This window comes from Wolbachia endosymbiont (group B) of Eupithecia inturbata (assembly GCF_964030915.1).
GTDB lineage: Bacteria > Pseudomonadota > Alphaproteobacteria > Rickettsiales > Anaplasmataceae > Wolbachia.
Map to the genome: position 1 here is coordinate 402,577 of NZ_OZ034987.1, position 57,671 is coordinate 460,247.

Sequence of the window (57,671 nt, forward strand, 5' to 3'; positions counted from 1 at the left end):
AGTCAACTCTGTTCTCTTTTTTGTTATCTATGTATCTTTTACTCATTATTATTGCTTGGCATCCTTGCACATATAAAAATATTCTACTATATTGATTGAATTATTATAGATTTATTAACATCCTTGATGGGTAGTTACTATCCCAATCTAATTAATTCCTGTAAATATAGAGTACAATAATATTAATAAGCCAACAGAAGGCATTATGGAAAAACAAAAGACACAAGCATTTGAATGGTTCTGCGCACTGAGAAACAAGATCACCGAATCTTTCTTATCAATTGAGTTACAGTCATTCACAGAACCAAAAATCGAAAAAAGAAATTGGAACCGACCAGGTGGAGGAAGTGGTGAATCTACAATTATCTTTGGTAATATTTTTGAAAAAGTTGGAGTAAACGTTTCAAGAGTATACGGAAAGCTCGCAGACTCAGCCATTAATGAAATTCCTGGTGCAAGTGAAAGCAATGGAGAGTTTTGGGCAAGCGGTATATCTTTAGTGTCTCACATGCAATCTCCCCTTATCCCTGCAGCACATATGAACACAAGGCTGATATATACCTCAAAACAATGGTTTGGTGGAGGAATGGACTTTACTCCAATTTATAAAGATGAGGGAGATTGCAAGTATATTCACGAATCAATTAAAGCAACTTGCGATGAGTTCAACATCGAATATTATCCGAAATTTAAAAAGCAATGTGATGATTACTTTTTTTTACAACATAGAAAAGAGCCACGTGGTATTGGTGGAATTTTTTATGACAATCTAACTTCTGGCAACTGGAAAAATGATTTTGAGTTCACAAAAGCAGTAGGTGAAGCCTTTTTAGAAATTTACTTACACATCATACACAAACATATGCAAAAATCTTGGACAAAAGAACAACGAGAAGAACAATTGATAAAACGTGGCAGATATGTGGAGTTCAATCTTCTTTATGATCGTGGTACAAGGTTTGGTTTAATGACTAATGGTAACCCCGATGCAATTATGATGTCGATGCCGCCTCTTGTCAAGTGGGTGTGAAAAGCGGTTATTAATATAAAATAAATCGTTATAGTTTAAAATTGTACCACAATGGTGAGCTTTTATATAGAGGGGTACAATCATGGGTATAGTAGATAGTTTTTTAATTAAATCCGCTAGAAATAGCAATATAAGAGGCGTGAGGCTAGCTTTAAGTCTTCATAATATAGTAAACAGCTTTGAAAAACTCTTTTCTAGAATTAATCCTTTTAGGAACAAGGGGTCATTTGACTTGAATAATGATCAAACTTTAAATCGAGCTTTAGAGTATGCAGTAACAAATCTTGATCATAATGTAATGACGTTACTTATTAGTGCTGGAGCAAATATTAATGAAATAAATAATAGTATAGGAAATGTAATCCTTCAATACAAAATAGCATCAGAAGCTATGCAGTACGGAGATAAGGACAGTCTCAAAGATCGTAAAGAAAAATGTTGTTTAGTGCTTGGTGAGCTAATAAAAAAAGAAAGAAAAGAAATATTGGAGATTTTGAAACAAACGGAAAGTTGTGACAAGCTTAAAGAGGAAGTAGAGCTAAAATTTAAGGCCAACTCACCTAAAAAACCTCCTAGAATTTTTGAGCATGATGATATTTTACTTTTAAAAGAGCCCATTTATGATGAGGTATATGACGCTAAGGTTAGTAACTCATTAGAAGAGTTGAGCGTATCGGAAGAATCCATTTATGCTGAAGTATATGATTTGCATAAAAGATCTACTGAAAATTTATCATTGAAAGATAGTGGTTATTCTAGTATATCAGGAGAACCTATTTATGAAGATGTAGATGATTTCTCAGAGCAAAAAAAGCCCACTAGCTTAAATCATAAAGAGCAACCAGAGCCTATTTATGCTAAAGTAGATTTATCGAAAAAGAGATCAGAAAGACAAGCAAAACATATAAAAGATAATTCTGGGACTTATCATGGATTAGTGCAGGATAAAGTGAATAATTTGCAAGTAAAACTAAATGAGCAAAGTGCTAATAAGCCAGCGAGTCAGCAAATCAAGACCAAGGCTGGCTTTAACGTAAAAGAAATAAGGCAAAATTTTGAGCGTAGAGATTCTGGATACGATTCTGGCTATGATTCAGATACAAAAGTTGAACAAAAATTAGATTTAGGATCTAAAGCTCCTAAATCTGAGATAGGTTCAGTAAGCATTGAACATGGGGTAATAGGAGGCTGTCGATATAAAATCACTGATATATCACTCTAACTGTGTGATTCAAAATAATTGAATTGACTTTATATGTATAATCGATATAACTCAGTTAGATTCAAGTCGACTCTTTCGTCTAGTGGTTAGGACACCACCCTTTCACGGTGGTAACACGGGTTCAAATCCCGTAAGAGTCACTCAAACAGAATGCAAATAACTAAAGTTTTGAATGAAAAAAATTAGGCTTTATGTTGAAGAAGCTTTATCACAAAATGTAAGTTTGGCTCTTCATCCACGACAAAGTCACTATATTTACAATGTAATGCGGCTTAAGAAGCATGATAACATCTATCTTTTTAATGGAAAGGATGGAGAATGGTTAGGAGAAGTAGTGAATATATCAAGTAAATCGACAAAAATTATAATGAAAGAACGCACTAAACAACAACAACATGAAAAAAATCTATATTTGTATTGTGCTCTGGTAAAAAGCGGCGCCTTAAGCAACATAGTAAGACAAGCAACTGAAATGGGAGTAACCTGCATTCAATTTATTTCAACAGAACGTACAGTAGTAAAAAACATTAACCTAAGTAGAGCGAAATTACAGGCAATTGAAGCTGCGGAACAATCCGGTAGGACAAGTATACCACAGATTTTTCTTCCTATTAATTTTTGTGAATTATCCGATTCCCAGAATAAAAATTTTGTTTTGTGTGATGAAACAGGTGAAGGACAACCTCCTAATAAAGTTCTAAAAGGCAAGAAAAACGTTGCTATTATTGTTGGCCCCGAAGGTGGTTTTTCATCTTACGAACTTGATTCTGCCAATAAATTTTGTCAGAAACTGAGTCTAGGAAAAAGAATTTTGAGAGTTGATACTGCTGTAGTTGCTGCATTAACCTTCACCAATTGGTATAGCTAGATTTTTTAATATGGCTAGTGCAACTTGACACTCTATATAAAGAAATCTGCATTATATTTTTCCTAAAAGAAATAAATGAAACTTGCATTTTTCCGAACTATCGATACTCTTAGTAAAGAAGTCGGGGCGTAGCGCAGCCTGGTAGCGCATTTGGTTTGGGACCAAAGGGTCGGGAGTTCAAATCTCTCCGCCCCGAGATTAGAAAAATTACAAGAGCACTGTAACCTAAGAGCAATTTTTATCAGCAAGTAAATGATTGACAGCAGAATGAAGCTTTTTTCATATAAATCACTGCATATCATATTCTATCGCTCAAGTTTATAAAATAATTGACAATGTTAATTTTCTAATTTATAAATGGATTTTGAAGTGATTACCGAAGGAGGTATAGAGTTTGATTGAAGTATCAGTCCATTATGGTGATGTAGATAGAGCTCTTCCAGTGTTGAGAAAAATAATTCAAAAGGAAGGAAGAGGGCTCAAAATGAAAAAAAAATATCACGAAAAGAAATCAGAGAAAACAGCTAAAAAAAAAGCTGAAGCAAGGAAAAAGAGGTATCAGCAAGAATGCAGAAGACAGCGTTATGGTTGGTAGTTTTTACTAAGGTTAATAATTAGTTATCTTATGAATATTCATGAATATCAAGCAAAGGAAATTTTACACAAGTTTAATGTCCCGGTACCAAAGGGTTTTGTTGCTACATCTGCAGAAGGAGTAGAAACTCAAATAAATCAACTAAAATCTGACGTGTTTGTGGTTAAAGCTCAGATTCATGCAGGTGGTAGGGGTAAGGCTGGTGGCGTAAAGCTAGCAAAGTCAACTAAAGAAGCTCAACAACTTGTAAAGGACATGCTTGGCATAACTTTAGTTACTCATCAAACAGGGCCTAGTGGACAGCAGGTAAGAAGAGTATACATTGAGGAAGGTTCAAGCATTAAAAAAGAGTACTATTTGAGTCTAGTAGTTGATCCAAAGCTCAGTAGGTTAGTATTTATATTTTCCTCAGAAGGTGGAATGGGTATTGAAGAAGTGGCAAAAAATTCTCCTACAAAAATTGTGAAATTTGATATTGACCCTGCTACTGGTTTTACAAATCTTGATAACAGTAAACTTGCCAATAATTTTAATTTGAATTCAGAACAAATAGAAAGAATAACAAATATTGCAAAAAATATATATGATGCGTTTATTACAACTGATGCAAGCCAAATAGAAATTAACCCACTAGTTGAAACAAATTCCGGGGATTTTGTTGCACTTGATGCTAAAATTAATTTTGATGACAACGCTTTATATCGTCATCCAGAAATCGTGCAGCTTCGTGATTATGATGAAGAAGTTAAAGAAGAGATAGAAGCTTCAAAACATGGACTTAGTTACATCAAAATGGATGGCAATATTGGTTGCATGGTGAACGGTGCAGGTCTTGCTATGGCAACAATGGATATAATAAAGTACTATGGAGCAGAGCCTGCTAACTTTCTAGATGTTGGTGGTGGAGCAAGTAAGGAAACTGTCACTGAAGCATTTAAAATTATATTATCTGATAGTAATGTACAAGGAATTTTGGTTAATATATTTGGCGGTATAATGCGTTGTGATATCATTGCAAATGGAATAGTTGAAGCTGCAAAAGAAATAGATATTAAGGTCCCTTTAGTGGTTAGATTATCAGGCACTAACTTTAAAGAAGGAAAAAGAATTTTAGAAGAGTCAGGGCTAAATATTATTGCTGCAGACGAACTTGACGAGGCTGCACAGAAAATAGTACAAGAGGTGAAGTAGAGTATGTCTGTTTTAGTAAATAAAGATACAAGATTAATATGCCAGGGCTTTACTGGTGCACAAGGTACATTTCATTCAGAACAAGCAATTAGCTATGGAACCAAAATGGTTGGCGGTGTAACTCCTAGCAAGGGTGGAAGCACTCACCTTAATTTACCAGTTTTTAATACCGTAGCAGAAGCTAAAGAAAAAACTGATGTGAATGCTACTGTGATATATGTACCTGCTAAATTTGCAGCTGATGCAATACTTGAGGCAATAGATGCAGAGATAGAATTAATAGTTTGCATCACAGAGGGCATTCCTATACTTGACATGGTAAAGGTAAAGCACGCTCTCGCTGGTTCAAACAGTCGATTGATTGGCCCAAACTGTCCAGGGGTTATTACACCCGAAGAATGCAAAATAGGAATTATGCCAGGACATATTCACAGACGTGGACATATAGGAATTATGTCTCGTTCTGGAACTTTAACTTATGAAGCGGTAGCACAAACAACCGCTGTTGGTCTTGGTCAGTCAACATGTATAGGAATTGGAGGGGATCCTGTTCATGGTATGACGTTTGTTGACTGTATGGAGCTCTTTTTAAAAGATGACGATACTCATGGTATTGTAGTTATTGGTGAAATAGGTGGAAACGAAGAAGAGGATGTATCACATTTTGTGAAAACAGAAAAAACTAAAAAGCCAATCGTTGGTTTTGTAGCAGGTCAAACAGCACCTCCAGGAAGACGTATGGGGCACGCTGGGGCTATTATCTCCTCTAGTGGCGGAAGTGCTGGTGCAAAGTTAGAGGTTATGCGCAGTGCTGGGATTGCGATTGCAGAAACCCCTGCTGTGATTGGTAAAAAGGTGTTAGAAGTAATGAGTGTCAGTGCCTAGCCTAGGTCATAAAAACCCTATATCCCCAGTCATCAGTATATTTTTTGACCACTCAATCAGTAACTGACCTCCTGGTAAATGCACTGAAGTTTGTTTAGTAGCCAAACACTTACGAAGTATAGATGCAACAAATGCTGCACAAGCCGCACTACCACATGAAGCAGTAATACCTGTTCCTCTTTCCCAAACTCTTAAGTTTATTTCTCCAGATTTTTCTATTTGTGCAATACTAACATTTGTTTTCTGAGGAAATAATTCGTGATTTTCTAGCTTTGGTCCTAAATTCTGCAATGGTATTTCGCTTATGTTATCAACAAAAAAAACTATATGAGGGTTACCAATATTTACTGCAACTGGCTCTTTCAGCATTTCAAGCTCTATAGGTAGATAAAGGGGATCGCATTCACAAGAAAGAGGAATTTCATTCCATTTAAGCAGTGGTTTACCCATATTGACCTTTATTGATTTATCACCTACTTTAAAACATTCTAAGATACGATTATTTATCAGCTCAATAGTGATATATTCAGTACCTTTTTCTAACATTATCAAATATCCAACACAGCGTGCTGCGTTTCCACACATTTCAGCTCGACTACCGTCAGCATTGTAGATATGCATAAAGCAGTTTGCAGCATTAGACATTGTTATAATTATCACTTGATCACAACTGCCTTGATCAGCAATTTGTCTATAATTCCAGTCTAAATTATTTGCTGAACGTGAGTCTATGATAACAAAACTATTGCCAGTACCATGCATCTTTACAAACGGGATCTTGTCTGTTAGGTTACTTACCATTATAGCAAAATTATATAAGTGAAAATTTTTCTTCTAATTACAGCTGTTTTGTATTCTATAGTTTTCTGTAATGTGAGTGCTAAGTCAATACCGGAGAACAGCAAAATGCTCTTTTGGCAAACTGGAGTTAGAAAGGGAGCAAATGTTTTCAATAGAAAAGTTGATAGTGACTTAATCAAAGCAGCAAAGGAATACAAAATTGGTTTTATTCGTCTTGCTCCTGACAAATTTGAAACTACGCAACGTGACTTCCTCTTAGGCAATGCAGACAATTATCCGGGCCTGATTTCCAAAGACCTGAAAGTTCTGAAAGATGTTTTAGATGCTTTTCATCAACAAAAAATACCAGTAGTGTTAACGATGCTTAGCTTACCTGGATCTAGATGGAAGCAAAATAATAACGATAAAGATGATTTACGTTTATGGTCAGATCAAGCTTTTCAAAAACAAGCAGCAAAATTTTGGCAAGATCTTGCAAGAGAACTTAAGGACCATCCTGCCATTGTTGGATATAATATCTTAAATGAACCACATCCAGAAAGGCTTTATAATACTAACAATTCTGCCATTCATAATGTAGAACAAAGTCGAATTCAGAAAGATTTATTTAGGTTTTATAGCAGCATGGTATATAGCATCCGCCGAATTGACCTAAAAACCCCTATCATACTGGACAGCGCCGGACAGATAAAACCTGTCAAACCAAAAAGAAACTTCCTAGCTGAGTGTATGGCAAATTTTATGTATAATTTTGTAGAGAAGAGCTTTTTGCAGTTATAGCCGAACTGTGCAATGGTGCCTTAAGTGCCCGTAGGACAGCGTGGCTTTGGAGGAACGGTCGAACCACTGATTGAGCCTTTTGGGCTACCTCGATTAGAAGAATGTATAACTCAACCGTCCCAAGCTTAAGCACTTCTCAATTATGGATTATTATATAATGGAGATTAAAAATGGCAAAGTTCAAAAGTAAATTAGAGATCTAATGCAGCAGGAATCGATGTTGGCTCGGCTGTACATTATGTATGTGTACCCGAAGGAAGCGATGAACAACGTATACAAAAATTTAGCTGCTTTACGTAAGATCTCTACAACATAGCAAAATGGTTGAAAAAATGTAAAGTTAATACAGTAGCCATGGAGTCAACAGGAGTGTACTGGATTCCTTTGTTTCAAGTACTTGAATCACACGGATTTGAAGTAAAACTGGTAAACGCAAAACATGTTAAAAATGTACCTGGGAGAAAATCAGATGTGCAAATGGATTCAACAACTACACAGTGACCTTACCCAGAAAAAGTAGACAGAAAGTTAAGACGTTTTTGCTATGAGAATGATGAATCAAAAAGCTCAGGAATGCAATAGTTAATAGTAGAATGTCTACGCTGTTTATTATAAAAAATTTCTATATATTCAAATATTGCGGTTTTAGCTTGTTGTGCAGAGTGTTGTGAAGTATCAATGAGTAACTCTCTCTTAAGTGAACTAAAAAAGCTCTCTGAAACAGCATTATCATAACAACAACCTTTGTGACTCATACTAGAAGTAATATTTTTTGTACTTAGTAAAAATTGATAATTTTTAGAGGTGTATTGCGATCCTTGATCGCTATGAAATAGTAGATTTTTAGCAGATTTGCGCCTACCAATAGCCATGAATAACGCATCTATAACTAATTGCCTATTTACTGCATTACTCATTGACCAGCCAATCACCATGCGTGAATATAAATCTATTATTGCTGCCAAATATAACCATCCTTCATTAGTTTTTATGTACGTAATATCAGTTACCCATATCTTGTTAGGTTGATCAGCGATGAAATTCTGATTTAATATGTTAGGAGTTATAACTCTATTGTCTATTTGTGGTTTTTTACTTTTAAACTTTCGTCTAAGCTTAGCTTGAATGCCATTTTTCTGCATAACATTTTGCACTGTTTTGATGTTATAATTTTTACCTAAAGCCTTTAATTCAGCGTGAATTTTAGGAGCTCCGTATCTGCATTGTGATGCTCGATATACCTTCTGAATATCTTGTATGAGCTCTTCTCTTATTGATTTTTTGTTGTTTTTTTCCTTAGTAATCCATTTATAATAACCACAAGCAGATACGTTCAAAAATCTGCATAATTCCCGTATTTTATAGCAGTTTTCATGTTCTTTTATAAAAGAATATTTTACTCTTTTTGGTTTGCAAAATATCCCAGGGCTTTTTTTAAAATGTCTCTTTCCCTCGTTACTCTTGCCAGCTCTTTCTTTAAATCAAACTTTTCTTTGTCACAATGAGCTACTTTCCCTTTTCCTGGAAACGCATCTACTCCAGACATTCTATCATTGTATGTTTTTACCCATCTGCTTAATGAATCACCGCTAATACCCAAATCTCTTGCTATTTTTGCTGATGATTGACCTGTTTCTTTTACTAGTCTTATAGCTTCAATTTTGAATTCTGCTGTATATTCTTTTCTTTTTGTCATACCACACCTCTTTGAAAAAACGTTTTATTTTACTTCAAAAACGTCTTAACTTTCTGTCTACTTTTTCTGGGTAAGGTCACGCTAACACAAATGAATATTCAACTACATAAAGTTATAAGCGATACAACTGGTGTAACTGGAATGCAAATTATTAAAGCAATAATAGATGGTGAGAATAATCCTGAAAAATTGGCTGAACTAAGAGATGGACGAATAAAAAGTGATAAATCTGTTATTGCAAAAGCATTAGCAGGAAACTATAGAAAAGAACACCTATTTACATTAAAGCAAGAATTTGAGCTATATAATATTTATCAGGAAAAAGTAGCAGAATGTGACAGGAGCATTTAAGAATATTATAAAACATTTGAGATAAAGTCTGATGAGAGTAAAAAGTTAGGTGAAGAGAAAAATAAGCACAGAAAAAGTAAACCAAACTTTGCTTTGCATGAAGAATTATATCGAGTAACTGGTATAGATTTTACCAAAATTCCTGGATTGGATATACTATAGCTCTTTTCATAATAGTCCGAAAAGCTTATAGAAAAGCGGAATCAACAGCATGACGAAAAGATGTGAATAGAGGGATGTTTTTCCTAGCTCTGTTTTTTATAGCAAACCAATGATGCTCAATTTTGTTAAAATCGGGAGAATAAGGCGGTAGATATAAAATTTCTGCGCCAACTCCTTTAGCAAATCTTATTAGACTTATGAAAAGTAGCATTATCAAGGATAACAGTTTGTCCAGGTTTCAAAATCGGTGTCAGAAACTGCTCAAACCATTTATTAAAGATATCCATATTACAGTGGCCTTCAAATGTTAACGGAACAACTATTTTTCTGCCGTTTAAGGCTGCAATCATACTGATTTGTTGAATTTTTTTACCAGATTTTAGAGCATAAAACCTCTGTCCCTTCTGGCAATATCCATAACTCGGTGTTATCAATGCCAGACTCATCTATATAAACTAAGTTTTGAGGTTCTTTTGTTGCTATAATTTTCAAAAATTCAGCGCGTTTTTCTTCGTTTCTTTCTTTGTATCCATATGTCTTTTTTTGCGTGTGAGTCCAATTTTTTTAAGAGCTCGATGGATCGTTGGGATACTAACATTGCTCCAAAGCTTAGCCATTTCCGATACCACCATATTTTTTAGCAAATTCAGTAAATTTATTCCAGTCAGTAATTTTGTGATTATAACCTCCATTTCCAAGTTTTTTTGACTGAAAATCTCCTGTTTCTTTTCTTCTTTGCTGCCACTCCCATAACGTAGTTCTTCCAATTTTAAATCTTGCTGCCACCGTTTCCCTGCTTTCTCCTTCTTCTAGTGCTTCCATTGCTTTTTTTATAACTATATGCTGCTGGCATCCTTACCTTCACTACTATAAAACCTTATTTTACCTCGTTTGGACTATTATGAAAAGAGCTATACTTACCAGATAATCCTATTTTTAAGGTATTGAGAGAGGGGTGGTCAAAGTAAGTTAACTAGTTTTTGGCCACTCATCATAAAAAAATATTTCTTCTATTGGTCTTCTTTTCTTCTTACTTGTTTCAGCGCCATCTTCTTCGTAACCAACCGCTATCACTGACATTACATTAAAATCATCGGATATGTTGAATTTTTCTACTATTTTATCTCTATCAAATCCACCCATTTGATGAGCCATTAAGTTCATAGCTGCAGCCTGTAGCATAAGTGCATAATTTGCTGCACCAGTATCGTGATTAGCCCAAAAATTTTCACCTTTGTCAGATTTACGGAAATTCTTAGCGCTTAGAGATATAATTAGTATTTGTGCATCTTTTGCCCACTTTTGATTAGATTCATCAAGGCAATTTAGCAGCTTTTCCCATGCGCTTTGATTGTTCTGTTTGTTGCATATTACGTATCTCCAGGGTTCATCACCAAAACATGAGGGAGTCAGCCTTACAGCTTCCATTAAAATATCCATGTCTTCCTGAGATATTGCTCTTGTAGGATCGTATGAACGTCCGCTGTGTCTTGCTTTCATCAACGATAATAGATCTTGTTTACTCATCATTTTTAATTTAATAGTGCATAAATAATTCATTGTAGCACAATATGAGCAAAATTTAAATTGCAAAACCTCTCATACACATATATGACATTTAATAAGTTATTTTTATTGGGAAAGTATGTTTATAACACAATCTAGCAGCAGATCAACACTGGCTGAAATATTGTCTTGCGTTTTACTTTTATTCTTGATGGCTCAAATAAGCATACCATTGCAGCCTGTGCCTATCACATTGCAAACTTTAGGAGTAATGCTTATTGGGCTTAAATTTAACCGCAGAACAGCATTCTATTCTGTGCTTACATATCTATCACTTGGTGCAGCAGGATTGCCTGTTTTTGCGAATTTTTCTGGTGGTTATCACATTTTTTTCGGGCCAACAGGTGGATATTTGATTGGCTGTTTAGTTGCTGTTGTAGTAATGAGCAGAGTAAATGAATTACTGAACTCTAAATATAAATCATTTATGTGTAATTCTTTAAGTTGTCTGGCGGGTACAGTCGTAATCTTTATTTGTGGTATTAGTTGGCTTACTATTTACGTGGGTCTGAAACAAGCAATAATGGTAGGTGTTTTACCATTCATCCTTCCTGGTTTGGTAAAAATTTTTCTACTTGTAGCAGCTTTGCAGTATTTGAAAAAGTGATAAGGTTTCGTCCTCATCATTTTATGTGCACTCTTGCATTTCAAGGGTATGGATATTCTCAGAGCTTTGTAGAAAATTACAAAAAGATAGCAAGTAAAGTAATTAGTGATCCTAATACTAAAATCGAAGTAGTTGATAATCTTGACACTATTTGTAGTGTTTGCCCAAACCAGACTAAACAAGGTAAATGTACCACACAAGCTAAAGTTTTAGAGCTAGATAGAAGGCATATGGAAATTTTAGGAATAAAAATTGGCGAGATTTTGACCTGGAGTAAAGCAGTAAAAAGAATTAGAAAGAAAATGTCTTTAGAGAAATTTGACTACGCATGTGAGGAGTGTAATTGGCAACCATATGGAATGTGTAGAAGTGCTTTTTTAACTCATTCTAAATAGTATCTGCCAATTAATAATATCTTTATTATTATATTAGATAAGTAATTTAGCATTTATGAATTTGTAATGTGTTGCGTATAGTTCAAAGAAATAAGATTTACTGGTTACGCGCTGCAGCCAATGCCACAACACTAGGATCTATGTTTGTCTGCATGTTAATTTGCGTTGTGATTTTATGGAGGTCTTCTGTTACCTATGCTAGTGAAAATTTGGAGATACAGAAGGTCTTTGATAGTGTTGTCAAGCATATAAAAGCTGATAAAAAATATAAAGATCTTGATGTTCTCGAGAGAAAAAGTGACAAATTTAATATCAAAATTTCGCAGAATTCTGGCAAGAATTTTGACATATACTCTATTTTAAAAAAAGCAAAAGATTCCTTTGAGTTAGGAGATAGTGAAACAGCTACTTCTCTCCTCAATCAGATTATCGCAAGATTTCCTTATCATGAAAGTGCTTTAATTGGACTAGGGAATATCTATTACGCTAACAAAGAATTTAAAAAAGCTGTAGAGATTTACACAAGACTGTTAAAAGAATATCCTAGCAACCCTTATGTATTAAAGAATTTTCTGACGATAATCTCACAATATGATCCTAATTTAGCATTGAGTGAAATGTTGAAATTGTATGATACACTCAGAAATAGCGCCCCTTTATCAGCAAATTTAGGTTTGATCTATATGAAAAAAGGGGATTACGTAAAAGCTAAAGAATATATGAAAGCAGCAATTTCTTTAGATCAAAACAATATTTTTTATACCTATAATTTAGCTGTTATTCTAGATAAGCTCTCAGATTTTAAAAATGCCACAGCATGTTATTCAAAGTTGTTGAACATGTCAAAAAATGCAAGTGAAAGAATACCTTTATACAAGGTAGCAGCAAGGCTAAAATTTATACAACTCCATAGTGCGCACCCAGCGATTCCATAAGAGTTGCTTGTATCGCTATTTTTGTTTACAACAACAACATTGAACTATAGAATTATATCTAGAGGGGCAATTAGCTCAGCTGGTAGAGCATCTCGTTTACACCGAGGAGGTCGGCAGTTCAAGTCTGTCATTGCCCATTAGCCTAGTTGAATATTAATATTACAATTATTTCAATCAAAGTATAGAAAATGCAAGACAACATAGTACCAGTTTCAATAGTGAAAGAGCTAGAGGATTCTTATCTCTCCTACGCAATGAGTGTGATCATAAGTCGAGCTATACCTGATGTGCGAGATGGATTTAAACCTGTTCATAGGCGCATATTATACGCAATGTCGAGGGCTGGGTTCGATGCCGGTAAACCGTATAAAAAAGCAGCTCGTATAGTCGGGGATGTAATGGGAAAATATCACCCACATGGTGACATGGCTATCTATGACTCCTTGGTCAGGATGGCTCAAGATTTTTCTCTTCTTTTACCACTTATTGATGGGCAAGGTAACTTTGGTTCGATAGATGGAGATCCGCCAGCTTCAATGCGATATACAGAAGCAAGGCTCCACAGAGTGTCGCATTTTTTACTAAATGATATTGACGAAGATACAGTTGATTTTAGGCCAAACTATGATGGAAATGAAACAGAGCCTGTTGTACTGCCTGCAGAATTTCCGAATCTATTGGTAAATGGTGCAAGCGGTGTTGCGGTTGGTATGGCAACCAATATTCCTTCTCACAACCTTGGAGAAATAATAGATGCTTGTATGTTATATATAGATAATCCTGAAGTTACTTTGGATGAGTTACTTGAAGTGATGCCAGGACCGGATTTCCCAACTGGGGGAACGATTCTTGGAAGGTCTGGAATAAGATCAGCATTTGCAACGGGTCGTGGATCAATTGTTGTGCAAGGCAAGACTCACATGGAAGAACTGTCACAAGATAGGCAAGCAATAGTGATTGATGAAATACCTTACCAGGTAAATAAAGTAAAATTAATTGAGAAGATAGGTGAGCTTGTAAAAGAAAAAAGAATTGATGGCATAACAGAAATTAGGGATGAATCTGATAAGTCTGGTATTAGGGTAGTAATTGACCTCAGAAGAAATGCTGAAGCAAGTTTTATACTTAATCAAATATTGGGACTAACTCCACTAAGAAGTAGTTTTAGTGTTAACACTTTAGTCCTCAACAACAACAGGCCTGCTTTGATGTCGTTGAAAGAAATTATAGCTGCTTTTATTGATTTTAGAAAAGAAGTATTAATCAGGAGAACAGAGTTTCGTCTAAGAAAAACGAGGGAAAAAGCTCATATATATATAGGGCTCTACATTGCGGTCTTGAGCATAGATGAAGTGATAAAAATCATCCGTGGTGCAAAAGATCCTGCGGAAGCAAGTAGAGAACTTTTAAATAAAGAATGGAAAACTTCAGCTGAGATAAACACAATTATTGGATTAATCTCAGACAGCACAAGCTTTTTGAAAGACGGAGTGTATAGATTAACTGAGCTGCAAACGAAAGCTATTCTTGACATGAAATTGCAACGTTTAACAGGCCTTGAAAAAGACAAATTAGAAGCTGAGCTAAGTTCAATGATCAACCTGATAAAAGAATATATCGCTTTTCTTGGCTCAGGAGAGAAGTTGATGAAAGAAATAAAAAACAATCTACAAGAAATAAAGAACAGATTTACTGTGCCGCGAAAAACTTCAATAGAGGAATCAGATACGGACATTGAAGCTGAAGATCTAATTCCACAAGAGGATATGGTGATAACCGTAACTATGAATGGTTATATCAAGCGTGTGAAGCTTTCTCATTATAGAACTCAGCGTCGTGGTGGAAAAGGAAAGCTAGGACAAGGATTAAAAGAAGAGGATGTAACCACAAAATTATTTGTTGGGAATACCCACACTAGCCTTTTATTCTTTTCTAATATTGGCCGAGTTTATAGATTAAAAGTTTATAAGTTACCTATTGCAGAGCCAACTGCACGTGGAAGAGCACTTGTTAATATATTCCCGCTTAGCGATGGTGAAACTATAACTAATATAATGCCATTACCAAGTGAAAATGACGAAAATCAAAACATAGTTTTTGCTACTGCTCATGGGAACATAAGGCGCAACTCTTTAGCAGATTTTCACTATATTCCAAGCAATGGAAAAATAGCAATCAAGCTCGATGAAGGAGATAAGTTAATATCAGTTAAAGTATGCAATGAAATTGATCATGTTTTTCTTTCAACAAGATTCGGCAAAAGTATCAGATTTGTTGTAAGTGATGTGCGTCAATTTAAAAGTCGCAATTCAGATGGCGTAAGAGGTATCAAACTTGCAAAGAATGACAGCGTGATATCTATGACCATATTAAATGGGATAGGTGTAGCAACAGAAACAAAAGAACTTTACTTAAAAGTTCCACTTGCAAAAAGACTGGGGGCTGCAATTAATAACTCCATTGATTCTAAATTGGAAAAGACTTTGAATGATTTAGGAATAGATAACAAACTGTTCTTAAAACTTGCAATGAATGAGGAGTTCATATTAACTATTACTGAAAATGGCTTTGGTAAAAGAACTTCTGCGTACGAGTATAGGGTAACAAATAGAGGTGGTGTTGGTATTACAAATATCCTTACTACCGACAGAAACGGTAATGTTGTTGCTAGCTTTCCAGTTGAACAGGGTGATAATATCATGCTTATTACAGATAAAGGAAAGTTAATTCGTATTTCAGTAAATGATATCAGAATTGCAGGACGTAGCACTCAAGGAGTCACTCTGTTTAAAACAGAGTGTAGAGAAAAGGTGGTGTCAGTAGCGAAAATTGAGGATCCCGATTCCACTGAAGATAGTATTTCCGAAATTGACAACTCTGCTTCTTCTTAACTGTATAGCAAAGGTTAAACAAATAGTGCAAATTTCTATTGATTAATCTATAATATTTAAATTAAAATATATGTCTATGTTCAAGTAGAGATTGATGGATAAGAAGTTAACTAAAAATAAAAAATCATTGACGAATGAGAAGAATAAAAAAACATCTCTTGTTAAAGATTTTGCCAAAAATAAGAGTAGAAGAGATTTTATCACATTAACTACGTGTGCCATGGCAGGTATAGGAGCTGCAAGCGGTCTTTGGCCATTGGTTAAGTCTATGAATCCTTCTGCTGAGGTTTTAGCGATGTCTACGGTTGAGGTTAATCTATCTGATATTCAAGAAGGACAAGGAAAAAAGGTAAAATGGCAAGGTAAGCCAGTATTTATCCGCAAGCGCACAAAACAAGAGATTGAGGCTGCAAGAGCCATAAATGCAGAAAATTTGAGAGATCCTGAATCAGATGAAAAAAGAGTATACAAAGGAAAAGATGAATGGTTAATTATGATTGGAATATGCACCCATCTTGGATGTGTACCAGTTGATCACGCTACAAAAGACGGCAACGGTTGGTTCTGCCCTTGTCACGGTTCATATTATGACACATCAGGCCGAGTAATTGGCGGTCCTGCACCAAAGAACATGGCTATACCTGACTACTTTTTTCCAAGTGAAAATATTGTAGTAATTGGCAAGAAGGCTTAACGGATTTTCATAATTAAAGTAATAAAAGTATATTGCATTTCAAGAAGCACACTGACTTCATAGGCAAAGCTCTTGAAGTCTATCAAGCTAATTTTATACTATGCACATATTCGGATGATAATTAAGAAACTTGCCTGCCAAATTTTCAGAGTTGACAGCTAAATTTAAAACTTGTTCCTTTGCGTCAGAAAAATTCTGACTAACTTGCTTAAAGTTATTTTCTAACTCTTCGAGGATGGAGCTGAAATTAAAAAAACTTTTCTGCATTTTATCAAGATTTTGAGTTATATAGCTTAATATAGCTCTTTTCATAATAGTCCGAAAAGCTTATAGAAAAGCGGAATCAACAGCATGACGAAAAGATGTGAATAGAGGGATGTTTTTCCTAGCTCTGTTTTTTATAGCAAACCAATGATGCTCAATTTTGTTAAAATCGGGAGAATAAGGCGGTAGATATAAAATTTCTGCGCCAACTCCTTTAGCAAATCTTATTAGACTTATGAAAAGTAGCATTATCAAGGATAACAGTTTGTCCAGGTTTCAAAATCGGTGTCAGAAACTGCTCAAACCATTTATTAAAGATATCCATATTACAGTGGCCTTCAAATGTTAACGGAACAACTATTTTTCTGCCGTTTAAGGCTGCAATCATACTGATTTGTTGAATTTTTTTACCAGATTTTAGAGCATAAAACCTCTGTCCCTTCTGGCAATATCCATAACTCGGTGTTATCAATGCCAGACTCATCTATATAAACTAAGTTTTGAGGTTCTTTTGTTGCTATAATTTTCAAAAATTCAGCGCGTTTTTCTTCGTTTCTTTCTTTGTATCCATATGTCTTTTTTTGCGTGTGAGTCCAATTTTTTTAAGAGCTCGATGGATCGTTGGGATACTAACATTGCTCCAAAGCTTAGCCATTTCCGATACCACCATATTTTTTAGCAAATTCAGTAAATTTATTCCAGTCAGTAATTTTGTGATTATAACCTCCATTTCCAAGTTTTTTTGACTGAAAATCTCCTGTTTCTTTTCTTCTTTGCTGCCACTCCCATAACGTAGTTCTTCCAATTTTAAATCTTGCTGCCACCGTTTCCCTGCTTTCTCCTTCTTCTAGTGCTTCCATTGCTTTTTTTATAACTATATGCTGCTGGCATCCTTACCTTCACTACTATAAAACCTTATTTTACCTCGTTTGGACTATTATGAAAAGAGCTATAACTAAGAAGGTGGCCCACTAAATGCTTCTATGTGGAGGGATTGTTTAAGAAGCTAATGCCTAAAGTAATATTTGGGATATGCAGACGTAAACACTTTAATTTGGAAGGTAAAGTTGTGAATAGTAGTGAATATGTTATGAGCCAACAAAATGTTAAGTATGAATGGAATTTGGCGCAAGCTTGAGAAATCTTCATTTAAGCTACAAAAACGAATTTACCGAGCTTCACAATGTAATGATATCAAGAAGATGCATAATCTTCAGAGGTTATTACTATAGCCCTTCCCATAATAGTCCAAAAAGGTCATAAGAAAGAAGAATCAACAGCATGACGAAAAGATGTGAATAGAGGGATGTTTTTCCTAGCTCTGTTTTTTATAGCAAACCAATAATGTTCAATTTTGTTAAAATCTGGAGAATATGGAGGAAGATATAAAATTTCTGCACCAACTCCTTTAGCAAATCTTATTAGACTTATGAAAAGTAGCATTATCAAGGATAACAGTTTGTCCAGGTTCCAAAATCGGTGTCAGAAACTGCTCAAACCATTTATTAAAGATATCCATATTGCAGTGGCCTTCAAAGGTTAACGGAGCAATTATTTTTCTTCCACTTAAGGCTGCAACCATGCTAATTCGTTGAGTTTTCTTCCCAGATTTTAGGGCATAAAACCGCTGTCCTTTCTGGCAATAACCATAGGTTCAGTGTTATCAATGCCAGACTCATCTATATACACTAATTCTTTAGGTTCTTTTGTTGCTATAACCTTTGAAAATTGAGCTCGCTTTTCTTCATTTCTTTCTTTATATCCGTAGGTCTTTTTTTTCTTGTGAATCCTATATTTTTAAGTGCTCGATGAATTGTTTGTCTACTAATATTGCCCCAGCATCTCTGACTGAGTTTTGCCACCTTGCTCATTTGCAAATTCGGCAAATGCATTCCAGTCGGTAATTTTATGCCACGCTTCCAGGCTTTTTTGACTGAAAATCTCCCGTTTTCTCACGTCTTTTCTTCCACTCATATAAAGTTGTTTTTCCGATCTTAAATCTCTTGGCAACAGTTTCTCCACTCTCTCCTTCATCCAATGCTTCCATTACCTTTTTTCTTAAGTCATAACTATTTGCTACTGGCATCCTTACCTTCCACTACTATCAATCCATATCTTACTCTTTTTGGACTATTATGAGAAGGGCTATACTGACAAAATTCATTTTTGTTGCAAATACCCTTTTATAAACCCGACTGTTTGTCTTAAACCAATTCTAAAGAAACTGACGATTATATGCACTAAAATCACAACTTTATCACTATAAATATAGTTGCCACCCTGCATTTTTGGACAATTCTCGTACCAATTTTCTATGGCGTCATTGATATAACAAAAAATGCTTCCTCTTTCTTGGAGAAATTTGTTATATTCATGGCAGTTACTGACTCTCATTTTTTGTGGCATATTTTTTCTTCAACAGTTAAATGGCTATTTATAATGAATTTTGTCAGTAACTGCCAGTTCTTTTCACTTGAGCGATGCAACAAAGCCATCCCAGTGTCACGCACTGGGATGACAAGAGGAGAACTACTGGGATGACAAGGGGAGAGCTACTAAATGACATCTTCAATTTCTGTGTGTCAAGCACTGAAGAGGTCTCTCCTATTTTCTCTTGATGAATAAATCTAAGTAGAGTATAGTAAAAATGCATTTATGTAGCGGTTAATGAGCAATTTAGTTTTAGTCTATATAACTTTTTCAAACTTGAAAGAGGCTAAGGCTATTTCTGAAGAATTGTTAAACGAGAAGTTAATTGTGTGTGTAAATATATTTCCTGAAGTAAATTCTCTGTATTTATGGGAAGGTAAAATTAATAGTAATTGTGAAGTGGTGACAATTATGAAGAGTAGGAATGATCAGGCTGATAAGATTGTAGAAAAAATCGAGGCAATGCATTCTTATGATCAACCAGCCGTTGTGATAATACCCATAGGAAAAGCGAATAAATCTTTTACTAATTGGGTTAATAATGTTATTGATATAAACAATATTGGGGTGTAGCCAAGTGGTAAGGCAGCGGTTTTTGATACCGTCACGCGAAGGTTCGAATCCTTCCACCCCAGCTTTATTAAAGTGTGCGTGAAATGATATCACTTTTTTATAAATTAAGGTTATTTAATTATATACTGGGCAGCTTGAAAGATATAGTTGTCAAGCTATTTCTTTTCACTCTGTATCTTTATACATCGAGCATTATGCTTATGTTTCTCACCAATGGTTTTTGGTATACTGTAGAGTTTAGCTCTTTCAAAAATGCATTTTACCATTTGTATCAATATTTAAAATGGTATTATGAAAATAGAGATGATTTGGGTTATGGAGTTTCTATTAGAATATTAGTAGCGTTTCTTACTCCGCATTTTCTCTACAAATTATTTTCTGGCACAGGCTGGAAGTCTTTTTTCAAGGAGAAGATAGTTCAGATACTCAGCACAAGAAGAAAAATGAGTAATAAACCAAATGGCAGTAGTTATGGTTATAGTAATAAGAACAGTTACGGTAACAATAATCTTCAAGAGGCAGAACGGAAAGTGAATATGATAAAGCAGCTATTAATCCAAGATATAGATGAAGCTATAGAAAAAAGATTAAATGATATTTTTCTTGGTGAGAGGGGTAAACCTCATTAAAAGGGCTTTATCTTTTTTAGAATTGGCTGTATTTTGTTTTTTACGTATAACGGATCGCAATCAGCCAGTATACATGTTTCAACAAAATCTTGACTGAAGTCTGATAGCCAGGAAATTGCTTTACGTTTCTCTACCAAGCTTTCTGTTTTTTTACAGTTACTTGCTGCATCAATCATTGCCTGTGATATCACTGATTGCCACAGTATGCAGTACCTTTGTATATCATCTAAAGTGCTATTTGCTTCGTGATGGTGAAAAAATTCTTTGAAATTGAAGTTATTTGACATTATGTACCTCTTTAAGTTGAAAATTAGAATTTGAAGTAGTGCGAAAGTTGTCTGCTGCAATGAGTAGCCTTTATGACAGTCAGACCGGGTTTTATGTGAGCTATAAATGTTTAAGAAATTATATCTATTCAGATCTATGTGAAACCAGTGCTTCTTTTCTTGTTATCCGAGCTGGGATCCAGGTTGACAAAAGCGCTTTACAACGTTTTGTGTACAAAACACCAGTGTTGCATGACACTATTTGTTCTTATACCCTTTTTGTCTATCTTATTTTGTCACTCTGCTGAACAGATAATTTTCGCCAATAAGCTTTTTACTGAGTTTTTGTTATTGAGCTTGCACAGATCAAAGACAAGTTTTGAGTCAAAAATACCCTTAATATTATAATAAGGGGCTGGTAAAATGTGTCTAGTAAGTTTTCTTCTCTATGCAACTGCACCTCAAGCTAATAATGGACCATCAGGCGTATTACCAATTACATTGATCTGGTTTAATATTTTATTAGTGGGGTAAAAATAATTTTTTATAAACTCCTTATATATAGCTGTTAATTTATGTATATCGTCTATTGATACGCATTCATTTACCTGATGTGCGGTTTTGTTGATCATACCAAATTCAATTACTGGACAAATATCCTTAATAAACGCAGCATCAGATGTGCCACCACTTGTGCTCAGCACAGCATCAATACCGGTAATTTTATTTATCGCATCAAGCATAATATCAGTATTTCTGTCAGGATTAGAGAGAAAAACGTCCCTGCTGTTCTGCATAGAAAGTTTATAATCGTTAGTCACATTGGTGCATATTGCATCAATCATCTTATATAAAACGTCTGGTGTTTGTGTATTGTTATATCGAACATTAAAACCTGCTGCTATTGAACTAGGTATTAGATTATTAGTATTATTTCCAACGTCGATAGTAGTAATTTCGCAATGTGAAGGCTGAAAGTATTTATTACCAGTATCAAAAGTGGTATCTTTTATCTTACTTAGTATCGATACCATTTTATATATTGGATTATCTGCTAGATCTGGGTAGGCAACGTGCCCTTGTTTACCATGGCAAATCAATTTAAATGTTGCAGAACCTCTTCTACCTATTTTTATGGTATCACCTAATTTCTCACTACTCGTTGGTTCTCCAACTATACAAAAATCTATCTTTTTTTGCTTACTTTTCATCCATTCCAAAACTTCCTTTGTTCCATGTTCTTCCGCGCTTTCTTCAGCACTGGTAATCAATGCACTGATTGAACCACTGAATCGAAACTTACCTGCAACTGAATCTACCATAGCAGCAATAAATGCGGCTATTCCACTTTTCATATCAGCTGCTCCTCTTCCATATAGCATTCCATCTCTAATTTCTGGCTTAAATGGATCAGATATCCAATCTTTTAACTCACCTGGTGGTACAACATCAACATGTCCAGCAAAACACAAGTTTGGTACTCCATTTATATATTTCGCATAAAGATTTTTAACTTTATCACCAAACTCTAAAATCTCACATTCAAAACCACTTTTCTTGAGAATGGCTGCTATATGCTCTATTGCCCCATCGTCTTTTGGTGTTATACTTTTAAAAGAAATTAATTTCTTAGTTAGTTCTACAGGGTCAATCTTCATATCAATCTTGAAATACTAACATTACCGTATTGTAAACATTCTATGCGATATTTAAAACAAATATTACAGCACACAGAACAAGTTCTTATTAGGGAAGTAACAGTACTTGCTGATAATATCTATGAAATATGTAGACAATATGGAAATGACATTTTTCTGATTGCAGATGAAAATACAGCAAAACTTTTAAACAAAAACATACTTAATAAAGTTTCTCATTTAATTATTCCAGCCACACCTGTCATTCCAGCGCGTGACTATGATGGATCGCAGTGTCACGCTACTTGGATGACACCAAATAGACTGAACAGAGCTGCTTCTCTCCAAGCTGTAAACCTAGTTAGAAATAAAGCAAAAGATAGTGACTTAATGGTTGCATTTGGCAGTGGCACTGTTAATGATATCTGTAAGTACGCAAGCTATTTAGAAGGCAAAGACTACATATCCTTTCCAACAGCTGCTTCCATGAATGGATATAGCTCTGCAAACGCTTCAATATTAGTTGATGGATATAAAAAATCGTTCGGAGCACATCTTCCAAAGGCAATATACATTGATACCGATATAATTGCCAACGCACCACCACGCCTCACATTAAGTGGATTTGCAGATTTCATCTGCCGTTCAACAGTACAAGCCGATTGGCTATTATCTCATCTATTACTTGGCACAGAATATAATGAACTCCCCTTTAAACTTGTTCGCAATCTGGAGGAAATTTTGCTCAGAGAACACTTGGCACTTGCTAAAAAAGATAAAAGAGTAGTTTTATTACTTATGGAAGCCTTATTGATTTCAGGACTCGGAATGGTGATGTCAAAAGGCAGTTACTCTGCAAGTCAAGGAGAACATATGATAGCTCATGCAATTGAGATGGTAACACAGGATTATTCCTCCTCGTTACATGGGGAAAAAATTGCTGTGACAACGATTACCATGGCTAACTTGCAAGAGGAGATATTGTCGATACGAAACCCGATTACCAAACCGATCACTTTAGATGTAAAACATATAACTCAGTGCTTTGGTAATACCGAATTTATAAAAATTCTAAAGCAGAAGCAAATGATGCAGCAAAAAATTCAAGAGATTATTTGCAAAGAATGGAGTAATATTTCTAGTTTAATTAAGCAAAATTTACTATCTGCAAAACACCTGCAGAAAGTATTTGAAGATCTATCAATTCCGTACTTACCGGAGCATCTTAATTGGAACAAAGAGCAATATTGCAAGGTAGTCAATCTTACATTTGCAACAAGAGATAGATTCACCTTTCTTGACCTGGCTGGTTGTATAGAAAAAAGTTAGATTTTGTGTATTCGTTCAGTAGGGTAGCAAAATAAGATAGACAAAAACACAGTAACAAATGGTGTCATGCAAGTAGCTATCCAGCCTTTCTTAACAACAAAAACTTAGCATGACTTTTGTGCTCAAAAAACTTCTGGATTCCAGCATCAAGTGCTGGAATGACATGGTAAAATATTATTCAAGTAGCCTCTGTCCCAGTACCTATTCGGTGTCATTCAAGTCAACTCTTTTCTTGTTATCCCAGTGCCTAGACACTGGGATCCAGAAAACTTCACTTTAAATGAGTGCATTAGATTGTCTTTATATAGATGCCAGTGTCAGCTACTCGGATGAAATTCATTTAGTTGTCTTTTCTCATCTACCTTACCACTTTCTTGAACGGATACCATTAGCCATTCCCCTGAATAGATACAACAAATGTTGTATCTTTATCACTTCACATACATTATTCCATATACTATATGAACAACTGAAAAAAAACTTCAGTTAATTGACAATGAATCACGTTATTTTGTCAAGTGCGCTGCTATCGCCAAACCATAGCTTAGCTTGAGTGGCTGAGGAGGGATTTGAACCCCCGACCAAGAGATTATGATCCTCCTGCTCTACCACTGAGCTACTCAGCCTAATTAAAAACCTTGCTATATATGTAATCTATATGCTTCATATAATACTTCAAATCAAACAAAGACTCAAGTTTTTCAGAGTCAATAATTCCATGCAAGGATTTATCTTGTTTCAATTCGAACAGAAAATCACTGTTATCTTGCTTTACTTTCATTGCATTATTCTGAACAATTTTATATGCCTCTTCCCTCGCCAAACCACTATTTACCAACTCGAGTAATACTCGTTGTGAAAAAACCAAGCCTTTTGAAGAATTTAAGTTCTTTTCAATGTTTTCCTTATTGATCACCAATTTATCTATCAAATCTGTTAATCTTACTAAAGCAAAATCCATTGCTATACAAGCATCAGGAGCAATGCATCTTTCCACAGACGAGTGCGATATATCTCGTTCGTGCCATAATGCAACATTTTCTAATGCAGGAAAAACATAGCTGCGTATTAAGCGTGAGAGCCCAGTCAAATTCTCACTTAAAATAGGATTACACTTATGCGGCATAGCAGAACTTCCCTTCTGACCAGTGGAAAAATACTCAGAAATTTCTCCAACTTCAGTTCTTTGCAAGTGACGTATTTCAACGGCAATATTCTCTATTGAACTTGCAATCACTCCTAAAACTGAAAAGAATATTGCGTGTCTATCACGAGGAATGACTTGAGACGATATGGTTTCAGGTATAAGTCCCATTTCTTTCGCTACATACTCTTCAACAAACGGATCAACATTTGAAAAATTACCTACTGCACCTGATATTTTACAAATCGAGATCTCTGTTTTCGCGCTAATTAATCTCTGATAATTGCGTTTAAATTCAGCATAAAATCTAGCAAATTTTAATCCAAGAGTTGTTGATTCTGCATGCATTCCATGACTGCGCCCAACACAAACAATATTTTTATAGTCCTCAGCCTTTTTTTTCAGTGCTGCAAGTATATTTTTTAAATTTTCGAGCAAAATATCACATGATTCCTTTAACTGAACCGCAAGGCATGTATCTAAAACGTCAGAACTTGTCATTCCATAATGAAGATAACGAACATCAACTCCCGCTTCTTCAGCAACATATGTTAAAAAAGCTATAACATCATGTTTTACAATGGATTCAATTTCGTTAATACGTTCAATATCAAATTCAATAACATCAGAGAGCTTCTGAGCAACACTATTTGGAATCACTCCTAACTCTGCTTGAGCTTCACACGCTAATTTTTCTATTTTGAGCCATATATTAAACTTATTTTTTTCTTCCCAAATGGAAGACATTTCTTTGCGGCTATAGCGTGGGATCATTTTTGATTTATTCCAATAATGGTGTCATTCCAGTGCATGACACTGGAATCCAGATATAAAAGTATTTGCAAATTATTCAATGGACAACGGATTCTAGAAGCATAAAATAATGTCCATGATGAAATAAACTGGATCCCAGTGTCACGCACTGGGATGACATGAGGGGAGCACTGGGATGATACCAGCTTAGCAATGGAAGACATTTCTTTACGACTATAACAAGGGATCATCTTTGATCAGCTATCATCACCATCAGTAGCTTCTTTACTCGCATCTTGCTCTGCCTCTTGTTGCTCAGATTTCTGATTTTGCAACTTTACTTGCCTCAATTCATGTGCATCTTTTTCAGATCTTACAACGTATATAGTAATTTGAACTATCACTTTACTATGTAATTCTATATTTACTTGATACTCGCCCAAATTTTTGATACTTATTCCACCAAAAGATAAACTATGATGACTTATATCATATCCTTCTTGTAATAAAGTTTTTGCAATTTCACGTGTGGTTACAGAGCCAAAAATCTTTCCATTCTCTGAAGCTTGCTTTATTAATATAATAAATTTATCATGCAGTGATGATGCAAGCACTTTTGCTGCATTTAATTTTTTGATATTTTCTTCTTCCAATAATAAACGCTGTTCCTCTAACTTTATTAAATTTTCCTTAGTGGCTTTCATCGCCTTTTTTTGTGGAAAAAGAAAATTACGTGCATAACCTGGCTTAACTTTGACAACTTCACCAAGCTTACCTAAAGTTGTTATATTTTCCTTTAAAATTATTAACATAAATTACCTAACTTTTTTAGTACAGTAAGGAGCAAGAGCTAAAAAGCGTGCTCTTATAATTGCTAAGCGCAACTTTCTTTGTTTTCTTGCGCACACACCTGTTAACCTTCTAGGTAATATTCTACCATAGTCAGAGGTGAATTTAGACAATAAATCTATATTCTTATAGTCTATGTCCTCATCTTTAGATGCAGTAAGAGGACAGACCTTAGGACGCCTAAAGCCAGTTCTGTTATTTACAGACACGTAAGAATTATTAAAACTATTTCGTCTTTTCATCATTATGCACTTTTCTCCTCAATTTGTTTATCCAGCATGTAAGATTTACCTTTAAAAAACTCATTAACCCGTACAGACAAGTGGCGAATAATATTCTCATTCAGTTTTACTCTACGCTCAAATTCATCCATAATGCTTGAAGTAAAACTTATACACATCATACAGTAATGACCACTTTTCATCTTATTTATTGGGTATGCAAAATCCAATAGACCCCAATATTCATATTTTATCAATCCTGAAGCTTCAATATTTTTCAAAAGCACTTCCAGCGTTTTACTCAATTGATTTGAATCTACTATTTTAAAACTTTTTAAAACCTCTTGAAGGGGCTTTATTAGATGTTGTGAAATATTTTCCTTAAAAGCATTTACTACATTATAGATAAATGCACTTTTAGTGTTAGCTCCTGGAAGGTCCATAAAATTTTGTTTTATTCCCGTATCACTTAGTTCATTTTTCAATTCTTTATCGATTCTTGACTTTATTTCTTTTAAATTTGAAAAATCTTCTTCCAATTCAACCCATAAAATTTTTGTCAGAGTTTCAAAAAAATCAGAGTAAACAATCAGACTTTTTTTAATGCTTTCAGTACTTGCCTCTAGCTCTTGTTTTGTAACTGTGCTATGTTCTCTTTCTATGAGACCTTTAACCTCCTGAGAAATAACATCTGCTTTAATATTTTTCAACAAAATAGCCAATTCTTGGACCATTTCTTCTACTTCTTGCTGCAATAAGTTCGGTTGTGCTATAAAAGTAAATTCATAGAGATTCACTATATCTTCCTTTAATATCAATTAAACACTTTATTATATAAAACTTTTTTATATAAGCAAGTTATTTGTATTAATTTCTACGCCTTCAATCCAACTTAAGTGAGATATTTCATAAATAGCTTGGGGGGTGATTGAATATGTACCTGGCAACAAGATGCTGACTTTATGTTTTTTGAGAAGAAACTTTAGCATTATTTTGGTTTTGCCTCCATTTTTCAACACTGAATTCAACTCCTCAGCAACTTTTTGCGAGTCTGCACATACAGCAGTTAAAACTAATCCTTTCATTAGAGAAGTAACCTTTTCTGTAAATTCAGATATGTCCTTTCCTGATAGTCTCGTTGTGTTTTCTGAAATTTCAAGATCAATTATCACAAATGCTCCAGGTGAAAATAGATTCCTTTTTTCTTCTATTATTTCATTATTGTAGAATGCTATTTCAGAAACATTGTGGGGATCAGAAAGTGTTAGGATAACAAATCTTCCACGTTCTGAGGTTCTCATACGCACATTTAATATTACACCAGCAGTTTTTATCGTCTTACTCTCTCCGATAAACCCAATATTTAATTTTTTCAAGAGAGTTCTAAACTTTTCAAGTGGATGATTAGTTAAGTAAAATCCCAATGAAAATAACTCATGCTCTAATTTTTCCTCTTCATTAAAATCTTCCACGTTCTCAAGTTTTGGCTTCAGAATATCAAGATTACCAAATAAAGCAGCTTGATTTGACTGCCTATTTTTATTTGCAAAGTAAATCAATGTGTCTATTGACTCGTATAACTGCTTTCTATTTTTGTGCACACTATCGAAAGCTCCAGATTTAATTAAGCTTTCTAGCGCCCTCTTATTTATCATATGACCAGAATTTTGAATAAATTCCCATATGTCCTTATAAGGTGCATTTACTATTCCTTCTGCTGTAGCAAAACCAACATTACGCAAAGCAGCAATTCCGTAGCGTATGTGCTCACCCTCTATTGAAAATTCAGCCTTAGATTTGCTGATATCAGGCGAAAGAACAGCAACTCCACTGAATTTTGCAGCATGATAAAACAAATTCAGTTTGTCTCTATCATCAATGTTGAGATTCATCAAGGCCGTAAAAAATTCTAGCGGGTAGTTAGCCTTAAGGTAAGCTGTTTGGTAAGATATAATCGCATATGCTGCAGCGTGGGATTTATTAAATCCATAACCAGCAAATTTTGCAACAAGATCAAAAATATAACTTGCCCTGTCGTAATCAACACCGTTTTTTGTTGCTCCTTGAACAAAAAGTTCACGTTGTTTATCCATCTCTGCCTTAATTTTCTTACCCATGGCACGTCTGAGTAAATCCGCCTCTGCTAAGCTATATCCAGAGAGAATACGCGCTATTTCCATTACCTGTTCTTGGTAGATTATTACTCCGAATGTTTCTTTTAACACCTCCTCAAGCAATGGATGAATGTAATCTGGCTTTTCAAGTCCATGCTTTCTTGCAACATAAGTTGGAATGTTATCCATAGGCCCTGGGCGATAAAGAGAAATTAAAGCGATGATATCTTCAATGCAGTCTGGCTTTAGTTTGATTAAAGCTTCTCTCATTCCCGAACTTTCAAGCTGAAACACTCCGATTGAATCACCTCTTGAGAGCATTTCATAGGTTCTTTGATCAATCAAAGAAACCGAGGAAATATCAAATTTTTTTTCATCACGATTAATTAAACGACATACATGATCTATTAGTGTTAGCGTACCAAGTCCAAGAAAATCAAATTTTATTAACCCAGCTTTCTCTACATATTTCATGCTGTATTGAGTGATTGGCAGAGCCGAATTTGGATCATAATAGACGGGAACAAAATTTTCTAATTTTTGATCGCATATTACAATTCCAGCAGCATGAGTTGAAACGTGACGATATATTCCTTCGAGCTTTAGTGATATATCAAGAAGCTTTGCAATTACCTCATCACTATCTTGTTCTTTCTGTAGGTTTTGATCAAGCTCTATCGCTTGCGATAAAGTTACAGGATTTACTGGATTAAATGGAACCATTTTAGATATTTTATCCACTTGAGAGTAAGGCATTTGCAATACTCTACCAACATCACGCAATACTGCCCTTGCTTGCAATTTTCCAAAAGTGATTATTTGAGCAACATAACCGTACTTTTTCTGAACATAATCAATAACCAGGTCCCTTTTCTCTTGGCAGAAATCGATATCAAAGTCAGGCATCGATACACGATCAGGATTTAAAAATCTTTCAAAGATCAGACCAAACTTTATTGGATCAAGATCTGTAATTTGTAAGCTCCAAGCAACAATCGATCCAGCACCAGAACCTCTTCCCGGTCCAACTGGAATGCCATTTGCTTTGCTCCAACGAATGAAATCAGAAACTATCAAAAAGTAGCCAGCGTAGTTCATCGAAGTTATTACGCTTAGTTCGTAATTCAGCCGATCGTAGTATTGTTTAAGGTCTATGTCCGTTTCATTTGCAATGCGGAATTCTAATCCTGCAACTGCCTGCTCCCTCAGTTCTTCATTCTCAGTTTTATTTTCTCGACAAGGAAATTTAGGCAAGATAGGCTGCCTGCTTCTTGGCATGTAAGAGCACCGCTTAGCTATCACTGAAGTGTTATGAATTGCTTCGGGAATGTCGCTGAACAGTTCCTCCATTTCTGCCACAGATTTGAAGTAATGCTCGGTAGTTAACTTCTTTCTGTTATTCTCCAGGGCATAACTGCCCTCTGATATGCACGTTAATATGTCATAAGCCTCATAGTCAGACTTATTTGGAAAAAACACATCATTCGTTGCAACTAGTGGTATATTGCGCTGATAAGCAAAATCTATTAAAGCTTCTTCAAGCTCTAGCTCTTTATTCAGCCCATGACGCTGCAATTCAACATATAAATGACCATCGAATGCTGAGAGCAGTCTTTTTATCGTTTCTTTATCTTGCTTCAATAACAGTTGAGCCAATATGCCGTCATATCCACCAGTTAAGGCGATTAGGCCTGAACTTAAATTTAATAGCTCATCAAAATCAACGTAAGGAATATCGCTGTTATTCTTGCACTTTTTAAAAGACTCACTCACCAAGGTGACTAAATTAGTGTACCCTTGTTCATTTTTTGCAAGTAGCAGTATTGATAAATTTTGTTCTAAGTGTCGAACGATAATATTGCATCCTATTATTAGCTGTATTCCCCTACTTGCTGCATATTCTGCAAATTCAAGTGAGCCAAATAAGTTACCTGAGTCAGTAACTGCAACTGCCGGCATTTTGTTCTGCAAACAAAGACCAATCAGCTCCTCAATTTTAACCGAACTCTCAAGCAGAGAATAAACGCTATGAACACGCAAGTGTATGAACATAAAAAACTTTAGATTAGCAATAAAAGGATAACATTAATTTGCTCGTAGGGATATGAAAAGGTCTAACACTGAAATAACACCAAAGAGGCTATTTGAATCTAATTTACTATTCACAATCCCGGTTATTAGCTTGTTTTAATTGACTTTTTATCATAATCATGTAATAATTAAACATATCGTTTAATATTGAAGGTAAAATCATGACAGGAGAATATGAATTACTGAAAAAAGTACTGAGGACGATTGAGGTTAAGGAAGGCTTAAATAAAGATAATATAAAAGATAATATAATTGAGGAAATACAAGAAGAACTAAAGAAACAGGATCAAGGTCTATATCAAGAGTGGGAGAAAGATGAATTTGATGTAAATGATGCATTTGATATTCTCCTACGCAGAAATCAGAAGTTATTAATTATAGCTGCTCAGAATGGTTACACAAAGACAGTAGGGGTTTTACTCGAAGCAGGAGCAGATGTTAATGCGAAAGATATGTTGAATCGCACTGTTTTGCACTATGCTGCTTTGTGTGGTCGCAAAGAGATAGTAGAGTTTTTAATCTCAAAAGAAGCAGATGTTAATGCGAAAGATATGTTGAATCGCACTGCTTTGCACCATGCTGCTTTGTATGGTCGCAAAGAGGTAGTAGAGTTTTTAATCTCAAAAGGAGCAGATGTTAATGTGAAAGATAGTTCGAATCGCACTGCTTTGCACTATGCTGCTTTGTATGGTCACAAAAAGATAACAGAGTTTTTTTTCGGAAGAGGAGTAGATTTTGGTTTAAAAGAACCTCTTTTTTTACATAATGATGCTAAGAATGGTCGCGTAGGTATAGTAGGGATTTTATTACAAGAAGGAACAAATGTTAATGCAGTAGATTTATATGGAAAGACTCCTTTAGATTATGCTAAGAATCAAGACTTAGTAAAAGCTCTATTAGACGCAGGAGGACGTTCTTTTGTGGAAGAACATAATAATAAGGCAATGATTGTGAAAGCACGTAATAAATCAATGATTGCCGGTGGAGTAACTACATTATTAGGCACTGCCATAGCAGTGGCACTTTTTACAACTGGAACAATTACAGCTCAGTTGATACCTATAGTTATAGCAGTGGTTGCAGTTACAGCAGCAGCACTGGTAGTTGGTTGTGCTACATATGAATTACTAAAACCCCAGTTGCGGATTAGAAATCAGTGAAAAAGCCAGGAAAATAGGGTAACCTCGGAAAATTATTTACAAAATAGAGAGGTTACCAATGAATGAAAATATAACAGAATTATTTTGCCTGATCGACGATTTTTGCAATTCAGTTGACAAGAATTTTGCAGAAAAACTTCTACCAAGTAGCAAAAAACCAACCAGGACGCCAGAGATTACGCATTCAGAGATTCTTACCATAATATTGCTATATCACCAATCCAAGTGCGACAATTTTAAAATTTTCTATGTGCATTATTTGAAATTATTATACGAATCAGCGTTTCCAAAATTGCCATCCTATAGTAGGTTTATTAGGCTAAAATCTAGGGTTTTATGGTATTTAGTGCTCTTAATGCAATGGTTTTGCGAACAGTCAAAAGTGACAGGGATTTCGTACATAGATGCAACATCTATCGCTGTTTGCCATCCAAAAAGGACCTCGAGAAATAAAGTTTTCAAAGGGTTGGCAAAGATTGGAAAGACTACCTATGGGTGGTTTTTCGGTTTTAAACTACATCTAGTAATCAACGAAGCTGGCGAAATTCAAGGGGTTACGGTGACAAAAGGCAACATTGATGATAGAAAACCTGTGCCAAATTTAACTCAGAAATTGACTGGATTATTGTTTGGAGATAAAGGATATATCAAAAAAGATCTTTTTCACGAATTATTCGATAGAGGGTTAAAGCTTGTAACCAGTATAAAAAAGGGTATGAAAAACTCATTAATGGCGCTAAATGAGAAGATTTTGTTAAGAAAAAGATCGATTATTGAGACAGTTTTTGGCTCTCTGAAAAACAACTTTGAGATTGAGCATACAAGACATAGATCACCGATAAATTTTTTGGTACACATTTTTTCTACGCTTGTTTCATATTCCATGCAGCCGAAAAAGCCCTGCATTTCTAAGCTTTACTTCGTTGGCTAATCCGCAACTGAGGTTACTATGAAGGAATGCCAGTAACTCCCTGCTGTTCATTTATTGAGTTGACAATTGGTTTTTCTGCTCCATCAACTTTAGTACTAGGCTTTAGTAACCTCAGTTGCGGATTAGCCAACGAAGTAAAGCTTAGAAATGCAGGGCTTTTTCGGCTGCATGGAATATGAAACAAGCGTAGAAAAAATGTGTACCAAAAAATTTATCGGTGATCTATGTCTTGTATGCTCAATCTCAAAGTTGTTTTTCAGAGAGCCAAAAACTGTCTCAATAATCGATCTTTTTCTTAACAAAATCTTCTCATTTAGCGCCATTAATGAGTTTTTCATACCCTTTTTTATACTGGTTACAAGCTTTAACCCTCTATCGAATAATTCGTGAAAAAGATCTTTTTTGATATATCCTTTATCTCCAAACAATAATCCAGTCAATTTCTGAGTTAAATTTGGCACAGGTTTTCTATCATCAATGTTGCCTTTTGTCACCGTAACCCCTTGAATTTCGCCAGCTTCGTTGATTACTAGATGTAGTTTAAAACCGAAAAACCACCCATAGGTAGTCTTTCCAATCTTTGCCAACCCTTTGAAAACTTTATTTCTCGAGGTCCTTTTTGGATGGCAAACAGCGATAGATGTTGCATCTATGTACGAAATCCCTGTCACTTTTGACTGTTCGCAAAACCATTGCATTAAGAGCACTAAATACCATAAAACCCTAGATTTTAGCCTAATAAACCTACTATAGGATGGCAATTTTGGAAACGCTGATTCGTATAATAATTTCAAATAATGCACATAGAAAATTTTAAAATTGTCGCACTTGGATTGGTGATATAGCAATATTATGGTAAGAATCTCTGAATGCGTAATCTCTGGCGTCCTGGTTGGTTTTTTGCTACTTGGTAGAAGTTTTTCTGCAAAATTCTTGTCAACTGAATTGCAAAAATCGTCGATCAGGCAAAATAATTCTGTTATATTTTCATTCATTGGTAACCTCTCTATTTTGTAAATAATTTTCCGAGGTTACCCTATTTTCCTGGCTTTTTCACTGATTTCTAATCCGCAACTGGGGTATAGTAGAGCGCGTGACGCAGGTTCCTGGATCCCAGTGTCTGGGCACTGGGATGACAATGAAGGGGCTGCTTGAATAACAACGAAGGGTTATTTGGATAATAGCCGTACTTGATCTGGATTCCAGTGTCTAGGCACTGGGATGACAAGAAGGAGGGCTACTTGAATGGTTGAAGGGAAAGTGCTGGAATGAAAGGAGTGTGAGATAAAGCTACTTGTATAACTGTTGCACATCCATAAACTCCTTCTCGTTTTGAATGCTGATGATAGTGTGAGTGTTGAGAGGTAAAGGGTCATTTATATGTCCATGGCCTACTCCTTTCATTGTAAATACTGGAAAGTTAACACTTTTTGCAAACCTTTCTTTTACAATTTCAACAAGATTATCATTATAACAGTTAACAAAGTCACCGAATATTACTGCATGTACTCCATCAAAAATATGAGCTTGTTTTAGGTGATCTAGACTGCGCTCAATTGAATATGGATAAACTCTTATGTCTTCTAAAAATAGAATTTTGTTTTTTGCGTTTATTTGCCAAGCAGTTCCTATACTGTTTTCAACCAAAGTCATATTACCACCGATGATTTTAGACTCTAATCTGCCATTTTTTAGTCTAACTCCATTATTTATCATCTTTAAGTTGTCAAATCTGATAGAGTTGCGTTGGTTAAGAATTAATTCTTTTAATTTTTCAACAGAGCTTTCAGCAACAGAGTTATTTACTATCATTTCCAACATGGTGCCGTGAAGAGTTTGCCAGTCGTATTTAACTTGCAGATAAATATGTAAAGCAGTGATATCACTATAGCCTATAAGAATTTTTTTATTTTGAGCAATTCTTTCTTTTTTATCATTGGGCAGCTTTTCTAGGTAAGGAATTAGCCGAGAAGCCCCTTCTCCTCCTCTGATACACCAAATTATTTTGCTATCATCAGTGAGCGCATTAACCAAATCATTCGCTCTAAACTCATCAGAGTTAGAATAAAATGGGTTGTCATTACTGTATATTTTCTCCGAAATATGAGGATTAAAACCCAAAGTTTTTACGTATTCTCTTATAGTAGACAGATCTGATTCTTTTCCTTTCGAAGAAGGAGCAATAATATCAACTTGATTGATTGTGTGTGCAGGATTAGTGAGTAAAAGGCATAGAAAATAAAGAATAAAGGAATACATTAAAATATCTTATGAAACTCTTGCTTTAATATATCATCTAATTCGCAAAGAGAAACTTTTACTCCTAGTTTTTCCATTGATGTAACGCCGTAATCTTTTAGTCCACAAGGAATAATACCCTTATAGTGGGAAAGGTTTGGAGAGACATTAAGTGCTATGCCATGATAAGTTACCCATTTTCTCAAGCGAATGCCAAAAGCTGCTATTTTTTCTTCTACTCCGTTGTTGTTCACCCAAATGCCTATTCTATCTTCCTTAAATTCCCCAAGTATATTAAAGTGTTTTAAAACATTTATGATCCAATTACTTAGGTCTCTGATATATAGTTTTATGTCACATTTGTTTCTTTTTTTAAGATTTAGCATTAAATATATAATGCGCTGCCCTGGTCCGTGATATGTATATTTACCGCCCCTGCCTGTTTTATAGACAGGAAACAATTTTTCAATAATGTCATCATCTGTTGCGCCGATTCCTGCAGTATAAAGTGGAGGGTGCTGGAGCAGCCATACTAGCTCGTCAGATAAATTATTGTAAATTTGTTGAATTTTTGCTTCCATGAATTCTACAGCATTGTTATAATCAATAAGTTGGTTAGATATTAGCCATTCTGTCATATTCTATTTCTTTAGGTCTATCAATGTCATTCCAGTCTGGAATCCAGAAATTTGATTGTAGATAGCACACTGAACTGGTAAGCATAGCTGTTTTACGCTAAAAGGAACGTATTTGACTAAATTGTATAAAAAGATGGATCCTAGTGTCAAGCTACTTGGATGACAAATATGGGCTACTTGAATGGCACTATCGCAAACGAACTAGTGTCAGCTACTCAGATGATATCATTCTTGTAACACCAATTGATATAATTCAACTATAATTTTAATCTTTTAACAAATTTAATTTTTCAGGAGGCACATATGAATTTTAACATTTTTCAAAGAAAGAAAAGCAGTGAATACTCTGCTTTGCAACTAATGATGGAACCAAGTTGGAGTAGGCGTGATTATGTAAGTTTTGCTGAGGAAGGCTACATAAAAAATGTCATTGCCTTTCGAGCAATTAATATGATCGCAAGTGCTGCATCTTCGGTACCTTTTACTCTCTGCCAGCTTACTGACCAGGGAAAATCACAACTAAAAGCGCATCCATTACTGAAGTTACTTTATTCTCCTAATCCAATGACATCAAAATCGGAATTTATTGAAGGGATTGTGACTTATCGATTAGTTAATGGCAATTCTTATGTATTGATGATTGAGACGCAGAACAAACCAACAGAGCTTTATCTTCTGCGCCCTGATAGGGTTGAAATTATTCCAGGGAGAAGTAACGTTCCTTATGCCTATCGTTATACCGTAAATAACAACAGTTATGACTTTAGAGTTGATAAATTAACCGGGCGTTCAACAGTACTGCATCTTAAAACCTTTAACCCTTTGAATGATTGGTATGGACTTTCACCAATTGAGGCAGCTGCATATAGTATAGATCAGCATAATCAGGCTGGTGCTTGGAATCAGGCAATGCTGCAAAATGGAGCAAGACCAAGTGGTGCAATAGTTGTGAAATCAGAAAAGGATGGAAGTGGTGGAAACTTAAGTCAAGAGCAATATCAACGCTTAAAAGCACAGATAAATGATCATTATTCAGGTCCTGTCAATGCTGGAAGACCTATATTGCTTGAAGGGGGCCTAGAGTGGAAGGAAATGAGCTTATCACCGAGGGATATGGATTTTATTGAGTCAAAACATAGCTCAGCTCGTGATATTGCTCTAGCTTTTGGCGTTCCGCCGCAGTTGCTTGGCATACCAGGTGATAATACTTATAGCAATTTGATCGAAGCACGTCTTTCCCTTTGGGAACAGACGATTTTACCAACGCTAGAAAATATTATTTGTCACTTAAATTCTTGGCTAGTGCCCAAGTTTGGTAAAGATTTATGTTTGTCATATGATAAAGACGCGATAGAAATTCTAATGGAGAAAAGACAAAAGATGTGGAAATACGTGCAAAACGCAAGCTTCATGACGCTCAATGAAAAAAGAGAAGCTTTTGGCTTGCCACCGTTACCCGGTGGTGATAAGTTGAATTGATATTTATATAGTGTAGATATTTATACTAAGCTGTAATAAACTGGGGGTATTTTATGTATCAAGAACAAGGAAATTCAGTAAGTAATTCTCGATTTACTCTTCCTCATATAGAATTGTCATCGAGACGCAAAGCAAATATTAATGCAGCAGATCGTAATGGTGAAACTCCTTTACATTACGCTGCTAAAAGAAATCGCTTAGAGCAAGTGAAATTATTGCTTAAAAAAGGAGCAGTTATTGATATAAAAAATCGTTTCGGTTATACTCCTTTATACTATGCTGTTCGTTCAGGCCACACAAGTATGGTAAAATTATTGCTTGAAAAAGGAGCAGATATTAATACATCAAGTAATTCTTGTGTTACTGTTTTACATTTATCTGTTCGCGAAGACTATAGGGAGATAACACGTTTATTGCTTGGAGAGACAGAGAGTCCAAGCACAAGCTGCAGCGACGCAAGCATTGAGAATGTACAAACAATCAATCAGTCTTATCATTGGTGAGAGTAGAACATCTTTTACTAAGGTCTAACTTAAAGATAGATGGTCCCTTAAATCCTACATCTAAATGAGTTAACTATTTTTCTTGCTAACTAAGGTGTTGTAAATTTGGTCTACATCAAAACTCATCTTAGGGCACCAAATAGGGCCATCTAAGTGTGCCTCGATATAAAGAGGACTATTATGATTTGGTAGTATGAAAAAGAGTCTGAATATAGAAATTAAGGAGAAATTAGATAAGATTAAATTAGAAGAGATAGAACCTGATGCTTGATCGATACTAAACTGTGAACTAGTTGAACATACACCACTGTTAATACTTACTTTTCCATTAATATTTTCAAAAAGCGTACTGCCATTATATATATCAACGTAAGCAAGCTTGGAAATTTCAGGTTTATTCTTACTGCTTAACAACTTAGTGATGAATGAATTAAAATCCACATTTGTAAACTCTATTTTCTGTGCTTGAAAGTTTACATTTCCTGATAAGTTACTAGCCCAATCATCAAAGCTTGTCCCTTGAGTTTTGATTTCACCACTTAAGCTTATCTTGCCATTTATGTTATTAACTCCTATAACTTCCTTGGTGTCCAAATTTGCAATAGAAAATTTTGTGTGAATTGAGCCTGCTTTTAGATAACCCTGAAAAAACATTTGTCCATGTTCTAGTATGTAACTTATCTGTTTGATAGTGATAGTGTTGTTTCTTATCACTGTATCCAAGTTAAAATCTTTTAAGACGTTTTGCCCAATTTTAAATTCTGTAGTTTTGATTTGCACGTTTGCATCAAAATCTCCTTTCTCATCTAAAAAATTAAGCTGCTTTGTTGACCATTGAATTTGATTTATTTCATTTCTTGAGTTTCTTTTTACCTCTAATAGTTTTGGTAATTTAAAGATATTTCCATTAAATTTATTACCTGTAAGGTTTACGTCTAATAAAGGCTTAGTGTATTTTTGATCCACTAATATTTTTACACTACCGGTAATGTCGAAATCTTCTCCGAATAACTTTATTTTATCTGCAACTAGCTTGTTCTCTTGTATTTTTAATGAAAAATCCAAATCTTCAATTTTTGTGCCATTGAATATAGAATCTTTAACACTAGTTCTTATATTTACATCATATTTAAGATTTTTCAGCCATTGCACTTTGCTGAATAATGAATAATCATATTTATCTATATTAATGTTATGTATGCTAAATTTGCTATCGATCATATTGTGTTTTTTTGTGTGATTTACCTTAATTGATCCTTGCCAAGATTCTTTGTTATTTAGCAATCTGATATCTGAAAGAGATAATATTCTAGGTGCTAAATATAGTTTAGAACTTGCTGTAAATTGACTTTTCTCTCTTTCTTGCATCTTGATAGAAGGTAAAATATGTGAAATGAACGACTCACCCTTTATCAATATATCACCATTAAATTCAGACAAGTTGCCATTGTTTGAAACTCTTCCTGATAAGCGAGATATATTATTGGTTCCAGGAAATTGAAGAAGAGTATCAACGTTTATTTCGCCATTAGCAAATTTTAGCGTAGCATGAAATTTGTCCAATATCCTGTTTTGATATTGAATATTTGAAGCTTCCATATTAAAATCCAAGCTCAGGTTCTTTGGCACAACCTCTCTAAAAGATTCTAAAAGACCCTTCATATCTGTTGTTTTGTGTGAGCCGTTTTTTAGGTCGACTTTACTAAAACTAATATTGATATTAGTATGATCACTTTTTCTATCATTTTGTATTATACCAGTGCCTTGCATGCTTTTGGACTCAATTTTTAAATCAGTTGCCGTAAACTCGCTTTCATTGAGATTGATATTGGATGATATCTCAATATTTTCGCTGGGAATCACATAAGAAAGGAAGCTAAGATTAATGATTTTTGCTAAATTGCTCACAGAACCGGAATTGTTATTGATTGTCAGTGTTAAATTACCCTGTTGATTTCTATTACCTTTAAATAGCAAATTTGCAAAATTTGAATCAACACTAATGTGTACATTATTTTTTGTGACATTAACCTTTCCAGAAAAATCGTAATTGTTGTCACCAATCTGTACTTCACCAAAAAACTGCTTATTTTTTTTTATAGCAACTTCCTTGATGTTAATAGTATCGGCGTTAAAACTTATTTGGCTGTCCTTTATTAATATATCAACTATATTATCATTGGCTTTCGTATTTATAATATTAAGTAAATTTTCTTTGTTGCTTTTCATGCCCAAAAATGAGATTGACTTTGGTTGCAATGAAAATGAAAACAACGATGGCCTTATTTCAATTTTTTTTGCACTAATTAAATCTGATAATTTTTGTTCCTTATTTTTGTTATATTGTACATATACATTGTAAATAGTAAGTTTTGGAGTAATGAGCGAAACTTCAATTTTTCCTCCAACATGTACTTTAGCATCATACGTCTTCTCTAACTCTTTTACGATATATTCTCTGTAGCCACTCCAATCCTTAAAAGTTGCAGCAACGTGCATGAGAATTAATAGAAACAAGATTGATGATATGGCGTATAAAGAAAGTTTCATAATAGACCTCTCATTCCAGCATCCCTTCTCTTCTTGTCATCCCAGTCTGGGATCCAGGAAATTTGATTAGACATTAAGTTAATTAGCAAAAAAGTAGCTATTCTTATGTTAAAACACAGCATTTTTACATGAGAAGCTGGTCTGATGAGCACTGGGTTCCCAGTGGAAATTGCTCTCAAACCACAACACTCATACAGTTGTGTGTGTGACACTGTGATCCAGTGTGACTTAAATAAGGTTTTCCAGATTATATAATCAACAAAATTTCTGGATCCCAGTGTCAAGCACTGGGATGACAGGAATAGGTGCTGGAATGACAGGAATAGGTTATGGGATGAAAGGAGTGGATATTGGAATAGTAGCTGAAATGACATATAGCAATACAAAGGGTGTAATTTATACATATTTCAAATTATTCAAATTTCCTCTAAAAATTAGGTAAAGAGTGCTAGAATAAATAATAACACTCAAAGCTATTAAAGTTACTAAATAAACAATACGAGCTAGCCCTCTATCGAAAAACAACCCTGCTGATAAGTAATTAGAGAGATAAAGAACTATTGACATAACCAATGTTGCAGTGAGAATTTTTACAATATTTAGTAATAATGCTTGGCTAATCTTATACATCTTATTTATTGTTAAATAATTAATCAATAAAATAGAATTTATCCAAGTGGAAATGGAAGTAGCAATAGCAATTCCTATATGTTGGTATTTGTTCATTAATATGAGATTTAGTATTACATTAATTCCAAGGCACGTTAATGAGAACATAGTTGGTATTTTTAGCTTTCCCCTAGCAAAGAATGTGGGTAGCAATACTTTATTTATAATAAATGCGGGTAAAGAAAGAGAAAATGCTACTAATGTAGGAACAGTTTGCTGCACTGCATAATAATCAAATCGGCCGTAAGAAAAAAGCGTAAGTAAAATTATGTCAGGAATAATGATAAAAGCAGCAGTTATTGGCATAATTAATATTAACCCTATATTAAGGGCCTTGTTCTGTATTTTGACTATATTCTCAGTATCATTTATTCGTTTTGAAATCAGAGGAAGAAGTACTGTACCAATTGCAGTGCCAATTACTCCTTGCGGTAGTTGATTTAGTCTATCGGCATAATATATATAAGAAACTGCATTTGGTATAAAACTCGCCATGATTGTGTCAATCCATACACTTATTTGTATTACACAATTGTTGATAATTGCAGGTATCACACGTTTAAAAAATAATTTTACTTCGTTACTTAATTCTAAATTAAAAGAAAAGAAAGCCTTTAATTTGTATGCACTAAATATTATTAAAAGTAGCTGCAAAATCCCTCCAATCAGGACAGCTATAGAAAGATTATGAGCCGGTGTTTCAATGTAAGGTAAAAACAAACTGATGATTAAACAGAGGTTCAAAATGATTGGTGAAATAGCTGTTGAAGCAAAATGCTGTTTTACTTGCAACATTCCACCAATAAGTGATGCGATTGACACGAAGATTATGTAGGGCATCATAATTTTCGACAAAGTTACAGTAAAGGTAAATTTATTTTGGTCAAATCCAGGAGTGAAGATTTTGATCATGTAAGGGAAGAAGGTTTGTGTGATAAGGCAAAAAATTACTAGAATAATAAACGTAATGGATATTACACTACTTGCGAAATTAAATGCCTTTTTATTATCATATGACTCTGCAGAGTATAATGGTATGAATGAGGTAGTAAATGCTCCCTCTGCAAAAAACGATCGAAATAAATTAGCAAAGCGAAACGAGGAAAAGAATATATCTGCAAGAGAAGTTGCACCAATAACTGTAGCAATCAATACATCTCTTATTAGCCCTAAAATTCTTGAAATAGCTGTAAAAAAACTAAATGTGAAAATACTTTTAAACATATCACGATTTCAATACGATTAACTATAATGCTAAAAGCATAAATGAAAATGTTTATTCGCTAAACTTAAAACTCTATGCAAAAGTAGGTAGCTTAAATAATTAATTGACTATTTATGCTTGTGTGTTAGAAATTTTATACCTTGGCGGGCGTAGCTCAGTTGGTAGAGCGTCAGTTTGTGGTACTGAATGTCGCCAGTTCAATCCTGGTCGCTCGCCCCACTAAAAATTTCCACTTTACATAAATATAAACATTAGATATTTTTGCACGTCCGTTAGCATTCCTTGTTGCTCTAGTATTTAGATGGCGGAGGGGAAGTTTGCGATTTAGAGTAAAAATGATGCCTATTAATTAGTGAGAGGGATTGTATGTATATTTGTTTGTTAGCTTATAGTATAGTGTCAGCACTAGGAGTATTAGCTTGGTGGTTAAGTTTTGACACTTCATCACCTTTAGCCATAGGTGGAATTGCTGGTTGTATAGCTCCAGCATTGATTGCGATTTTTCACGTAGGATGTTTGCTATATAAGTTTTGCAAAAGAGATCCTATTGAGGAGGATCATGGAAAAGTAGCAAATTTTTTGAGTTTGATGATATCTACAAGCGCTGCAATTGGAGTTACACTTGCTGGAAGCATAGCTGCTATTTTTCCTAATCCAAAAATAGGATTTACATTAATAAGTGGAATGATAGGGCTGATAGCACCGATTTTAGGGCTTTTTGCAACTGTAGCTATAGTGCATTGTGTAGATGAAACAGCAATTAAATCTGCAGTAAGTGCAATTTCGATTACAGATTCTACATATGTCAAACCTCAGTTGCGGATTAGCCAACGAAGTAAAGCTTAGAAATGCAGGGCTTTTTCGGCTGCATGGAATATGAAACAAGCGTAGAAAAAATGTGTACCAAAAAATTTATCGGTGATCTATGTCTTGTATGCTCAATCTCAAAGTTGTTTTTCAGAGAGCCAAAAACTGTCTCAATAATCGATCTTTTTCTTAACAAAATCTTCTCATTTAGCGCCATTAATGAGTTTTTCATACCCTTTTTTATACTGGTTACAAGCTTTAACCCTCTATCGAATAATTCGTGAAAAAGATCTTTTTTGATATATCCTTTATCTCCAAACAATAATCCAGTCAATTTCTGAGTTAAATTTGGCACAGGTTTTCTATCATCAATGTTGCCTTTTGTCACCGTAACCCCTTGAATTTCGCCAGCTTCGTTGATTACTAGATGTAGTTTAAAACCGAAAAACCACCCATAGGTAGTCTTTCCAATCTTTGCCAACCCTTTGAAAACTTTATTTCTCGAGGTCCTTTTTGGATGGCAAACAGCGATAGATGTTGCATCTATGTACGAAATCCCTGTCACTTTTGACTGTTCGCAAAACCATTGCATTAAGAGCACTAAATACCATAAAACCCTAGATTTTAGCCTAATAAACCTACTATAGGATGGCAATTTTGGAAACGCTGATTCGTATAATAATTTCAAATAATGCACATAGAAAATTTTAAAATTGTCGCACTTGGATTGGTGATATAGCAATATTATGGTAAGAATCTCTGAATGCGTAATCTCTGGCGTCCTGGTTGGTTTTTTGCTACTTGGTAGAAGTTTTTCTGCAAAATTCTTGTCAACTGAATTGCAAAAATCGTCGATCAGGCAAAATAATTCTGTTATATTTTCATTCATTGGTAACCTCTCTATTTTGTAAATAATTTTCCGAGGTTACCCTATTTTCCTGGCTTTTTCACTGATTTCTAATCCGCAACTGGGGTATGTCAAAATATCTCAGGAAGAAGAAGTAGATGAATGTATTACCTTTCCGGAAGAAGAAGTTAATAAAAGTATCATTTTTCCCAAAGTTGAAAAAGTTTTTTCTGCGAGAGAGACGGCAGTTTGAGCTAAGTTAGTGTGCAATGTTGTAATCTGTAAAATTTGACATCAATCACTGATAGTTGGAATATTATAGAGTAGGAATTACTCAAGAAGATGCATAAGTACGATGTAGTGGTAGTAGGTGGCGGTCATGCCGGGTGTGAAGCAGCTACAGCTGCAGCTCGCCTTGGTGCAAACACACTACTTATAACTCATAAAATTTCAACTATAGGAGAGATGTCTTGTAATCCAGCAATTGGAGGAGTTGCAAAGGGTGTTGTAGTTAGAGAAGTAGACGCCCTTGATGGAATAATGGGGAGAGCTATCGACCGAGCAAGCATACACTCGGTCGTTTTAAATGGCAGCAGAGGCGCAGCGGTATGGGGCCCACGTGCACAGGCAGACCGAAAATTATACAAAAAAGCAATACAGGAAATTATTCTAAATTATAACAACTTGACAGTAAAAGAAGAGTCAGTTGACGATTTTCTTATCGAAAGTGATAGCAATGGAGAATCTTATATAAAAGCTGTAACAACAGACTCAGGTGAACGTATACTGACAAGCAGAGTTGTTTTGACTACAGGGACTTTTTTACGTGGTGTGATTCATATAGGAGAGCAAACAACTCCTTCTGGAAGAATGGGAGATAAACCTGCAATAGAGCTTGCAAATACGCTAAAGAAGTATGATTTTAAACTGGGCAGATTACGTACCGGAACTCCACCGAGGCTTGATCGTGGCACTATAAACTGGTCGGTATTACAAGAACAAGTGGGTGACAATCCACCTACACCATTTTCTTATCTTACAGAGAAAATTAACCAGCCTCAGGTTTCATGTTTTATTACTCATACTAATGAACATACACACAAAGTAATTCGAGAGAATCTTCACAGATCAGCTTCTTCATATTTAGATAACGTTATTGCACCAAGATACTGCCCATCAATTGAAACTAAAGTTAAAAAATTTGCAGAAAAAAATAATCACCAAATATTTCTAGAACCAGAAGGGATTGATGATAACACTATATATCCAAATGGAATTTCAAATTCATTGCCCATCGAAGTGCAGTATGAAATGATAAAGAGTATAAAAGGGCTTGAAAATGCAGAAATATTAAGACCTGGATATGCAGTTGAATACGATTATATCGATCCACGAGAGCTATTTCATACTCTCGAAACTAAGAAAGTTAAAGGACTATATTTTGCTGGTCAAATTAATGGTACCACTGGATATGAAGAAGCAGCCGGGCAGGGAATTATTGCCGGAATCAATGCAGCACTCTCTTTATCTCAAAAAAGTTTTGTTCTTCATCGTACAGACTCATATATCGGTGTAATGATAGACGACTTGGTCACTAAGGGAATTGCTGAGCCTTACAGATTATTCACCTCGCGTGCAGAATATAGACTGGCAATCAGGTCAGATAATGCAGATAGAAGATTGACACAAAAAGGTTATGACATCTCTCTTGTGTCGCATGAGAGATACTCTGTTTTGCAGGGTAAACTTAAATCCATTAAGCAACTTGAGGAGAAATTAGAGAGCCTAACAATTACTCCTGAGCAGCTCAGGTCCTATGGCATTAAAATATCTTATGATGGAATAAGAAAAACAGCATTAAATTTGCTCGGTTATCCAAATATTGACTGGAATAAATTACGAGAAATATGGCCAGAGTTAAACATGGATTCCAGTGTCAGCTACTTGCATAACACCAAAGCACCTCTTCCTGTCATCCAAGTAGCTGACACTGGGATCCAGTACTTGAATGATGATAGAATGGATGCAGTTGACACTGAAAAAAATGTAGATTCCAGCGTCATGTGCTGGAATAACACTATAACTGATAGCATAGCCAAGAATGAAATATATGAAGCAGTTGCAATTGAAGCAAAATACAAGCCTTATTTAGTAAGACAAGAAGCCGATATGAAGTTTCTACAAGAGGAAGTTAATACTCAAATTCCAACTAATTTCAACTACTCACAGATTAAAGGCTTGTCAACTGAAGTGATAGAAAAGTTGCAGTCAATAAAGCCAGCAACAATTGGTATTGCGAAGCAAATACAAGGTATCACTCCAGCAGCGATAGTTAGCATATTAGTGTACCTTAGGAATAAGAAAACGAAAATAGCTGCTAATTCTGCGTAAGGTATTCCATGTCAAAAATCGAAGAATTTCGCTCTTTTATGCACGAAATAAATGTTGATGCATTTATGTTGCATACTAAAGACGAGTATTTAAATGAATATTCAAAAGAGTTAGCAGAGTTATGTGGCTTCACGGGAACAAATGGGCTACTTATCGTTACAAAGAGTAATAAGTGCCCATTTTTTACAGATGGACGCTATATCACACAAGCTCGCAGTCAGCTCGATCAGGGCAGTTTTCGAGTATATAATATACAAGAAGAGGATCCACACAAATGGGTAAAAGCAAACTTAACATTGACTACCTCACTGGGTTACTATCCGCAATATTTTACTATGAAGGACATAAGAAAATATGAAGGCATTTGTAAACTAGTACCATACTTAATTAAAAAAGATAGTAGTCATAAAGCACAAACAATAGTCTCACATGTATCTGGTGAGAGTGGTAAGGATAAATGTGAAAGAGTAGCTAAAAACATAGAGGCTGAAGCAGTGCTTCTGACTGATCCAAATTCAATTTCGTGGTTATTAAATTTAAGAAATGAAAGTGCTGAATATACTCCTTGTATATTGGGTCGTGCTATATTGTATAAAAATGCCAATGTTGATTTATTTATTCAAGATAAAGAACATTCAACTATAGAAGCAAATTTTGATAACCATATAAATGTTTTTGATATTAGTGAGCTAGAAAATTCACTACATAAGTTAAATTTGGTGGTGATAGATCCAAGCACGACTCCAATGAGCATTATGAATGCAATAGATCCCTTGTATAACCATTATTTAAATGAAAAATCAGCTTCGGTGTCATCCCAGTGCTTGACCAGAAATAAAAAAGCATGGATCCCAGTGTCAAGCACTGGGATGACAATAAGTAATGAAAGAGGTCTAATAGAAAATAAGCAGATAATTGAGAAGGAGGATCCTTGTTTGATTCACAAAGCAGTAAAAAATCAAACTGAAATAACTGGAGCTATAAGTGCGCACATCAAAGATGGAGTAGCAGTTATAAATTTTCTATATTGGCTTGAAAACAATATTGACAGTGAAATTACTGAGCTTGAAGCTGAAGAAAAAGTTTTAGAATACAGAAAAGAGCAGAATTTGTTTAAGCAACCGAGTTTTCCAATAATTTCAGCATTCAACGAGAATGGAGCAATCATTCATTACCGTGCAAGCAATAAGACAAATAAAGTCATTCAAGAAGATGGGCTGTATTTAATTGACTCTGGTGGTCAGTACCTTGATGGCACAACCGATGTTACAAGAACTATAGCAATTGGTAGTCCAACCAATGAGCAACGAGCTCACTACACAATAGTATTAAAAGCTCACATTGCGATAGCAAGTGCGGTCTTTCCTTCTGGCACTACTGGTGGAGAATTGGACATATTAGCGCGTATACATTTATGGAAATTTGGAATGGATTACATGCACGGTACAGGACATGGAGTAGGAAGTTACCTTTCGGTACACGAAGGACCGCAAGCAATATCAAGAGGAAATAAAGTGGAACTCATTCCAGGCATGATACTTTCTAACGAGCCTGGTTATTATATTCCAGGAAAGTATGGAATAAGAATTGAGAATCTGATGTATATTGAAAGGCGAGAAAACGTCTTTTTAAGCTTTAAACAATTGACCTCTGTTCCTTATGATAAAAAGCTAATAGATATACAAATGCTTACTGAAGATGAAGTTAAATGGATAAATAGCTATCACCAATTTGTTTATAAAAATATAGAAAATGGCATAAAAGATAAGGAATGGTTAAAGAGAGTATGTGAATCTTTAAAATAGTTAATTTGTCATTTAATAAAGTATTAATATAGTTGTTCTTGTATTGTTTTTAATTAAAAACAATATATAATATTAGTTTCAAATAGGTGTAATTATGACAGATAAAATGCAAGATGATGAATTTATGAAGCAGTACATGGATACTTGCAAAGAGCAAATAGAAAAATTGGCAAGCGACCCTAATTTGCTTCAACAGACCTTAAAGCCATTCATGCAAATGTCTCAGCAACTTATGGCTGGCGGTATGCTAGAAGGAAATATGCCTAGCATGATACCTGATATGGGTGGTATGGATATCAACAAGATGATTGCTCAGATGAAGGAAATGTATGATTACATAAAGAGTAATCACAAAGAGCTCATGAGAAAAGATGCTTCACAAATTCAAGAGCTTGATGATTCCAGCAGAAGATTGAGAGGCTTGGTCAAGAAATTGATAGAGAAAGTTGAAGCTAAGTAGTATTTATTCATATCAAAGAGCTATAGCAGTAGTGAGGTTGCTCTCATTCCAATTTTAAATAAAAGGCATAAGTATTAAAAGAAAAAGTCTACAAAATGCTTTCATTCCTTAATAGGGATTAAGATGGTTTCGAAGTTTATTCAGGGGGCTAGTAAATGGTGTATAATTTTAACAATAAAGCAATACTTGATGCTTTGTTAGAATATTATGGTATAAATAGAGAAATTGAAGAAAGTGACAAATCTAATACTGTAAAAAATTTATTGAATCGTTTCACAAAAGAGAATCTTAATTATTTCACACATGTAGCTCCTTGGCTAAAAAATCTTGTACCAAAATTAGAAGGTGATACTCAAGAATTGAGACAACCTTCTACGTTACAAGCATTATCAATTGCACGAATAGTTAGAAGTCGTACTGAGCTACTTTTTAAATTATTTTCATCTGCCAAAAATGGTGATTTAGAGGCAGTGAAATACCTGGTAGAAAGAGCAGAAGTAGATGTTAATGCACAAGATATGTTTGAATTCACTTCTCTAATGTTTGCTGCTGCAAGTGGTCATTTGGATGTAGTAAAGTATCTAGTAAAAGAAGCAAAAGTAGATGTTAATGTAGGAAATGAATTTGGAAACACTCCTCTAATATTTGCTGCTGAAGATGGTCATTTGGATGTAGTAAAGTATCTAGTAAAAGAAGCGAAAGCAAATGTTAATGCAAAAAATGAATTTGGGGAAACTGCTCTAATGTTTGCTGCTAAAAATGGTCATTTAGGTATAGTAAAGTGCCTGGTAGAGGCAAAAGCAGATGTTAATGCAAGAAATGACTGTGAAGATACTCCTCTAATATTTGCTGCTGAAAAGGGTCATTTAGGTATAGTAAAGTGCCTGGTAGAGGCAAAAGCAGATGTTAATGCAAGAAGTAATGGTAGACGCTTTGAAGAAACAACTGCTCTAATATCAGCTATATATAAGGTTCATTTGGATGTAGTAAAGTATCTAGTAAAAGAAGGAAATACAGATGTTAATACGCAAGATAGAAAAGGAAACACTCCTCTAATGCTAGCTGCTCAGAGAGGTGATTTAGGTATAGTAAAGTGCCTGGTAGAAGCAAAAGCAGATGCTAACACAAAAAACTACTATGGAGCAACTGCTCTAACACGTACTACTCAAGATGTAAGAAAGTACTTGAAAAATCATGTACGAAAAATTAATGAAATAGAACTTCGGAAGGAGCGTGTCTGCATTAGCGTTTGTGGTGCAGTAGGTTTTATTACAGGTTTTGCGGTAGCATATAATACACAAGCAGCTATTGCAACGTGTGCAACATCAGCTGTTACTGGTTTATTATTGGGTGCAGTAGTTGGTTATTTAGCTATAAAAGTAAAAAGAGAAAAACGTGAAGATCCAGATATAGCTGTAGTTACTGCACTTAAAAATATCCTTACTATTCAATGGAGTACCTGGCCGACAGTATGCTAAGGACGAGAAGCTCGGATTTAAATAACAATAAAAAAGTATTTGAAAAGATATAGCTCTTTTGAGATACTGCTTTGTTTTTAAATAGGATTTTTATCTTTAAAATAGTATTTTACCTTTTTGGGTGATGTGGAAATTCTTGAATTTTATAGAATTTTGTTTAATATTGATGCATGAGTCAGTTTTACAAAAAAACATAAACACAAAAGAGATGATTGAACTTAAAAGCCAAGAAATTTGCCCAAATGGAAATAAGAAAAATTTGATTATTTTTTTTCATGGTTGGGGCTCAAGTGGCGATAATTTCGTGCATCTTGCTAAAGTTATGAGCAAGTTTTTGCCTGATTCATGTTTTGTGGTACCGAATGCTCCGTTTGAGAGGGAAATAGGTGATGGTTATCAGTGGTTTAGTTTAGAGGATCGTAGTGAAGAAGCACTATATAATGGGGTGAAAAATGCTGCATCAATTGTAAATCATTTTATTGATACAAAATTAAAGGAGCTTAATTTAAAAGATACTCAGCTTTCTTTAGTTGGATTTTCTCAAGGGGCAATGCTTGCAATACATGTGGCTCTTACCCGGCTTCAGTCTTGTGCATCGGTTGTTGCATATTCTGGTAGGTTTCTTTCACCTTCAAAAATTGCACCGGAGATCAAATCAAAACCCAGCATATGTGTTATTCATGGTGACGCTGATGATGTGGTACCTTTTTCTTCCCTTGATTTAGCGGTTAAAGCTCTGAAAGAAAATGGAGTAAACGCTCAAGGATACCCAATTCATGGATTAGGCCATATTATTAATGAAGAAGGAATAAGGTTAGGGGTTGAGTTTATCAAGAAAAATTTTGGAAATTAATTTCCATGCACTTGTTTTGCTTTGGTTACGGATATGTAGCTAAATTTCTATCGAAAAAATTGCTAAATTTAGGCTGGAAAGTTAACGGTACATCAAGAAATAAAGATATACAACTTTTTGATTATGAAAAGGTTGATCAAGATCTGCTTAAAAGCGTAACGCATGTTTTAGTTTCTATTCCTCCAGACGGCGATGATGTTATGGAGAGATACGGTCATTGTCTGGAGAATATTAAATGGCTTGGTTATCTGTCTGCAACTAATGTTTATGGTGACCACTGTGGTAATTGGGTGAATGAGGAATCTGAAACAAAGCCTATAGAAATTAGAGGAGAAAAGCGCCTTGAGTCTGAAAAGAAGTGGCTAAGTAGCAAATTGCCTGTACATATTTTTCGTTTGGCTGGGATATATGGTCCTGGTAGAAATGCGCTAATTGACCTGCAGCTTGGCAAAGCAAGAAATGTGAAAAAAATTTTTTCTCGTGTTCATGTTGAAGATATATCGAATATTTTATTTTCTTCCATGCAAAATATAAAGCCTTATGAGATATACAATTGTGCAGATGATTTACCTGCTACGCAATCTGAAGTGGTCACGTATGCAGCCGAGCTTCTCAATATTAGCCCTCCAGAGCCAGTTGAGATTTCTTCCGTACCAAATTACGCACGGGGTTTTTATTTAGGGTCAAAAAAAGTAAGCAATACTAAAATTAAAAAAGATCTTGGTGTCTCTCTAGTTTATCCTGATTACAAGGTGGGTTTAAAGAGTTTGTATATATTAGAATAGAGAAAATAGATTGCCAGATGCAAAAATTTTTCTTGAATGTTCCTTGTTTTGATGTAATACCACTAGGCATACTATTATATAGAGGTAAATATGTTCAGCACTCAATCGCTCCCGGTTGAAAATATTCTATTACATCAAGCCGCTTATAATGGTAACATAAATGAAGTTAGGTTATTACTTAATGTAAAAACTGATATCAATATCAAGGATAAAAAAGGATTTACAGCCTTGCATTTTGCTGTTTATTCAGGACATTTAGACGTAGTAAAGTTACTAATCAGTAAAGAAGCTAATATTCATGCAAGAACTACTAAAGGCAGTACAGTTTTAAACTTTGCTGTTGTAGCTAAAAGCAAAGCTATAGTAGAGGAGTTAATTAAAGCGGGAGCTGATCCCAATATAAAAGACTGTACTGATGGTAAGACACCTTTACATATTGCTGCTCAAAATGGACTTGTAGAAGTTGTAAAGGTGTTACTTAATACTCAAGAAATTGAGATTGATGCTAAAGACAATGAATTTGGTATAACAGCTCTGTACTTAGCCTCTCAGAACGGACATACTGAAATAGTTGAACTATTAATTAGCACAAAAAATGCTGATGTTAACATAGTAGATAAAAAAAATAATGTCACACCCTTGTATCTAGCTGCTCAGAATGGGCATGCAGCAGTAGTTAAGTTGCTTCTTGATAATGGTGCTAAAGTCAATGGCTGTGATACCAGTATGAATCCTTTGTGTGTAGCTATTGATAATGGCCATGACGAGGTAGCTCAATTATTACTTAGTGTAGAAGGGGTGGATGTTAATATTGGCAATCAGCTTGGCAATACACCTCTACATATAGCAGCTATGAAAGGTAATGAAAAAATGGCAAGATTACTGCTAGAAAAAGGTGCTGATCCTAATATTAAAAACCTTTCAGGAGATACTTCCTTACAAGCTGCTGAATACATAAGAAAAATTAGCTGGCATGATAATCCTCCAAATGTACAAGGAGGATTCTTCGTGTTAGTTGGCTCGAATGGAATATATTCATTTCAGCAATTTTATGAGCAAAAAAAAATTATGGAGCTTTTGTCACAACATGTGAAGAACAACAAACCTAGCTCATCAGTAGATAAAATTGACGTATCTGTTCAGCAGAGTAGCAAAATAAGATAGATGAGAAAACTAGTTTGTGACATTGGCGTCCAGTTAAATTTACATGGATTTCAGTGTCAAGCACTGGAATGACATTATGGAAGCTGTGATGACAAGGAAGGAAGCACTAGAAAGAAATGGGTGTCACGCACTGGGATGACATTATGGGAACTGAGATACAAGAAAAGAAACACTGGTTTGACATGCACCTGAACAGATACTCTCAGTGAGGGAATGTTCAAAAAAGTGTGTCAAACCGAGAAATAAAAATAAAATAGAAACAAAAAATAGAGGTTTGATATATGAGTTACAAAATAGAAAATGGAACGACTGGCCTGGTAGATTACAAAGAGCTGGAAGCAAATATACTGTCATCAATAAGGGAAGGTAAACCATTGATGGGGAGAGATGGAGCATTAACACCATTTGTAAAAAGGCTGCTGGAAGCAAGTCTAGAAGGTGAAATAGAGCATCATTTATCCAATGAAAGAGAAGAAAAGAATCGAAGAAACGGAAAGAATGGCAAAACTTTGAAGACGAGTATTTGAACTATTGACACCAAGAGATAGAGAGGGAAGTTTCGAACCACAGATAGTGAAAAAAAGGCAAACAAGCTTACATCCAGAACTTGAAACAAAGGTCTTGAACATGTTTGCAAGCGGTGTGGGATACAGGGATATAGCATCCTATGTGGAAGAAATCTATGACCATAAAATATCTGCAGCAGAGATATCTGGAATTACAGATAAATTACTGCCTATAATCAATGAATGGAGGAGTCGTCCCCTACAATCAGTATACCCGATAGTATTTATGGATGGGATGTTTTTTAAGGTCAAAGAGAATGGACATTGCATAAGTAAATGCATGTACAATATATTAGGAATAGACCAAAATGGCAGAAAAGAAGTACTGGGTTTTTACTTAGCAGAAAGTGAGGGAGCTAACTTCTGGCTAGGCGTATTAAATGACTTAAAAGAGAGAGGAGTAGAAGACATTTTGATAGCTTGTGTTGACGGTCTGAAAAGCTTCCCTACAGCTATAAATAGCGTATTTCCCAATGCTGAGGTACAGTTATGCATTGTGCACCAAATAAGAAATTCACTAAAATACGTATCCAGCAAAGATATAAAAGTTTTTATGAATGATTTGAAAAAAATATACCGTGCTACAAGTAGAGAAATCGCCGAAAATTATTTACTTGAACTGGAGGAAAAATGGGGTGAAAAATATCCTTTAGTCATAAAATCGTGGCAAAACAATTGGGAAAATTTGTCTAGTTATTTTAAGTATTCTGGCCCTGTTAGAAGGCTAATTTATACCACCAATCCAATTGAGGGGTTGCACAGACAAATCAGAAAATTTACTAAAACCAAAGGTTCATTTACCAGTACAAATGCCTTGTACAAATTGGTATATTGTGCTATAAAAAAGATAGAGCAAAAATGGGCTATGGCTTTGCCTAATTGGGCTCTAACTATATCTCAACTTGATATCTTTTTTCCTGATAGGTTAAAAATTGAGTTGAACTAAAAATTCGCTTTGACACACTTTTTTGAACATTCCCTAATAATTGATAAAATGGAGGTTTGACACAGTTTATTTAACACTCCCCAACATTCTATCGGGATGCCAGTGTCAGCTACTTGCATGACATCCTCTTGCTTCTATAGGTGTCTTTATCTCGTCTACTTTATTTTGCCACACAGATACAATGGTTTCACATGCACTTGGTAGGCTATCTATTTTGACAAAGAAGGACTACCAACACCTTCAGCGTTTGCATCACTAAACTTACTTGCTACTTTATCAATAGTCCAAACGAGTGGCGTAACAACGAGCGCAGCAGCCCAAATAACAGCACTAACAACATAACTCAAAACTGTGTTAACAAATTTAGATAATGCACTACTATGGTCCCATGTCTTACGTGACAACATGGATGAATAATCTATGAACGATTTTGTGTTACGCTTAAGATCAAAACTATCTACTACTTTCGCTAATCCTTTTGCCGGCCAGTATGACAAATACGCCAATGCTAGATATAAAGGTTGCAGAATTACACTAGCTAACGCAAAAGTAGTAGTCTGAATCATAGAAGGATTTTGGTAACTACCAAGAGCTACATTTTTCACTGGCCCAACAACACTGTTGATAAGGTAAACGGATTTATAGAAACTATTTTGTGGAATTTTGTTACATCCAACACTTTTGGTAGGAACATCTCCGAATTTAACATATTTCTTAAAATTACTATATGAACTTGGCATATTAACCCTCTAAAAATAAAAAAATAGTTACCTTATCAGTATAGATTATTTTAGAATAACTGCAACAAACATCACTAAATTATCTGTTGCGCAAAAGCACATATTACCATACCATCGAAAATAAAGAGGTCAGCATGAGTTTTACTTTACCTGAGCTGCCATATGATAAAGCAGCTTTAGAACCTTACATATCTGCAAATACATTGAATTTTCATTATGATAAGCACCATAAGGGATATTTAAATAAACTCAACGAACTGGTTGAAAACACAGATTATCAACATATGGAAATTGAGGAATTAGTAACGAAAGTTCATGGAAATAATAATACAGTTCCTATTTTTAACAATGCAGCACAAGTTTGGAATCACACTTTTTATTGGAATTCAATGAAAAAAAATGGTGGTGGTGAGCCTAAAGATGATGGTCTTCTAGCAAAAAAAATTCAAGATGATATTGGTGGCTTTGACAAATTTTGTGAAGAATTTTCAAATTATGGAGTAAGCCAATTTGGCAGTGGATGGGTGTGGTTAGTGCTTGAAAAAGGAAAACTCAAAATCACTAAAACTCCAAATGCGGATCTACCGCTAATTTATGGCCAGGTGCCACTACTTACTATGGATGTATGGGAGCATGCATACTATTTGGATTGCCAAAATCGCAGAATTGACTACATAAAAGTTTTTCTTGATCATTTGATCAATTGGGATTTTGTAGAAGAGAATTTAAAGAAGAATATATAAGATGAATATACCACAAGTAACAAAACTAGATAATGGTCTGCGCATAATAACTGAGCGAGTGCATGAAGTTGATTCCGTAGCTTTAAATATACGAGTTGGTGTTGGCAGTAGAGCTGAAAGTGCAAGTCAAAATGGAATATCTCATTTCCTAGAGCACATGGCTTTCAAAGGAACAAAGACAAGAACTGCTTTTGAAATTGCAAAAGCTTTTGACGACATAGGTGGAGCCTTCAATGCCTGCACCGGTAGAGAAAGCACCAGTTATTATGCAAAGGTTCTTAAAAAAGATATAAAAACTGGCATTGATATATTAATAGATATATTAATGAATTCTACATTTCCAGAGGATGAATTGGAACGCGAAAAGGGTGTTGTAATACAAGAGATTTTTCAAACTAATGATTCACCGAGCGATATCATTTTTGATAAGTATTTTGAAGCAGCTTATAAAGATCAACCATTTGGTAGGTCAATCTTGGGTACGCAAGATACTGTCAAATCTTTTACTCGAGCTAATCTAGATAACTACATAAATGAGCATTACTTTGGCGAGAACATTATATTTGCTGTTGCAGGAAATGTTGAACATGAGGAGGTTGTTCAATTAATCAAAGACTTTCTCTCAAAGATTCATTCAAAAGAGCTGAAAAAAAGCGAGAATGCAAGTTATACCGGTGGTGAGTATTTAGAACATCGTAAATTAGATCAAGTACATTTATTAATTGGTCTACCTAGTGTTTCTCGTGATGATAATAGATATCACACATTCAAAGTTCTTGATGCCATACTGGGAAGTGGCATGTCATCACGCCTGTTTCAGGAAGTAAGAGAAAAGCAGGGGCTTGCTTATTCCATTTACTCATTCAACTCTAGCTATGCTGATACAGGAATGCTTTCGATTTTTGCTGGTACAGATAGCAGTAATCTAGATAAGCTTTTGAAAGCTATAACGACAGAGCTAAAGAAATTGTCTACAGATGATTTAAAGGAAGAAGAAGTAAATAGAGTAAAAGAACGAGTAAAATCTCAAATTTTAATGTCACGCGAAAGTGTTAGCTCGCGTGCTGAAACATTAGGACACTACTACGGTAACTATAATAAATACATCAGTAAAAACGAATTAATAGAAAAAATTAGTGCTGTTACTATTTACGATATAAAAAAAGCAGCAGAAGAATTGCTATCTCAGCATGAAAGAATTACTTTAGCTGCGATTGGAGAAATTAATTCATTGCCAAGTTACGATAAAGTGGTTTCTATGCTTAGTGTACTTTAATTATGTTGCTTATGCTCACTAAAAAGTTCAATGAATGGTTGCAAAATCCTTTCTATAAAAAGTTTGCTTTCTGGTTCATCGCATATACCACTAATCATTTTATTGAAAGTTTTTTCGCTGTTTTGTAAAAATAAATAGCTTTCTACTGATTGCACAATAGACAAGGCAGTTAAAATTCCTCCTATCACTAAACAAGAAGCTATAGCAGGTACGGTACCCACTGCAATTCCAGTTGCGATTAATGATAAACCAGCTAAGAGTGTAAAGGCTGAAACGCAAAACGCTATTTGATGTTTTTCTTTATTTTTAACCATAAATGCCTCACAAAAATTATATTTCTAGTATATCCGTATATATAATGTACTGTCAAGTTTTTAAAGAAGATTAAAAAATGCAACGCACATGTGCAAAATATGAACTAGGTATATAATTCACAATGCAGCGGTAT

General features: G+C 34.8%; 50 protein-coding genes, 6 tRNA genes and 8 pseudogenes (2 of these 64 only partly in view). 39 read left to right on the forward strand and 25 right to left on the reverse strand.

The window, feature by feature from the left end; genetic code table 11:
* A protein-coding gene (locus tag ACQH21_RS01920) for a response regulator (RefSeq protein WP_264686748.1) crosses the window boundary here: on the reverse strand, positions 1 to 46 show its 5' portion. It extends 2,435 nt beyond the left edge of the window; 46 of the gene's 2,481 nt are visible here — the first part of the coding sequence; its start codon is at positions 44 to 46; its stop codon lies beyond the left edge, outside the window.
* Positions 47 to 205: 159 nt separating this feature from the next.
* Here ACQH21_RS01920 and hemF point away from each other — a divergent pair, with 159 nt between their 5' ends.
* The 8 genes from hemF (at position 206) to sucD (ending at position 5,791) form a co-directional block, all read left to right on the forward strand.
* Positions 206 to 1,030: an oxygen-dependent coproporphyrinogen oxidase gene (gene hemF, locus ACQH21_RS01925; RefSeq protein ID WP_425384386.1), complete on the forward strand. Its 825-nt coding sequence runs from the start codon at positions 206 to 208 to the stop codon at positions 1,028 to 1,030.
* Between the two features lie 82 nt (positions 1,031 to 1,112).
* Complete coding sequence (locus tag ACQH21_RS01930) at positions 1,113 to 2,252, forward strand: hypothetical protein (RefSeq protein ID WP_179949529.1); 1,140 nt, start codon at positions 1,113 to 1,115, stop codon at positions 2,250 to 2,252.
* Positions 2,253 to 2,320: 68 nt separating this feature from the next.
* Positions 2,321 to 2,392, forward strand: a tRNA-Glu gene (locus ACQH21_RS01935).
* Positions 2,393 to 2,424: 32 nt separating this feature from the next.
* Positions 2,425 to 3,120, forward strand: coding sequence for a 16S rRNA (uracil(1498)-N(3))-methyltransferase (locus ACQH21_RS01940; RefSeq protein WP_425384387.1), 696 nt, complete (start codon positions 2,425 to 2,427; stop codon positions 3,118 to 3,120).
* A gap of 122 nt (positions 3,121 to 3,242) precedes the next feature.
* Positions 3,243 to 3,316 (forward strand) — tRNA-Pro (locus ACQH21_RS01945).
* A gap of 198 nt (positions 3,317 to 3,514) precedes the next feature.
* Positions 3,515 to 3,715, forward strand: a complete 201-nt coding sequence (gene rpsU, locus ACQH21_RS01950) for a 30S ribosomal protein S21 (RefSeq protein ID WP_007302350.1) — start codon at positions 3,515 to 3,517, stop codon at positions 3,713 to 3,715.
* Between the two features lie 30 nt (positions 3,716 to 3,745).
* A complete protein-coding gene (gene sucC / locus ACQH21_RS01955) occupies positions 3,746 to 4,906 on the forward strand; it encodes an ADP-forming succinate--CoA ligase subunit beta (protein WP_425384388.1) in 1,161 nt (386 codons plus the stop codon).
* Between the two features lie 3 nt (positions 4,907 to 4,909).
* On the forward strand, positions 4,910 to 5,791 hold the full coding sequence (gene sucD / locus ACQH21_RS01960) for a succinate--CoA ligase subunit alpha (RefSeq protein WP_064085491.1): 882 nt from the start codon (positions 4,910 to 4,912) through the stop codon (positions 5,789 to 5,791).
* Positions 5,792 to 5,797: 6 nt separating this feature from the next.
* Here sucD and dapF read toward each other — a convergent pair whose 3' ends face one another.
* Entirely contained in the window at positions 5,798 to 6,592 is a 795-nt protein-coding gene (dapF, locus tag ACQH21_RS01965; RefSeq protein WP_010403976.1) for a diaminopimelate epimerase, read from the reverse strand.
* Between the two features lie 72 nt (positions 6,593 to 6,664).
* Here dapF and ACQH21_RS01970 point away from each other — a divergent pair, with 72 nt between their 5' ends.
* Together ACQH21_RS01970 and ACQH21_RS01975 are read left to right on the forward strand one after the other, a co-directional pair.
* Positions 6,665 to 7,372, forward strand: a complete 708-nt coding sequence (locus ACQH21_RS01970; protein WP_425384389.1) for a cellulase family glycosylhydrolase — start codon at positions 6,665 to 6,667, stop codon at positions 7,370 to 7,372.
* Between the two features lie 170 nt (positions 7,373 to 7,542).
* A pseudogene (locus ACQH21_RS01975) lies at positions 7,543 to 7,871 on the forward strand (IS110 family transposase); the annotation flags it as partial.
* Between the two features lie 43 nt (positions 7,872 to 7,914).
* Here the strand turns inward: ACQH21_RS01975 and ACQH21_RS01980 are convergent.
* Positions 7,915 to 9,068, reverse strand: a pseudogene (locus ACQH21_RS01980) (IS3 family transposase).
* Between the two features lie 81 nt (positions 9,069 to 9,149).
* On the opposite strand from ACQH21_RS01980, the pseudogene ACQH21_RS01985 reads away from it, so the two are divergent.
* Positions 9,150 to 9,578 (forward strand): annotated as a pseudogene (locus ACQH21_RS01985) (IS110 family transposase); the annotation flags it as partial.
* Positions 9,579 to 9,606: 28 nt separating this feature from the next.
* Here ACQH21_RS01985 and ACQH21_RS01990 read toward each other — a convergent pair.
* Positions 9,607 to 10,434 (reverse strand): annotated as a pseudogene (locus tag ACQH21_RS01990) (IS630 family transposase).
* 116 nt (positions 10,435 to 10,550) lie between these two features.
* Positions 10,551 to 11,141 carry a nitroreductase family protein gene (locus tag ACQH21_RS01995; RefSeq protein WP_010403959.1) on the reverse strand — a complete coding sequence of 197 codons (591 nt, stop codon included), beginning with the start codon at positions 11,139 to 11,141 and terminating at the stop codon, positions 10,551 to 10,553.
* A gap of 85 nt (positions 11,142 to 11,226) precedes the next feature.
* Between ACQH21_RS01995 and ACQH21_RS02000 the strand changes: the two genes are divergently transcribed.
* The 6 genes from ACQH21_RS02000 (at position 11,227) to petA (ending at position 16,669) form a co-directional block, all read left to right on the forward strand.
* Positions 11,227 to 11,754: a biotin transporter BioY gene (locus ACQH21_RS02000; RefSeq protein WP_425384390.1), complete on the forward strand. Its 528-nt coding sequence runs from the start codon at positions 11,227 to 11,229 to the stop codon at positions 11,752 to 11,754.
* Entirely contained in the window at positions 11,751 to 12,149 is a 399-nt protein-coding gene (locus ACQH21_RS02005; RefSeq protein WP_425384391.1) for a DUF1284 domain-containing protein, read from the forward strand. The genes ACQH21_RS02000 and ACQH21_RS02005 overlap by 4 nt, the downstream gene beginning before the upstream one ends.
* A 68-nt stretch (positions 12,150 to 12,217) precedes the next feature.
* Positions 12,218 to 13,084: a tetratricopeptide repeat protein gene (locus ACQH21_RS02010; protein WP_264686742.1), complete on the forward strand. Its 867-nt coding sequence runs from the start codon at positions 12,218 to 12,220 to the stop codon at positions 13,082 to 13,084.
* Between the two features lie 64 nt (positions 13,085 to 13,148).
* Positions 13,149 to 13,221, forward strand: a tRNA-Val gene (locus ACQH21_RS02015).
* Between the two features lie 51 nt (positions 13,222 to 13,272).
* Entirely contained in the window at positions 13,273 to 15,975 is a 2,703-nt protein-coding gene (gene gyrA, locus ACQH21_RS02020; protein ID WP_425384392.1) for a DNA topoisomerase (ATP-hydrolyzing) subunit A, read from the forward strand.
* A 94-nt stretch (positions 15,976 to 16,069) separates the two neighbouring features.
* Positions 16,070 to 16,669 carry a ubiquinol-cytochrome c reductase iron-sulfur subunit gene (gene petA / locus ACQH21_RS02025; protein ID WP_006014178.1) on the forward strand — a complete coding sequence of 200 codons (600 nt, stop codon included), beginning with the start codon at positions 16,070 to 16,072 and terminating at the stop codon, positions 16,667 to 16,669.
* A 327-nt stretch (positions 16,670 to 16,996) separates the two neighbouring features.
* On the opposite strand, the pseudogene ACQH21_RS02030 reads toward petA, so the two are convergent.
* A pseudogene (locus ACQH21_RS02030) lies at positions 16,997 to 17,824 on the reverse strand (IS630 family transposase).
* 118 nt (positions 17,825 to 17,942) lie between these two features.
* Between ACQH21_RS02030 and ACQH21_RS02035 the strand changes: the two are divergent.
* Positions 17,943 to 18,071: a hypothetical protein gene (locus ACQH21_RS02035; RefSeq protein ID WP_264376161.1), complete on the forward strand. Its 129-nt coding sequence runs from the start codon at positions 17,943 to 17,945 to the stop codon at positions 18,069 to 18,071.
* Positions 18,046 to 18,165 (forward strand): reverse transcriptase N-terminal domain-containing protein, encoded by a 120-nt coding sequence (locus ACQH21_RS02040; protein WP_395461312.1) that lies wholly within the window; start codon positions 18,046 to 18,048, stop codon positions 18,163 to 18,165. The genes ACQH21_RS02035 and ACQH21_RS02040 overlap by 26 nt, the downstream gene beginning before the upstream one ends.
* A 25-nt stretch (positions 18,166 to 18,190) precedes the next feature.
* On the opposite strand, the pseudogene ACQH21_RS02045 reads toward ACQH21_RS02040, so the two are convergent.
* Together ACQH21_RS02045 and ACQH21_RS02050 are read right to left on the reverse strand one after the other, a co-directional pair.
* Positions 18,191 to 19,019, reverse strand: a pseudogene (locus tag ACQH21_RS02045) (IS630 family transposase).
* An 80-nt stretch (positions 19,020 to 19,099) separates the two neighbouring features.
* Positions 19,100 to 19,339, reverse strand: a pseudogene (locus tag ACQH21_RS02050) (transposase); the annotation flags it as partial.
* A gap of 261 nt (positions 19,340 to 19,600) precedes the next feature.
* Here ACQH21_RS02050 and cutA point away from each other — a divergent pair.
* The 3 genes from cutA to ACQH21_RS02065 all read left to right on the forward strand — a co-directional run bounded on the left by cutA (position 19,601) and on the right by ACQH21_RS02065 (position 20,565).
* Positions 19,601 to 19,936 (forward strand): divalent-cation tolerance protein CutA, encoded by a 336-nt coding sequence (gene cutA / locus ACQH21_RS02055; RefSeq protein WP_010402294.1) that lies wholly within the window; start codon positions 19,601 to 19,603, stop codon positions 19,934 to 19,936.
* A tRNA-Gln gene (locus ACQH21_RS02060) sits at positions 19,927 to 19,998 on the forward strand. Before cutA ends, ACQH21_RS02060 begins: the two co-directional genes overlap by 10 nt.
* A gap of 204 nt (positions 19,999 to 20,202) precedes the next feature.
* Positions 20,203 to 20,565, forward strand: coding sequence for a hypothetical protein (locus ACQH21_RS02065; RefSeq protein ID WP_236681805.1), 363 nt, complete (start codon positions 20,203 to 20,205; stop codon positions 20,563 to 20,565).
* Here the strand turns inward: ACQH21_RS02065 and ACQH21_RS02070 are convergent.
* Both ACQH21_RS02070 and dapE read right to left on the reverse strand, forming a co-directional pair.
* Positions 20,562 to 20,852, reverse strand: a complete 291-nt coding sequence (locus ACQH21_RS02070) for a hypothetical protein (protein ID WP_007301973.1) — start codon at positions 20,850 to 20,852, stop codon at positions 20,562 to 20,564. The two genes, ACQH21_RS02065 and ACQH21_RS02070, sit on opposite strands and share 4 nt — an antisense overlap.
* A 440-nt stretch (positions 20,853 to 21,292) precedes the next feature.
* Positions 21,293 to 22,489 (reverse strand): succinyl-diaminopimelate desuccinylase, encoded by a 1,197-nt coding sequence (gene dapE / locus ACQH21_RS02075; protein WP_264376163.1) that lies wholly within the window; start codon positions 22,487 to 22,489, stop codon positions 21,293 to 21,295.
* Between the two features lie 42 nt (positions 22,490 to 22,531).
* Here dapE and ACQH21_RS02080 point away from each other — a divergent pair, with 42 nt between their 5' ends.
* On the forward strand, positions 22,532 to 23,797 hold the full coding sequence (locus tag ACQH21_RS02080; protein ID WP_064085670.1) for an iron-containing alcohol dehydrogenase: 1,266 nt from the start codon (positions 22,532 to 22,534) through the stop codon (positions 23,795 to 23,797).
* Positions 23,798 to 24,351: 554 nt separating this feature from the next.
* On the opposite strand, the gene ACQH21_RS02085 is transcribed toward ACQH21_RS02080, so the two are convergent.
* The 6 genes from ACQH21_RS02085 to dnaE all read right to left on the reverse strand — a co-directional run bounded on the left by ACQH21_RS02085 (position 24,352) and on the right by dnaE (position 30,930).
* Positions 24,352 to 24,423: transfer RNA gene (locus ACQH21_RS02085), tRNA-Met, on the reverse strand.
* Positions 24,423 to 25,715, reverse strand: coding sequence for an adenylosuccinate lyase (gene purB, locus ACQH21_RS02090; protein WP_425384393.1), 1,293 nt, complete (start codon positions 25,713 to 25,715; stop codon positions 24,423 to 24,425). Before purB ends, ACQH21_RS02085 begins: the two co-directional genes overlap by 1 nt.
* 236 nt (positions 25,716 to 25,951) lie before the next feature.
* Entirely contained in the window at positions 25,952 to 26,506 is a 555-nt protein-coding gene (gene rplI, locus ACQH21_RS02095; RefSeq protein ID WP_425384394.1) for a 50S ribosomal protein L9, read from the reverse strand.
* 3 nt (positions 26,507 to 26,509) lie between these two features.
* Positions 26,510 to 26,788: a 30S ribosomal protein S18 gene (gene rpsR, locus ACQH21_RS02100; protein WP_010402759.1), complete on the reverse strand. Its 279-nt coding sequence runs from the start codon at positions 26,786 to 26,788 to the stop codon at positions 26,510 to 26,512.
* Entirely contained in the window at positions 26,788 to 27,561 is a 774-nt protein-coding gene (gene rpsF / locus ACQH21_RS02105) for a 30S ribosomal protein S6 (RefSeq protein ID WP_264376165.1), read from the reverse strand. The genes rpsR and rpsF overlap by 1 nt, the downstream gene beginning before the upstream one ends.
* Positions 27,562 to 27,609: 48 nt before the next feature.
* Positions 27,610 to 30,930 carry a DNA polymerase III subunit alpha gene (gene dnaE / locus ACQH21_RS02110; protein WP_425384395.1) on the reverse strand — a complete coding sequence of 1,107 codons (3,321 nt, stop codon included), beginning with the start codon at positions 30,928 to 30,930 and terminating at the stop codon, positions 27,610 to 27,612.
* 200 nt (positions 30,931 to 31,130) lie between these two features.
* Here dnaE and ACQH21_RS02115 point away from each other — a divergent pair, with 200 nt between their 5' ends.
* Positions 31,131 to 32,129, forward strand: a complete 999-nt coding sequence (locus ACQH21_RS02115) for an ankyrin repeat domain-containing protein (RefSeq protein ID WP_425384396.1) — start codon at positions 31,131 to 31,133, stop codon at positions 32,127 to 32,129.
* Between the two features lie 58 nt (positions 32,130 to 32,187).
* Positions 32,188 to 33,060, forward strand: a complete 873-nt coding sequence (locus ACQH21_RS02120; protein WP_425383942.1) for an IS982 family transposase — start codon at positions 32,188 to 32,190, stop codon at positions 33,058 to 33,060.
* Between the two features lie 122 nt (positions 33,061 to 33,182).
* Here ACQH21_RS02120 and ACQH21_RS02125 read toward each other — a convergent pair whose 3' ends face one another.
* The 3 genes from ACQH21_RS02125 to lipB form a co-directional block, all read right to left on the reverse strand.
* Positions 33,183 to 34,055, reverse strand: a complete 873-nt coding sequence (locus tag ACQH21_RS02125) for an IS982 family transposase (protein WP_425383942.1) — start codon at positions 34,053 to 34,055, stop codon at positions 33,183 to 33,185.
* A 295-nt stretch (positions 34,056 to 34,350) separates the two neighbouring features.
* Positions 34,351 to 35,319 (reverse strand): LD-carboxypeptidase, encoded by a 969-nt coding sequence (locus ACQH21_RS02130; protein ID WP_395461198.1) that lies wholly within the window; start codon positions 35,317 to 35,319, stop codon positions 34,351 to 34,353.
* Complete coding sequence (gene lipB / locus ACQH21_RS02135; RefSeq protein ID WP_425384397.1) at positions 35,319 to 35,936, reverse strand: lipoyl(octanoyl) transferase LipB; 618 nt, start codon at positions 35,934 to 35,936, stop codon at positions 35,319 to 35,321. Before lipB ends, ACQH21_RS02130 begins: the two co-directional genes overlap by 1 nt.
* A 303-nt stretch (positions 35,937 to 36,239) precedes the next feature.
* Here lipB and ACQH21_RS02140 point away from each other — a divergent pair, with 303 nt between their 5' ends.
* Both ACQH21_RS02140 and ACQH21_RS02145 read left to right on the forward strand, forming a co-directional pair.
* Positions 36,240 to 37,415, forward strand: a complete 1,176-nt coding sequence (locus tag ACQH21_RS02140; protein WP_425384398.1) for a phage portal protein — start codon at positions 36,240 to 36,242, stop codon at positions 37,413 to 37,415.
* A 53-nt stretch (positions 37,416 to 37,468) separates the two neighbouring features.
* Entirely contained in the window at positions 37,469 to 37,918 is a 450-nt protein-coding gene (locus ACQH21_RS02145; protein WP_425384399.1) for an ankyrin repeat domain-containing protein, read from the forward strand.
* Positions 37,919 to 37,987: 69 nt separating this feature from the next.
* On the opposite strand, the gene ACQH21_RS02150 is transcribed toward ACQH21_RS02145, so the two are convergent.
* Positions 37,988 to 40,468 (reverse strand): AsmA-like C-terminal region-containing protein, encoded by a 2,481-nt coding sequence (locus ACQH21_RS02150; protein ID WP_425384400.1) that lies wholly within the window; start codon positions 40,466 to 40,468, stop codon positions 37,988 to 37,990.
* A 396-nt stretch (positions 40,469 to 40,864) separates the two neighbouring features.
* On the reverse strand, positions 40,865 to 42,361 hold the full coding sequence (gene murJ, locus ACQH21_RS02155; protein ID WP_425384401.1) for a murein biosynthesis integral membrane protein MurJ: 1,497 nt from the start codon (positions 42,359 to 42,361) through the stop codon (positions 40,865 to 40,867).
* 144 nt (positions 42,362 to 42,505) lie between these two features.
* Between murJ and ACQH21_RS02160 the strand changes: the two genes are divergently transcribed.
* Positions 42,506 to 42,581, forward strand: a tRNA-His gene (locus tag ACQH21_RS02160).
* Positions 42,582 to 42,728: 147 nt separating this feature from the next.
* Positions 42,729 to 43,208, forward strand: a complete 480-nt coding sequence (locus ACQH21_RS02165) for a hypothetical protein (protein ID WP_425384402.1) — start codon at positions 42,729 to 42,731, stop codon at positions 43,206 to 43,208.
* On the opposite strand, the gene ACQH21_RS02170 is transcribed toward ACQH21_RS02165, so the two are convergent.
* The gene (locus ACQH21_RS02170) at positions 43,186 to 44,058 is read right to left on the reverse strand and encodes an IS982 family transposase (RefSeq protein WP_425383942.1); all 873 of its coding nucleotides are present in this window, start codon (positions 44,056 to 44,058) and stop codon (positions 43,186 to 43,188) included. The two genes, ACQH21_RS02165 and ACQH21_RS02170, sit on opposite strands and share 23 nt — an antisense overlap.
* Positions 44,059 to 44,358: 300 nt before the next feature.
* On the opposite strand from ACQH21_RS02170, the gene mnmG reads away from it, so the two are divergent.
* From mnmG to ACQH21_RS02210, 8 genes and pseudogenes are all read left to right on the forward strand, one after another.
* Positions 44,359 to 46,407, forward strand: coding sequence for a tRNA uridine-5-carboxymethylaminomethyl(34) synthesis enzyme MnmG (gene mnmG / locus ACQH21_RS02175; protein ID WP_425384403.1), 2,049 nt, complete (start codon positions 44,359 to 44,361; stop codon positions 46,405 to 46,407).
* An 8-nt stretch (positions 46,408 to 46,415) separates the two neighbouring features.
* The gene (locus tag ACQH21_RS02180) at positions 46,416 to 48,212 is read left to right on the forward strand and encodes a M24 family metallopeptidase (RefSeq protein WP_425384404.1); all 1,797 of its coding nucleotides are present in this window, start codon (positions 46,416 to 46,418) and stop codon (positions 48,210 to 48,212) included.
* A gap of 94 nt (positions 48,213 to 48,306) precedes the next feature.
* A complete protein-coding gene (locus tag ACQH21_RS02185; protein WP_019236690.1) occupies positions 48,307 to 48,672 on the forward strand; it encodes a hypothetical protein in 366 nt (121 codons plus the stop codon).
* Positions 48,673 to 48,827: 155 nt separating this feature from the next.
* Complete coding sequence (locus ACQH21_RS02190; protein WP_425384405.1) at positions 48,828 to 50,150, forward strand: ankyrin repeat domain-containing protein; 1,323 nt, start codon at positions 48,828 to 48,830, stop codon at positions 50,148 to 50,150.
* Positions 50,151 to 50,358: 208 nt separating this feature from the next.
* The gene (locus tag ACQH21_RS02195; protein ID WP_254229508.1) at positions 50,359 to 51,003 is read left to right on the forward strand and encodes an alpha/beta hydrolase; all 645 of its coding nucleotides are present in this window, start codon (positions 50,359 to 50,361) and stop codon (positions 51,001 to 51,003) included.
* Between the two features lie 5 nt (positions 51,004 to 51,008).
* Entirely contained in the window at positions 51,009 to 51,788 is a 780-nt protein-coding gene (locus ACQH21_RS02200; protein WP_007302062.1) for an SDR family oxidoreductase, read from the forward strand.
* A 90-nt stretch (positions 51,789 to 51,878) separates the two neighbouring features.
* Complete coding sequence (locus tag ACQH21_RS02205; protein WP_425384406.1) at positions 51,879 to 52,952, forward strand: ankyrin repeat domain-containing protein; 1,074 nt, start codon at positions 51,879 to 51,881, stop codon at positions 52,950 to 52,952.
* A gap of 281 nt (positions 52,953 to 53,233) precedes the next feature.
* A pseudogene (locus tag ACQH21_RS02210) lies at positions 53,234 to 54,464 on the forward strand (IS256 family transposase).
* 209 nt (positions 54,465 to 54,673) lie between these two features.
* Here ACQH21_RS02210 and ACQH21_RS02215 read toward each other — a convergent pair.
* Positions 54,674 to 55,204, reverse strand: coding sequence for a hypothetical protein (locus ACQH21_RS02215; RefSeq protein ID WP_425384407.1), 531 nt, complete (start codon positions 55,202 to 55,204; stop codon positions 54,674 to 54,676).
* A gap of 134 nt (positions 55,205 to 55,338) precedes the next feature.
* On the opposite strand from ACQH21_RS02215, the gene ACQH21_RS02220 reads away from it, so the two are divergent.
* Both ACQH21_RS02220 and ACQH21_RS02225 read left to right on the forward strand, forming a co-directional pair.
* A complete protein-coding gene (locus ACQH21_RS02220) occupies positions 55,339 to 55,947 on the forward strand; it encodes a superoxide dismutase (protein ID WP_264375731.1) in 609 nt (202 codons plus the stop codon).
* A gap of 1 nt (position 55,948) precedes the next feature.
* On the forward strand, positions 55,949 to 57,223 hold the full coding sequence (locus ACQH21_RS02225) for a M16 family metallopeptidase (protein ID WP_064085407.1): 1,275 nt from the start codon (positions 55,949 to 55,951) through the stop codon (positions 57,221 to 57,223).
* Here ACQH21_RS02225 and ACQH21_RS02230 read toward each other — a convergent pair.
* On the reverse strand, positions 57,220 to 57,537 hold the full coding sequence (locus ACQH21_RS02230; protein ID WP_010402415.1) for a WD_0736 family protein: 318 nt from the start codon (positions 57,535 to 57,537) through the stop codon (positions 57,220 to 57,222). The two genes, ACQH21_RS02225 and ACQH21_RS02230, sit on opposite strands and share 4 nt — an antisense overlap.
* Before the next feature lie 104 nt (positions 57,538 to 57,641).
* Positions 57,642 to 57,671, reverse strand: partial view of a tRNA guanosine(34) transglycosylase Tgt gene (gene tgt, locus ACQH21_RS02235; protein WP_425384408.1) — the 3' end only. It continues 1,182 nt past the right edge of the window; the window shows 30 of its 1,212 coding nt (coding positions 1,183–1,212); its start codon lies beyond the right edge, outside the window; its stop codon occupies positions 57,642 to 57,644.

Excerpts from the sequence above, each read along its gene's own strand:
- hemF (WP_425384386.1), top strand. The coding sequence starts at position 206 with ATGGAAAAACAAAAGACACAAGCATTTGAATGGTTCTGCGCACTGAGA.
- ACQH21_RS01930 (WP_179949529.1), top strand. The coding sequence starts at position 1,113 with ATGGGTATAGTAGATAGTTTTTTAATTAAATCCGCTAGAAATAGCAAT.
- ACQH21_RS01940 (WP_425384387.1), top strand. The coding sequence starts at position 2,425 with ATGAAAAAAATTAGGCTTTATGTTGAAGAAGCTTTATCACAAAATGTA.
- sucC (WP_425384388.1), top strand. The coding sequence starts at position 3,746 with ATGAATATTCATGAATATCAAGCAAAGGAAATTTTACACAAGTTTAAT.
- sucD (WP_064085491.1), top strand. The coding sequence starts at position 4,910 with ATGTCTGTTTTAGTAAATAAAGATACAAGATTAATATGCCAGGGCTTT.
- dapF (WP_010403976.1), bottom strand. The coding sequence starts at position 6,592 with ATGGTAAGTAACCTAACAGACAAGATCCCGTTTGTAAAGATGCATGGT.
- ACQH21_RS01995 (WP_010403959.1), bottom strand. The coding sequence starts at position 11,141 with ATGAATTATTTATGCACTATTAAATTAAAAATGATGAGTAAACAAGAT.
- ACQH21_RS02000 (WP_425384390.1), top strand. The coding sequence starts at position 11,227 with ATGTTTATAACACAATCTAGCAGCAGATCAACACTGGCTGAAATATTG.
- gyrA (WP_425384392.1), top strand. The coding sequence starts at position 13,273 with ATGCAAGACAACATAGTACCAGTTTCAATAGTGAAAGAGCTAGAGGAT.
- petA (WP_006014178.1), top strand. The coding sequence starts at position 16,070 with ATGGATAAGAAGTTAACTAAAAATAAAAAATCATTGACGAATGAGAAG.
- ACQH21_RS02035 (WP_264376161.1), top strand. The coding sequence starts at position 17,943 with ATGCCTAAAGTAATATTTGGGATATGCAGACGTAAACACTTTAATTTG.
- ACQH21_RS02040 (WP_395461312.1), top strand. The coding sequence starts at position 18,046 with ATGAATGGAATTTGGCGCAAGCTTGAGAAATCTTCATTTAAGCTACAA.
- cutA (WP_010402294.1), top strand. The coding sequence starts at position 19,601 with ATGAGCAATTTAGTTTTAGTCTATATAACTTTTTCAAACTTGAAAGAG.
- ACQH21_RS02070 (WP_007301973.1), bottom strand. The coding sequence starts at position 20,852 with ATGTCAAATAACTTCAATTTCAAAGAATTTTTTCACCATCACGAAGCA.
- dapE (WP_264376163.1), bottom strand. The coding sequence starts at position 22,489 with ATGAAGATTGACCCTGTAGAACTAACTAAGAAATTAATTTCTTTTAAA.
- ACQH21_RS02080 (WP_064085670.1), top strand. The coding sequence starts at position 22,532 with ATGCGATATTTAAAACAAATATTACAGCACACAGAACAAGTTCTTATT.
- purB (WP_425384393.1), bottom strand. The coding sequence starts at position 25,715 with ATGATCCCACGCTATAGCCGCAAAGAAATGTCTTCCATTTGGGAAGAA.
- rplI (WP_425384394.1), bottom strand. The coding sequence starts at position 26,506 with ATGTTAATAATTTTAAAGGAAAATATAACAACTTTAGGTAAGCTTGGT.
- rpsR (WP_010402759.1), bottom strand. The coding sequence starts at position 26,788 with ATGATGAAAAGACGAAATAGTTTTAATAATTCTTACGTGTCTGTAAAT.
- dnaE (WP_425384395.1), bottom strand. The coding sequence starts at position 30,930 with ATGTTCATACACTTGCGTGTTCATAGCGTTTATTCTCTGCTTGAGAGT.
- ACQH21_RS02115 (WP_425384396.1), top strand. The coding sequence starts at position 31,131 with ATGACAGGAGAATATGAATTACTGAAAAAAGTACTGAGGACGATTGAG.
- ACQH21_RS02120 (WP_425383942.1), top strand. The coding sequence starts at position 32,188 with ATGAATGAAAATATAACAGAATTATTTTGCCTGATCGACGATTTTTGC.
- ACQH21_RS02125 (WP_425383942.1), bottom strand. The coding sequence starts at position 34,055 with ATGAATGAAAATATAACAGAATTATTTTGCCTGATCGACGATTTTTGC.
- ACQH21_RS02130 (WP_395461198.1), bottom strand. The coding sequence starts at position 35,319 with ATGTATTCCTTTATTCTTTATTTTCTATGCCTTTTACTCACTAATCCT.
- lipB (WP_425384397.1), bottom strand. The coding sequence starts at position 35,936 with ATGACAGAATGGCTAATATCTAACCAACTTATTGATTATAACAATGCT.
- ACQH21_RS02140 (WP_425384398.1), top strand. The coding sequence starts at position 36,240 with ATGAATTTTAACATTTTTCAAAGAAAGAAAAGCAGTGAATACTCTGCT.
- ACQH21_RS02145 (WP_425384399.1), top strand. The coding sequence starts at position 37,469 with ATGTATCAAGAACAAGGAAATTCAGTAAGTAATTCTCGATTTACTCTT.
- ACQH21_RS02150 (WP_425384400.1), bottom strand. The coding sequence starts at position 40,468 with ATGAAACTTTCTTTATACGCCATATCATCAATCTTGTTTCTATTAATT.
- murJ (WP_425384401.1), bottom strand. The coding sequence starts at position 42,361 with ATGTTTAAAAGTATTTTCACATTTAGTTTTTTTACAGCTATTTCAAGA.
- ACQH21_RS02165 (WP_425384402.1), top strand. The coding sequence starts at position 42,729 with ATGTATATTTGTTTGTTAGCTTATAGTATAGTGTCAGCACTAGGAGTA.
- ACQH21_RS02170 (WP_425383942.1), bottom strand. The coding sequence starts at position 44,058 with ATGAATGAAAATATAACAGAATTATTTTGCCTGATCGACGATTTTTGC.
- mnmG (WP_425384403.1), top strand. The coding sequence starts at position 44,359 with ATGCATAAGTACGATGTAGTGGTAGTAGGTGGCGGTCATGCCGGGTGT.
- ACQH21_RS02180 (WP_425384404.1), top strand. The coding sequence starts at position 46,416 with ATGTCAAAAATCGAAGAATTTCGCTCTTTTATGCACGAAATAAATGTT.
- ACQH21_RS02185 (WP_019236690.1), top strand. The coding sequence starts at position 48,307 with ATGACAGATAAAATGCAAGATGATGAATTTATGAAGCAGTACATGGAT.
- ACQH21_RS02190 (WP_425384405.1), top strand. The coding sequence starts at position 48,828 with ATGGTGTATAATTTTAACAATAAAGCAATACTTGATGCTTTGTTAGAA.
- ACQH21_RS02195 (WP_254229508.1), top strand. The coding sequence starts at position 50,359 with ATGATTGAACTTAAAAGCCAAGAAATTTGCCCAAATGGAAATAAGAAA.
- ACQH21_RS02200 (WP_007302062.1), top strand. The coding sequence starts at position 51,009 with ATGCACTTGTTTTGCTTTGGTTACGGATATGTAGCTAAATTTCTATCG.
- ACQH21_RS02205 (WP_425384406.1), top strand. The coding sequence starts at position 51,879 with ATGTTCAGCACTCAATCGCTCCCGGTTGAAAATATTCTATTACATCAA.
- ACQH21_RS02215 (WP_425384407.1), bottom strand. The coding sequence starts at position 55,204 with ATGCCAAGTTCATATAGTAATTTTAAGAAATATGTTAAATTCGGAGAT.
- ACQH21_RS02220 (WP_264375731.1), top strand. The coding sequence starts at position 55,339 with ATGAGTTTTACTTTACCTGAGCTGCCATATGATAAAGCAGCTTTAGAA.
- ACQH21_RS02225 (WP_064085407.1), top strand. The coding sequence starts at position 55,949 with ATGAATATACCACAAGTAACAAAACTAGATAATGGTCTGCGCATAATA.
- ACQH21_RS02230 (WP_010402415.1), bottom strand. The coding sequence starts at position 57,537 with ATGGTTAAAAATAAAGAAAAACATCAAATAGCGTTTTGCGTTTCAGCC.